This is a genomic window from Rhodocyclaceae bacterium (genome assembly GCA_020248265.1).
Classification (GTDB): domain Bacteria; phylum Pseudomonadota; class Gammaproteobacteria; order Burkholderiales; family CAIKXV01; genus CAIKXV01.
This window is the reverse complement of record JADCHX010000011.1, coordinates 56985-114332: the sequence shown is the minus strand read 5'-3', so window position 1 is coordinate 114332 and position 57348 is coordinate 56985. Positions and strand designations below refer to the sequence as shown.

At 68.1% G+C, this 57348-nt stretch carries 53 protein-coding genes and 1 tRNA gene (2 of these 54 running past the window's edge); 23 read left to right on the top strand and 31 right to left on the bottom strand.

All coding sequences use genetic code 11. The features are described from left to right. The 3 genes in view from ING98_11440 to ING98_11430 are tightly spaced (at most 49 nt apart) and all read right to left on the bottom strand, a layout consistent with a single transcriptional unit that may run on beyond the window. On the bottom strand, positions 1–735 hold the 5' portion of the coding sequence (locus ING98_11440; GenBank protein MCA3102480.1) for an LLM class flavin-dependent oxidoreductase. Its footprint begins 261 nt before the window's first position; 735 of the gene's 996 nt are visible here — the first part of the coding sequence; it begins with the start codon at positions 733–735; its stop codon lies off the left edge, out of view. 22 nt (positions 736–757) lie between these two features. Continuing rightward, complete coding sequence (locus ING98_11435) at positions 758–1843, bottom strand: NAD/NADP octopine/nopaline dehydrogenase family protein (protein ID MCA3102479.1); 1086 nt, start codon at positions 1841–1843, stop codon at positions 758–760. A gap of 49 nt (positions 1844–1892) precedes the next feature. After that, complete coding sequence (locus ING98_11430) at positions 1893–2201, bottom strand: non-heme iron oxygenase ferredoxin subunit (GenBank protein MCA3102478.1); 309 nt, start codon at positions 2199–2201, stop codon at positions 1893–1895. A gap of 179 nt (positions 2202–2380) precedes the next feature. Here ING98_11430 and ING98_11425 point away from each other — a divergent pair, with 179 nt between their 5' ends. The 8 genes from ING98_11425 to cofC all read left to right on the top strand — a co-directional run bounded on the left by ING98_11425 (position 2381) and on the right by cofC (position 10961). Continuing rightward, positions 2381–3604, top strand: a complete 1224-nt coding sequence (locus tag ING98_11425) for a Rieske 2Fe-2S domain-containing protein (GenBank protein MCA3102477.1) — start codon at positions 2381–2383, stop codon at positions 3602–3604. Then, the gene (locus tag ING98_11420; GenBank protein ID MCA3102476.1) at positions 3601–4128 is read left to right on the top strand and encodes an aromatic-ring-hydroxylating dioxygenase subunit beta; all 528 of its coding nucleotides are present in this window, start codon (positions 3601–3603) and stop codon (positions 4126–4128) included. The genes ING98_11425 and ING98_11420 overlap by 4 nt, the downstream gene beginning before the upstream one ends. A 14-nt stretch (positions 4129–4142) precedes the next feature. Beyond that, positions 4143–5165 carry a tripartite tricarboxylate transporter substrate binding protein gene (locus tag ING98_11415; GenBank protein ID MCA3102475.1) on the top strand — a complete coding sequence of 341 codons (1023 nt, stop codon included), beginning with the start codon at positions 4143–4145 and terminating at the stop codon, positions 5163–5165. A 266-nt stretch (positions 5166–5431) separates the two neighbouring features. Further along, the gene (gene cofH / locus ING98_11410; protein ID MCA3102474.1) at positions 5432–7867 is read left to right on the top strand and encodes a 5-amino-6-(D-ribitylamino)uracil--L-tyrosine 4-hydroxyphenyl transferase CofH; all 2436 of its coding nucleotides are present in this window, start codon (positions 5432–5434) and stop codon (positions 7865–7867) included. Beyond that, entirely contained in the window at positions 7864–8556 is a 693-nt protein-coding gene (npdG, locus tag ING98_11405; GenBank protein MCA3102473.1) for an NADPH-dependent F420 reductase, read from the top strand. The genes cofH and npdG overlap by 4 nt, the downstream gene beginning before the upstream one ends. Positions 8557–8607: 51 nt before the next feature. Next, complete coding sequence (gene cofE / locus ING98_11400) at positions 8608–9360, top strand: coenzyme F420-0:L-glutamate ligase (protein MCA3102472.1); 753 nt, start codon at positions 8608–8610, stop codon at positions 9358–9360. Then, entirely contained in the window at positions 9360–10307 is a 948-nt protein-coding gene (locus tag ING98_11395; GenBank protein ID MCA3102471.1) for a 2-phospho-L-lactate transferase, read from the top strand. Before cofE ends, ING98_11395 begins: the two co-directional genes overlap by 1 nt. Beyond that, on the top strand, positions 10308–10961 hold the full coding sequence (gene cofC / locus ING98_11390; protein MCA3102470.1) for a 2-phospho-L-lactate guanylyltransferase: 654 nt from the start codon (positions 10308–10310) through the stop codon (positions 10959–10961). Between the two features lie 80 nt (positions 10962–11041). Here the strand turns inward: cofC and ING98_11385 are convergent, their stop codons facing one another. After that, complete coding sequence (locus ING98_11385) at positions 11042–12034, bottom strand: asparaginase (GenBank protein ID MCA3102469.1); 993 nt, start codon at positions 12032–12034, stop codon at positions 11042–11044. 11 nt (positions 12035–12045) lie between these two features. After that, positions 12046–13035 carry an amidohydrolase gene (locus ING98_11380; GenBank protein MCA3102468.1) on the bottom strand — a complete coding sequence of 330 codons (990 nt, stop codon included), beginning with the start codon at positions 13033–13035 and terminating at the stop codon, positions 12046–12048. Between the two features lie 91 nt (positions 13036–13126). Between ING98_11380 and ING98_11375 the strand changes: the two genes are divergently transcribed. The 5 genes from ING98_11375 (at position 13127) to hflX (ending at position 19043) form a co-directional block, all read left to right on the top strand. Further along, positions 13127–14149 (top strand): tripartite tricarboxylate transporter substrate binding protein, encoded by a 1023-nt coding sequence (locus ING98_11375; protein MCA3102467.1) that lies wholly within the window; start codon positions 13127–13129, stop codon positions 14147–14149. Between the two features lie 28 nt (positions 14150–14177). Then, the gene (locus ING98_11370) at positions 14178–15074 is read left to right on the top strand and encodes a cupin domain-containing protein (protein ID MCA3102466.1); all 897 of its coding nucleotides are present in this window, start codon (positions 14178–14180) and stop codon (positions 15072–15074) included. A gap of 76 nt (positions 15075–15150) precedes the next feature. After that, positions 15151–16938: a tetratricopeptide repeat protein gene (locus ING98_11365; protein MCA3102465.1), complete on the top strand. Its 1788-nt coding sequence runs from the start codon at positions 15151–15153 to the stop codon at positions 16936–16938. A gap of 2 nt (positions 16939–16940) precedes the next feature. After that, entirely contained in the window at positions 16941–17639 is a 699-nt protein-coding gene (locus tag ING98_11360; protein MCA3102464.1) for a glycosyltransferase, read from the top strand. Positions 17640–17729: 90 nt separating this feature from the next. Then, positions 17730–19043 carry a GTPase HflX gene (hflX, locus tag ING98_11355; protein MCA3102463.1) on the top strand — a complete coding sequence of 438 codons (1314 nt, stop codon included), beginning with the start codon at positions 17730–17732 and terminating at the stop codon, positions 19041–19043. A 47-nt stretch (positions 19044–19090) separates the two neighbouring features. On the opposite strand, the gene ING98_11350 is transcribed toward hflX, so the two are convergent. The 18 genes from ING98_11350 to ING98_11265 form a co-directional block, all read right to left on the bottom strand. Further along, on the bottom strand, positions 19091–20062 hold the full coding sequence (locus ING98_11350; GenBank protein MCA3102462.1) for a tripartite tricarboxylate transporter substrate binding protein: 972 nt from the start codon (positions 20060–20062) through the stop codon (positions 19091–19093). 95 nt (positions 20063–20157) lie between these two features. Beyond that, positions 20158–21867: a CocE/NonD family hydrolase gene (locus ING98_11345; protein MCA3102461.1), complete on the bottom strand. Its 1710-nt coding sequence runs from the start codon at positions 21865–21867 to the stop codon at positions 20158–20160. Between the two features lie 241 nt (positions 21868–22108). Continuing rightward, on the bottom strand, positions 22109–23296 hold the full coding sequence (gene rffA, locus ING98_11340) for a dTDP-4-amino-4,6-dideoxygalactose transaminase (GenBank protein MCA3102460.1): 1188 nt from the start codon (positions 23294–23296) through the stop codon (positions 22109–22111). Positions 23297–24964: 1668 nt separating this feature from the next. Continuing rightward, on the bottom strand, positions 24965–25351 hold the full coding sequence (locus tag ING98_11335) for an EamA family transporter (protein MCA3102459.1): 387 nt from the start codon (positions 25349–25351) through the stop codon (positions 24965–24967). After that, the gene (locus ING98_11330; protein ID MCA3102458.1) at positions 25351–25995 is read right to left on the bottom strand and encodes a methyltransferase domain-containing protein; all 645 of its coding nucleotides are present in this window, start codon (positions 25993–25995) and stop codon (positions 25351–25353) included. Before ING98_11330 ends, ING98_11335 begins: the two co-directional genes overlap by 1 nt. Further along, positions 25976–26905, bottom strand: coding sequence for a glycosyltransferase family 2 protein (locus ING98_11325; protein ID MCA3102457.1), 930 nt, complete (start codon positions 26903–26905; stop codon positions 25976–25978). Before ING98_11325 ends, ING98_11330 begins: the two co-directional genes overlap by 20 nt. After that, positions 26902–27591: a WbqC family protein gene (locus tag ING98_11320; protein MCA3102456.1), complete on the bottom strand. Its 690-nt coding sequence runs from the start codon at positions 27589–27591 to the stop codon at positions 26902–26904. Before ING98_11320 ends, ING98_11325 begins: the two co-directional genes overlap by 4 nt. 198 nt (positions 27592–27789) lie before the next feature. Further along, positions 27790–27863 (bottom strand) — tRNA-Ile (locus tag ING98_11315). Positions 27864–27945: 82 nt separating this feature from the next. Next, positions 27946–29067 carry a hypothetical protein gene (locus tag ING98_11310; GenBank protein MCA3102455.1) on the bottom strand — a complete coding sequence of 374 codons (1122 nt, stop codon included), beginning with the start codon at positions 29065–29067 and terminating at the stop codon, positions 27946–27948. Further along, the gene (locus ING98_11305) at positions 29064–29282 is read right to left on the bottom strand and encodes a hypothetical protein (protein MCA3102454.1); all 219 of its coding nucleotides are present in this window, start codon (positions 29280–29282) and stop codon (positions 29064–29066) included. Before ING98_11305 ends, ING98_11310 begins: the two co-directional genes overlap by 4 nt. A gap of 30 nt (positions 29283–29312) precedes the next feature. After that, positions 29313–29627, bottom strand: coding sequence for a hypothetical protein (locus ING98_11300; GenBank protein ID MCA3102453.1), 315 nt, complete (start codon positions 29625–29627; stop codon positions 29313–29315). A gap of 83 nt (positions 29628–29710) precedes the next feature. Continuing rightward, positions 29711–32329, bottom strand: coding sequence for an RNA polymerase sigma factor RpoD (gene rpoD / locus ING98_11295; protein MCA3102452.1), 2619 nt, complete (start codon positions 32327–32329; stop codon positions 29711–29713). 142 nt (positions 32330–32471) lie between these two features. Next, the gene (locus ING98_11290; protein MCA3102451.1) at positions 32472–34400 is read right to left on the bottom strand and encodes a DNA primase; all 1929 of its coding nucleotides are present in this window, start codon (positions 34398–34400) and stop codon (positions 32472–32474) included. After that, the gene (locus ING98_11285) at positions 34397–34864 is read right to left on the bottom strand and encodes a GatB/YqeY domain-containing protein (protein ID MCA3102450.1); all 468 of its coding nucleotides are present in this window, start codon (positions 34862–34864) and stop codon (positions 34397–34399) included. Before ING98_11285 ends, ING98_11290 begins: the two co-directional genes overlap by 4 nt. Positions 34865–34983: 119 nt before the next feature. After that, the gene (locus ING98_11280) at positions 34984–35196 is read right to left on the bottom strand and encodes a 30S ribosomal protein S21 (GenBank protein MCA3102449.1); all 213 of its coding nucleotides are present in this window, start codon (positions 35194–35196) and stop codon (positions 34984–34986) included. A 228-nt stretch (positions 35197–35424) separates the two neighbouring features. Further along, complete coding sequence (locus ING98_11275; protein ID MCA3102448.1) at positions 35425–36423, bottom strand: tripartite tricarboxylate transporter substrate binding protein; 999 nt, start codon at positions 36421–36423, stop codon at positions 35425–35427. A 37-nt stretch (positions 36424–36460) separates the two neighbouring features. Further along, a complete protein-coding gene (locus ING98_11270) occupies positions 36461–37582 on the bottom strand; it encodes a mandelate racemase/muconate lactonizing enzyme family protein (protein MCA3102447.1) in 1122 nt (373 codons plus the stop codon). Positions 37583–37608: 26 nt separating this feature from the next. Further along, complete coding sequence (locus tag ING98_11265) at positions 37609–38607, bottom strand: tripartite tricarboxylate transporter substrate binding protein (GenBank protein ID MCA3102446.1); 999 nt, start codon at positions 38605–38607, stop codon at positions 37609–37611. A 251-nt stretch (positions 38608–38858) separates the two neighbouring features. Here ING98_11265 and ING98_11260 point away from each other — a divergent pair, with 251 nt between their 5' ends. Continuing rightward, complete coding sequence (locus ING98_11260) at positions 38859–39863, top strand: tripartite tricarboxylate transporter substrate binding protein (protein MCA3102445.1); 1005 nt, start codon at positions 38859–38861, stop codon at positions 39861–39863. A gap of 10 nt (positions 39864–39873) precedes the next feature. On the opposite strand, the gene ING98_11255 is transcribed toward ING98_11260, so the two are convergent. The 4 genes from ING98_11255 to ING98_11240 all read right to left on the bottom strand — a co-directional run bounded on the left by ING98_11255 (position 39874) and on the right by ING98_11240 (position 44367). Continuing rightward, the gene (locus ING98_11255) at positions 39874–40722 is read right to left on the bottom strand and encodes a DUF2189 domain-containing protein (protein MCA3102444.1); all 849 of its coding nucleotides are present in this window, start codon (positions 40720–40722) and stop codon (positions 39874–39876) included. Then, entirely contained in the window at positions 40715–41785 is a 1071-nt protein-coding gene (locus ING98_11250) for an Ldh family oxidoreductase (GenBank protein ID MCA3102443.1), read from the bottom strand. The genes ING98_11255 and ING98_11250 overlap by 8 nt, the downstream gene beginning before the upstream one ends. Before the next feature lie 67 nt (positions 41786–41852). After that, a complete protein-coding gene (locus tag ING98_11245) occupies positions 41853–43583 on the bottom strand; it encodes a gamma-glutamyltransferase family protein (GenBank protein ID MCA3102442.1) in 1731 nt (576 codons plus the stop codon). Positions 43584–43620: 37 nt separating this feature from the next. Further along, a complete protein-coding gene (locus ING98_11240; protein MCA3102441.1) occupies positions 43621–44367 on the bottom strand; it encodes a hypothetical protein in 747 nt (248 codons plus the stop codon). Between the two features lie 101 nt (positions 44368–44468). On the opposite strand from ING98_11240, the gene ING98_11235 reads away from it, so the two are divergent. Next, positions 44469–44729: a hypothetical protein gene (locus ING98_11235; protein ID MCA3102440.1), complete on the top strand. Its 261-nt coding sequence runs from the start codon at positions 44469–44471 to the stop codon at positions 44727–44729. Positions 44730–44886: 157 nt separating this feature from the next. Here the strand turns inward: ING98_11235 and ING98_11230 are convergent, their stop codons facing one another. Beyond that, positions 44887–45810, bottom strand: a complete 924-nt coding sequence (locus ING98_11230; GenBank protein ID MCA3102439.1) for an NAD(P)-dependent oxidoreductase — start codon at positions 45808–45810, stop codon at positions 44887–44889. A gap of 340 nt (positions 45811–46150) precedes the next feature. Here ING98_11230 and ING98_11225 point away from each other — a divergent pair, with 340 nt between their 5' ends. Next, positions 46151–47140 (top strand): tripartite tricarboxylate transporter substrate binding protein, encoded by a 990-nt coding sequence (locus ING98_11225; GenBank protein ID MCA3102438.1) that lies wholly within the window; start codon positions 46151–46153, stop codon positions 47138–47140. Here the strand turns inward: ING98_11225 and ING98_11220 are convergent, their stop codons facing one another. Next, a complete protein-coding gene (locus ING98_11220) occupies positions 47141–47887 on the bottom strand; it encodes a GntR family transcriptional regulator (GenBank protein ID MCA3102437.1) in 747 nt (248 codons plus the stop codon). It abuts the gene before it with no gap. A 102-nt stretch (positions 47888–47989) separates the two neighbouring features. On the opposite strand from ING98_11220, the gene ING98_11215 reads away from it, so the two are divergent. The 7 genes from ING98_11215 to leuD all read left to right on the top strand — a co-directional run bounded on the left by ING98_11215 (position 47990) and on the right by leuD (position 55489). Continuing rightward, the gene (locus ING98_11215) at positions 47990–48904 is read left to right on the top strand and encodes a TauD/TfdA family dioxygenase (GenBank protein ID MCA3102436.1); all 915 of its coding nucleotides are present in this window, start codon (positions 47990–47992) and stop codon (positions 48902–48904) included. A 226-nt stretch (positions 48905–49130) separates the two neighbouring features. After that, complete coding sequence (locus ING98_11210; protein ID MCA3102435.1) at positions 49131–50282, top strand: mandelate racemase/muconate lactonizing enzyme family protein; 1152 nt, start codon at positions 49131–49133, stop codon at positions 50280–50282. Beyond that, positions 50279–51262: a tripartite tricarboxylate transporter substrate binding protein gene (locus ING98_11205; GenBank protein ID MCA3102434.1), complete on the top strand. Its 984-nt coding sequence runs from the start codon at positions 50279–50281 to the stop codon at positions 51260–51262. The genes ING98_11210 and ING98_11205 overlap by 4 nt, the downstream gene beginning before the upstream one ends. A gap of 16 nt (positions 51263–51278) precedes the next feature. Beyond that, positions 51279–52403 carry a hypothetical protein gene (locus tag ING98_11200; GenBank protein ID MCA3102433.1) on the top strand — a complete coding sequence of 375 codons (1125 nt, stop codon included), beginning with the start codon at positions 51279–51281 and terminating at the stop codon, positions 52401–52403. Between the two features lie 24 nt (positions 52404–52427). Continuing rightward, entirely contained in the window at positions 52428–53429 is a 1002-nt protein-coding gene (locus ING98_11195) for a tripartite tricarboxylate transporter substrate binding protein (GenBank protein MCA3102432.1), read from the top strand. A 31-nt stretch (positions 53430–53460) separates the two neighbouring features. Next, the gene (leuC, locus tag ING98_11190) at positions 53461–54870 is read left to right on the top strand and encodes a 3-isopropylmalate dehydratase large subunit (GenBank protein MCA3102431.1); all 1410 of its coding nucleotides are present in this window, start codon (positions 53461–53463) and stop codon (positions 54868–54870) included. A gap of 10 nt (positions 54871–54880) precedes the next feature. Next, on the top strand, positions 54881–55489 hold the full coding sequence (gene leuD / locus ING98_11185; protein MCA3102430.1) for a 3-isopropylmalate dehydratase small subunit: 609 nt from the start codon (positions 54881–54883) through the stop codon (positions 55487–55489). A 141-nt stretch (positions 55490–55630) separates the two neighbouring features. Here the strand turns inward: leuD and ING98_11180 are convergent, their stop codons facing one another. After that, positions 55631–57253, bottom strand: a complete 1623-nt coding sequence (locus ING98_11180) for an ABC transporter substrate-binding protein (protein MCA3102429.1) — start codon at positions 57251–57253, stop codon at positions 55631–55633. Positions 57254–57322: 69 nt separating this feature from the next. Then, a protein-coding gene (locus ING98_11175; protein MCA3102428.1) for an amidohydrolase family protein crosses the window boundary here: on the bottom strand, positions 57323–57348 show its end. 1408 nt of this gene lie beyond the right edge of the window; the window shows 26 of its 1434 coding nt (coding positions 1409–1434); its start codon lies beyond the right edge, outside the window — the gene reads right to left on this strand; the stop codon is at positions 57323–57325.

Here is a 57348-nt window from a genome sequence, read left to right as displayed (position 1 = left end):
ATCGTCGATGTAGCGGTTGCGCAGCACGAAGGCCAGCTTGGTACGGCTCTTCTGCATCGCGTCGCGCTCATCCTTCGAGGCAACGAAGAAGATGTAGGCGGCCTTGCGTACCGACGCGGGATCACGCCCGGCCGCCGTTGCACCTTCATCGACCAGCGCGTAGGAAGCCTTGACGAACTCGGCGGACAGCCCTGCCGACAGCACCGCGCCGTCCGCCGACTTCCCGGCGAAGCGCAGCATCTGCTCCTTCATCGGGGCGAGATAGACCGGTATCGGCTGCGGCGGCCGGAACATCATGCGGGCGCCGGCGAGCCGGTGCAGCATCGCTTCGGGCTGCTGCACCGGTTCGCCCGACCACAGGCCGCGCAGCGCCGCGAGGTACTCGCGGTTGGCCACCAGCGGCTTCTCGAGCTTCAGCCCGGCCTCGGCGAGGAACAGCGGGTTGCCGACGCCGATGGCGATGGCGACGCGGCCCGGGGCCGCTTCGGCGAGCGTCGCCATCGCCATCGCGAGCGGCACCGGGTTGCGCAGGAACGGACTGATGGCGGTGGGCACCACCGTGGCACGCTGCGTCGCCATCGCGAAGGCCATGCAGGAGGTGAGCGGATCGCGATACCCGAGGTGCTCGGCCATCCAGAAGCTGGAAGCGCCGGCCGCCTCGGCCTCGCGCGCGGTGTCGAGGGATTCGCCGAAGGTAGAGAAGCCGTCGAAGCTGATGCCGATGTTTACTGTCACGCAATCACCCTGCTGGTCTGGTTCAACCGCGGATCCGGCGCAGCAGCGCCGCCCGGTCCATGCCTTCGATGCCCATCGTCGCCGCGGTACGCCCGACCGCTGCGAAATCCGTGCCTGTGAGCGCGCCGCCGAGGCGGTACAGCGCGTCGGCCACCGGGGTCGGTACGCCTGCGATGCGCGCGATCTCGATGAACGGCAGCAGCCCGTGCCCGAAGTCTTCGCGGTAGTAGCGGTGTTCGAGCGAATCGGGCGCACGGATCCGGCGGTTGGCCTCGCCGCTGGCGATCGCGTTCAGCAGGTCATCGGTATCGGTGACCCAGGGTTCGACCGTACCGTAGCGCTGCATCTCGGCTGCAACGCCGGGCAGCGCATGCCCGAAGGCCGCCGCCACCGCGATGCGTTCGGCATCGAGCTGGCGCATCACCCGGATCACGCCGGGCGTCATGCCCTGTACGTAGAACGTGAAGTCGCCGCGGGTCGCCTCGACCCACGCCGCGCCGAGTACCGCGCCGGGCGCGTGCAGAACCATGTTGAGGTTGGCCAGGCTGGAGTCGAGCACGTCGCCGACGCGCTGCGCGACCGGGTAGAGCACCGTCGCGGCAGCCGCGGCGGCCTCGCCGCCGGGGAGCACGCCCAGGCGCAGGAATTTCGCACGGCCGGTGATCGTCACCCGCGCCGGCTGGTACTTGCGGGCGATGTACGACAGCGTATGGAACTCCGCGACCGGCGGCACCGCTCCCCCGCTCGCCACGGCATACGCATGCGAGAACTCGAGCGCGCCGCCGGTATGGCCAGGATTGAGCACGACCGGCAGCCGATGCGCACCGGCTCGCGCCAGGTCGCTTGCGACGGCCACATGGGACAGTGTCGGCAGGCATACCAGCGCGACATCCGCACCGTCGATCGCATGGCCGATGTCCGAGGTCATCAGGGCCGGCTCGGCGAAGCCTTCGCCGAACACGCCTTCATACTCGACGCCGCCGCGCGCGATGAACGGCGCGAGCGTTTGCGCCGAGCGGTTCCACAGGCTGACCCTGTGCCCCGCCAGCGTCGCCTCGGCGACGGCTGCCGCGCCTCCGGCACCAGCCCCGATCACGGCCACGTGCATGTTCAGTACCTCCTGCCGGACACCGGCACCACGATGGTGCGAAGGTCGTTCACGCCCGCACCAGCACGCGGCCGCCATCGACGCGCACCGGATAGACCTTCAGGTCGATGGTGCACGGCGCGGTCAGCGCACGACCGGTACGGATGTCGAAAAGTCCACTGTGGATCGGGCATTCGATCTTGCCGTCGGTGATGAAACCATCGGCCAGGCTCGCCGATGCATGGGTGCAACGGTCATGCGTGGCGAACACCTCGCCGTCCAGGTTGTACAGACAGACCTGCTCGCCCTCGACGCGCACCAGAAGGGTGCCGTCTTCCGGCACGTCGCCGTGCGCGCATACGTCGATCCACTCGCTCATCAAACTTCCCCCGCCGTCTTCCAGGTGTTAGCCCAAAGGCGATGAACAGGATACACGACGGGAGGCTGGAAGCGCCGGCCTGTGATCACAGTCCGAGCCATTCCATGTACGATCGTGCGCTTGAAACCCGTGCGGAGGCAGTCCCGATGAACACTCCATCCCCGGTCGAGACCGACGGCATGTTCCGATGGCCAGACGAAGGGCTGGCCCGCGTGCCGTTCAGGGTCTACAACGACCCGCAGATCGCCGAAGCCGAGCAGAAGCTGCTGTTCCAGGGCGAGACCTGGAATCTGGTCTGCCTCGACCTCGAAGTCGCCGAACCCGGCCAGTACCGCACCAACTGGATCGGCGAGACACCGGTGATCGTGGTGCGCGACCCGGTGGCCGACCGCATACGGGTGTTCGTGAACCGCTGCGTGCACCGTGGCTCGATGCTCTGTCTCGAGCGGCACGGCAAGGCAGAGAACTTCACCTGCATGTACCACAACTGGGTGTACAGCCTCGACGGCAAGCTGCAGAGCATCGCGTTCAAGCGCGGCGTGCGCGGGCAGGGCGGCATGCCGGCCGACTTCGACATCACCAAGCACGGACTGCGCGAGCTGCGCGTCGACACCATCCGCAACCTGGTGTTCGCGACCTTCTCCGACCAGTTGCCGCCGGTCGCCGAATGGTTCGGCCCGCGCATGGTCTGGAGCCTGGAGCGTTTTTTCCACAAGCCGATCCGGCTGATCGGCGGCTACACGCAGGTGCTGCCCAACAACTGGAAGCTCTACGCCGAGAACGTCCGCGACTCGTACCATGCCAGCCTGCTGCACACCTTCTTCGCCACCTTCGGCCTGAACCGGCTGTCGATGGATGGCGCGGTCGAAGTGAACGAGGCCGGCGGCTCGCACCTGAGCTGGTCGAAGATGGCCACCGACGATGCCGAGGGCACCGACTACGCGTCGGGCGGCCTGCGCTCGATGCGTGACCTGGCAATCGAGGACCGGCGGCTGCTCAAGACCTGGCCAGAGTTCCCCGACGGCATCACCCACATGATCCAGACGCTGTTCCCGAACGTGTTCCTGCAGCAGATCCAGAACACGCTCGCCGTACGCCTGCTGGTACCGCGCGGCCTCGACCGATGCGACCTGCAGTGGTGGGTATTCGCCTACGAAGACGACACGCCGGAACAGCTGCGCATGCGGTTGATGCAGAGCAACCTGGTGGGGCCGGCCGGGCTGGTCTCGCTGGAGGATGGCTTCATCGGCAACGCTGTACAGCGCACCACCCGTGGCGACCAGGGCCACGGTGCGATCGTCGAGATGGGTGGCCATGGCGTCGGCACCGAACGGCAGAGCCGCGTGTCCGAGGCCGCGGTACGCGGGTTCTGGCAGCAGTGGCGCGGACTGATGGGGTTATGAGCATGGCGACCACGATGGGTTACACCACAGCCGACCGCGAGTTCCTGCTCGCCGCCGGGCAGACATGCACCGACTGTGCCGGCGCGATCGACGACGACAACCTCGAGGCCTGGCCCGACTACTTTTCGGAAGACTGTCTGTACCGGGTCGAGACGCGCGAGGGCCGTGCGAACGGCTGGCAGATCGGGCTGATGCATTGCGAAGGCCGGGGCATGCTGCGCGACCGCGTCCTGGCGATCCGGCATGGCAACGTGTTCGATCCCCACACTTACCGTCACGTGCTGTCGATGCCGCGCTTCGCGCCGGCTGCGCCCGGCAGCGATGGCACGGAGATTGCATCTGCACGAAGGGTATTGACCAGCTTCAACGTGACCCGGGTGATGCAGACCGGCGAAACAACGCTGTTCGCAGTCGGGACCTACGACGATGTGTTCGTCGAGGCCGAAGGCAGACTGCTGATCCGCAGCCGCACGGTGGTCCTCGATTCGCGCAACCTCGACACGCTGCTGGTCATCCCGCTCTGAGGAGAACCCGTTCCATGCCAGCCGCTGCCGTACTGCCGTACACGAAGCCCGTACCTCGAGGGCGTTCATTCGCGGCTGCCGCCGCTGCCCTGCTGTGCCTGCTGGCAGTGCCGGCAGTGGCGGCCGACCGCCCGGCTGGCTACCCGGCGCAGCCGGTACGGCTGGTGGTGCCGTTCCCGCCGGGCGGCACCAGCGACATCGTCGGGCGCGTGATCGGCCAGCGGCTGTCGACGACCGTCGGACAGCGCTTCGTCGTCGAGAACCGCCCGGGCGCCGGTGCAGCCATCGGCATCGTCGCAGTCACGTCTGCAAGCCCGGATGGCCATACGCTGCTGCTGGGTGCCGCCGGCCCGCTGACGATGAGCCCGCACATGGGCAAGGTTCCCTATGTCGTCGACCGCGACCTCGCTCCGATCGCGCTGATCACGGCAGTGCCCAACATCGCGGTAGTGCACCCCAGCGTGCCGGCGAAGACGCTGGCCGACATGGTGAAGCTGGTCAATGCCCGCCCCGGCAGCGTGAGCTTCGGTTCGGCCGGACAGGGCACGACCGCCCACCTGTCGGGCGAACTGTTCCGCACGCTGGCCGGCGCACAGATGATCCACGTCCCCTACAAGGGCACCTCGGCTGCAGTGTCCGACCTGGTCGGCGGCCAGATCGACATGCTGATCGACAATCTGCCCGGCGTGCTGCCGCAGGTGCGGGCAGGCAAGCTGCGCGCGCTGGCGCTGACCAGCCCGATGCGTTCGAAGGCGGCGCCGGACGTGCCCTCGGCCGGCGAGGCCGGGATGAAGGACCTGATCGTCAGCGGCTGGTTCGGGTTCCTGTCGCCGGCGAAGACGCCGGTACCGGTCAACGAGTGGCTGGCGCAGGAGATGATCGCCGCCGCCCGGGTACCCGAGGTGCAGGCACAGCTCGCCGACCTCGGCGGCGAGCTCGACCTGAAGGGCCCGGCGGAGTTCCGAACCTACCTGCGCGCCGAGTTCGAGCGCTGGGGAAAGATCATCGGCGCTGCAAAGCTGGCGATACCGCAGTAGACGGCGCAGCACGGACCGCGCGTGACGCTCGATCGGCCACAAGGCCGAAGGCCCGGGCAACACACCCGAGGTGTGATCACAGATACACGTTCGCCAGCCTGTGCGGCCAGCTTGGGCAAGATCGATTCGGGGTACGATATCTGCAGACCCTGCAGAGGCAGCAAGCCTTGTCCACGACCGAAGATCCGATCCGCCTGCTGACCCGCCTGGTCGCCGAGTCCGGCACGGGTGTCGGCCCGGATCGCGCCGCCTCGGCCACCGCCGAGATGCTCGGCCAGGCACGTGCGCTGCGCGATGCCGGCCACGGCCGACGCGTCACCTATTCGCGCAAGGTCTTCATACCGCTGACCCGCCTTTGCCGGGACGTCTGCCACTACTGCACGTTCGCCACGACGCCGCACGCACTGCCGGCGCCGTTCCTGTCCGAGGCGGAAGTGCTGGCAATCGCGCGTGCCGGTCGCGACGCCGGCTGCGACGAGGCGCTCTTCACCCTCGGCGACAAGCCGGAGCTGCGCTGGCCGGAAGCCAGGGCATTCCTCGACCGCGCCGGCCATGCGACCACCATCGACTACCTCGCCGCGATGTGCGAGCGGGTGCTCGAGGAAACCGGCCTGCTGCCGCACGTCAATCCGGGCGTGATGACGCCTGCGGATATCGCGAAACTGCGCCAGGTCAGCGTGTCGCAGGGGCTGATGCTCGAGTCGACATCGCAGCGGCTGTGCGAGCGCGGTGGCCCGCACTTCGGCTCCCCCGACAAGATGCCCGCCGCTCGGCTGGCGACGATCGCCGCCGCCGGGAAACTGCAGGTGCCGTTCACCAGCGGCATCCTGATCGGCATCGGCGAGACGCGTGAAGAGCGCCTCGAGGCACTGCTCGCGCTGCGCGCACTGCACCTGGAACACGGCCACCTGCAGGAAGTGATCGTGCAGAACTTCCGCGCCAAGCCGCGCACTGCGATGGCCGGTGCACCGGACGCCGGACTGGGCGAGCTCGCCTGGACGATTGCGCTGGCGCGTCTGGTCTTCGGTCCATCGATGAACATCCAGGCGCCACCCAACCTGAGCCCGGGCGAAGCGCGTACGCTGATCGATGCAGGCATCAACGACTGGGGCGGCGTGTCCCCGGTCACGCCAGACCATGTGAATCCGGAGGCGCCCTGGCCAGCTGTCGCGGCGCTGCGCGAGGCCACTGCAGACGCTGGCTTCCGACTGGTCGAGCGGCTCGCCGCCTACCCAGCGTGGTGCATGCAGCCGGCACGATGGTTCGACGAGCAGGTACGGCCAGCCCTGCTGCACCGGATGGACACCGAGGGCCTTGCCCGCAGCGACGACTGGTCTGCGGGGCGCACCGGCCCGGTGCCGTCAATCTGCGGCGAAGGCACGGCAGCGCACGCCTCGTCGCGGCCGGCGATCGTCGATCGCGGCATTGCCGATGCGCTGGCCTCGGCACGGCGCGGCGACCTGCTGCACGAGGCGCAGCTGGTTCGACTGTTCGCGGCACGCGGTGGCGAGGTGGCCGAGGTCGCAGCCGCCGCCGACGAACTGCGCCGCGCGCGCAACGGCGACGCAGTGAGCTACGTGGTGAACCGCAACATCAACTACACCAATGTCTGCCACTACGGCTGCCGCTTCTGCGCATTCTCGAAGGGGCGGCACAGCGCGCAGCTGCGCGGGCCAGCCTACGACCTCGACGACGGCGAGATCGCACGCCGGGTCTCCGAGGCCTGGGCGCGCGGCGCCACCGAAGTCTGCATGCAGGGTGGCATCCATCCCGGCTACACCGGCGACACCTATCTGCACATCCTGCGCGTAGCGAAAGAGGCTGCCCCCGGCATCCATGTGCATGCGTTCTCGCCGCTCGAAGTGAGCCACGGTGCGGCCACGCTCGGCCTGTCGCTCGACGCATTCCTCGGGCGCCTGCGCGATGCGGGCCTTGGTACCCTCCCCGGCACCGCCGCCGAGATCCTCGACGACGAGGTGCGCGCGGTGCTCTGTCCCGACAAGCTGCGCACCGCGCAGTGGCTTGAAGTGATGGCCGCGGCGCACCGCGTCGGGCTGCGTTCCACCGCCACCATCATGTTCGGCCACCTGGAGCGCAGCGAACATTGGGCGCGGCACCTGCTGCGCATCCGTGCGCTGCAGGAACGTACCGGCGGCTTCACCGAGTTCGTGCCGCTGCCGTTCATCCACATGGAAGCGCCGATGTACCTCAAGGGACGCGCACGGCCCGGGCCGACCTGGCGCGAAGCGCTGCTGATGCATGCGGTAGCCCGGCTGGCGCTCGCCCCTGCCATCGGCAACATCCAGTGCTCCTGGGTGAAGCTCGGCCCCGAGGGGGTACACGCCGTGCTCGGTGCTGGCGTGAACGACCTCGGCGGCACGCTAATGAACGAGAGCATCTCCTTCGCCGCCGGCAACCAGCATGGCCAGGAACTGGCGCCACCGCAGATGGAAGCGCTCGTGCGCCTCGCAGGACGCACGCCGGTGCAGCGAACGACCACCTACGGCGCGGTATCGGCCGAACGCGTATCCGCGGCATGGGCGGCGCAGCCGCTGCTGCCGGTCGTGCAGACACCGCTGCGCAGGCGCAGCCAGGCATCTCGGGCGAAAGACCCTCTGGCCCATGCGCCTGCGCCATCGGCGACAATGCCGGCTTCCCGCGGCACTGCCGCAACTCCCACAGCGACGACCACTGACGCATGAACGATACCGCCCCCCCCTCCTTCTCACCCCTCTCGATCGCCGTGCTCGGCGGCTCCGGCAAGGAAGGCTCTGGCCTCGCGTTCCGATGGGCGCATGCCGGGCACCAGGTGACGATCGGCTCGCGCGACCCGGCGAAGGCAGCGGCGGCCGCCGCCGAACTCGACGCGCTGCTGGCTGGCCGGGCGACGGTGAAGGGTAGCGACAACCTGTCCGCCGCGCGGGCGGCGCAGGTGGTCGTGCTCGCCGTGCCTTATGCCGCGCAGCGCGAGACCGCGATATCTGTGCGCGATGCACTCGAAGGAAAGGTGCTGGTCGACGTGACGGTGCCGCTGGCGCCACCGAAGGTGGACCGCGTGCAGCTTCCAGGCGCCGGCTCGGCGGTGCAGCAGTTGCAGGTTGATCTGGGCGCGGGCGTGAAGGTCGTGTCGGCGTTCCAGAACGTATCGGCGGTGCACCTGAAGGACCCCTCGCACCCGATCGACTGCGACGTGCTGGTCTGCGGCGACGACGCGGATGCGCGCGAGCTGGTCGTCGGGCTCGCACGCGACGCCGGCATCGCCGCCTGGCATGCCGGCGTGCTCGCGAATTCCGCAGCCAGCGAGGCGCTGACCTCGGTGCTGATCGCGATCAACAAGCGCTACAAGATCCCCGGCTCGGGCATCCGCATCACTGGCCTGCCGCGGCCCTGAGTCCGAACGCGCCCGAACGCGCCGCCCCCCGCACCCCCGACGACCGCCGCGATGCCGTCGCTGACCCTCACTGCGCTCGAAGGCATGCCGGAAGTCGCCGCGGGCGACGACCTTGCACGGCTGGTGCGGGACGCACTGGCACGCAGCGGCATCCGGCCGGCCGACGGCGATGTGCTGGTCGTCGCGCAGAAAGTGGTGTCGAAGAGCGAAGGCCGCCGGGTCGCCCTGTCCACGGTCGAGCCGTCAGCCCGCGCGCGGGAACTCGCGGCCGTCACGCGCAAGGATCCCCGGCTGATCGAGCTCGTGCTGCGCGAGTCGGTCGACGTGCTGCGCGCGAAGCGCGACGTGATCGTCGTCGAACACCGCCGTGGCTGGATCATGGCCAACGCCGGCATCGACATGTCGAACGTGGACACCGAGGGCGAACATGTACTGCTGCTGCCGGAAGACCCGGACGCGAGCTGCAGGGCGCTGCGCGCGGCGCTCGCCGATGTCGCCGACTTCGGCGTTATCGTCAACGACAGTTTCGGTCGCGCCTGGCGCAACGGCGTGACCGGCACGGCGCTCGGCGTCGCAGGGTTGCCCGGCGTGGTGGACCTGCGCGGCCGGCGCGACCGCTTCGGCCGTGAACTCCGGACCACCGAGGTCGCGGTTGCGGACGAACTCGCCGCGGCAGCCTCCCTGCTGATGGGCCAGGCCGACGAGGGCCGGCCGGTGATCCATGCGCGCGGCGTCCCCTACGACCGGCGCGACGGCAATGGGCGCGAGCTGCTGCGCCCGAAATCCATGGACATGTTCCGCTGATGATCCTCGCGCTCGCAGGCGGTGTCGGCGGCGCCCGGCTGGCGCAGGGCCTGGTGCAGGTACTCGGTGCCGATGAGCTCGCGATCGTGGTCAACGTCGGCGACGACTTCGAGCACCTCGGGTTCCACGTTTCGCCAGACCTCGACACGGTGATGTACACGCTGGGTGGGCTGCACAACCCAGAGACTGGCTGGGGCCGCGCCGGCGAGACGTGGGCCTTCCTCGATGCGCTGGGCACGATCGGCGGAGAGACCTGGTTCAGGCTCGGCGACCGCGACCTCGCGGTGCATGTCGAGCGTACCCGCCGGCTGCGATCGGGCGACCGGCTGTCGGGCATCACCGCCGACCTCTGCCGTGCCTTCGGCATCCGGCACTTGGTGATCCCGGCCACCGACGACCGACTGCGTACCTTCGTCGATACCGACGAAGGCGAACTGGCTTTCCAGGACTATTTCGTGCGCCAGCGCTGCGAACCCGTGGTGCGCGGCTTCCGCTTCGATGGCGCGGCGACCGCTCGCCTCGCAGCGCCGCTGGCGGCGCTGGGCTGCAGCGCCACGCGCATCGAGGGCATCGTGCTCTGCCCGTCCAACCCCTGGCTGAGCATCGCGCCCATGCTGGCGCTGCCCGCCCTCGCGGCGCTGCTCGACGCACCGGACATCCCCGTCGTCGCGATATCGCCCATAGTGGACGGCGCCGCGGTCAAGGGGCCGGCGGGAAAGATCATGCGCGAACTGGGCCACGCGGTCGACGTATCCGGCGTGGTCGCGCATTACGGTGCGCGCGTGGACGGCTGGGTGATCGACGAGCGCGACCGCAGCCACGCCGGGGCGATCGCGGCGACAGGGCATGGCGTGTGCGTCACCGACACGATGATGACCTCGCCGGCCCGCTCGGCCGCGCTCGCGCTGGAGGCGATCGCCCTGCTGCGTTCGCTGGGCCGACGCTGATTGGACACGCAGCAGGCGTGGACGATCGTGCCGGTCCGGGGGCTGGCCACGGGCAAGACCCGGCTGGCGCCGGTGCTCGACGCCGATGGCCGCAGGCAGTTGTGCACGCACATGCTGCTCAACACGCTCGCTGCGGTCGAAGGCACGTTCGGCGGCCTCGGCCGTTGCATCGTGGTCAGTGCCGACCCGGCCGCGCGCGCGACGGCGGCTGCGCGTGGCGCGCACGCGGTCGGCGATCCGCCGGGTAACGCAGCGGGCAGGACCCTCGATGCAGCGCTCGACGCGGCGCGCGAAGTGGCCCGTGCAGCCGGGGCGCGGCAACTGCTGCTGATTTCTGCAGACATGCCGGACATCGATGCGCGCGCGCTGCAGGCGCTGCTGCAGGCAACACCGGACGGGTCGACCGTGCTGCTCGCGGACAAGTCAGGCAGTGGCACCAACGGCATGCTGCTCCCGGCCACCCTGCCGCTGCAATTCGCCTTCGGCCCCGGCAGCCTGGACCGTCACGCGCGCGCGCTGGCGGTGCTCGGTGTCGATGTGGCCCGCTGCGGCGATCGACGGCTCGCATTCGACATAGATACCCCCGCCGACCTCGATGCCTGGCAGCGGGCCGGTGGCCGGGTGCCGCGCGGCCCAGCCCGCGCGGACAGCTAGGGAAGGACCACCCGTGTGCGGTGGTAGCGCATGACCAGACCCGTCGGGCACGAGCGGTCAGCCCGCCCGCAGGCCCGAGTTCAGCAGCCTCCGGCGATGCGGAAGATCTCGCGCAACCGGTCGGGGTCTTTCGTGTGGCCGAGCGCGACCATCAACAGGATGCGCGCCTTGATGCCGCTCAGGTAACCCGACGAGATCGCCCCCTTGCGCACCAGGCTCTGCCAGGAGCCCGGGTATCCCTTGCCGGGATGGGGCGCGCCGGACGGCAGGCGCGAGCCGGCAATCACCGGGATGCCGGCGTCGATCGCCATGCATACCCCTTCGTAGAAAGGCAGGTTCACGTTACCGCCGCCGGTGGCCTCGACCACGATGCCGTCGACCTTCGCATCGACACAGGCGCGAAACAGCAGGTTGCCGGATCCCTGCACCATCCGGATCACGTGCACGTCGGGGCAGATATGGTCGACCTCGAGATGCTGGCGGCGCCCGGGCGTGGAGAAGAACGTCACGCCCTGGCTGCTGACCGAGCCGATCGGCCCGCCGTCACGGCCGCCGAAACAGGTCAGCAGTTCCGGGTTCACCTTGGTCGCGTCCACCGCCGAATGGATCTCGCTGCCCAGCGCGACCATCACGCCACGATCGCGCGCGGACGGGCTGGCCGCGATGCGCACCGCGCAGAGCAGGTTGCGCGGTCCGTCGGCGTCCTTCTCGTCGGCATTGCGCTGCGCACCGGTCACCACGATCGGACGCTCGCTGCCCACCGTGAGGTCCATCAGGTAGGCGGTCTCTTCCAGCGTCGCCGTGCCATGGGTGACCACCACGCCCGCGACTTCCCGGTCCGCCAGCACGCGGCGCAGCGTATCGCGCAGCCCGAAAGCAGTGGCGCTGTCCATCAGTGCGCTGTTGATGTTCGAGTGCTCGACGATGCGCACCTCGGCTACCTCGCCGAGTTCCGGGATGGCGGATACGAGGTCTGCGGCCGATGCCGCCGACACATGTCCGCCGAGTTGCGCATCGTACTTCGACGCAATGGTGCCGCCGGTACCGACGACACAGATCAGTGGTTTCTTCATGGATGCTTTCCTCAGTCCAGTTTCAGGAGACGACGGGCAGACAGTCCGAGGATCGCCGCGCGGTCCGCCGGGTCGATCTGCGACAGCCGCTCGACGACGTCGACCGGCCGCGTGTAGCTCATGTCGGCCGGGCAGTCGCTGCCCATCAGCACCCGGTCGGCACCCACCTGCCGGATCAGGTTGACCAGCGTCTGGTCGTCGTGCGCGATCGTGTCGTAGTAGAAGCGACGCAGGTAGGACGACGGCGGCCGGGGCAGGTGCGCGAGTTCCTTGCGCACCGTGTAGCCGTGGTCCCAGCGGCCGGCAAGCGCCGGCAGCGTACCGCCGGCATGGGGCAGCACGAAGTCGAGCTTCGGGAAGCGGTCGAGCACCCCGCCGAAGATCAGCGATGCGGCGGCGATGGCCGTATCGGTCGGATTGCCGATCAGGTTGCGCAGGTGGTACTTGCGCATCCGGTCGGCACCGACCGGGTTCACCGGATGCAGGAAGATGGGCAGTCCGAGTTCCTCGCAGCAGGCATACACCGGGTCGAAGGCCGGTTCGTCCAGGTTGAGGTCCATCACATGGGTGCACAGGTACACGCCGCGGATGCCGGGCAGCGTCGCCGCGCGGCGTGCTTCGGCCACCGCCAGCTCGGGCGCCTGCATCGGCAGGGTCGCCAGCCCGACCAGCCGCTCCGGATGCAGCAGGTGTGCCTCGGCCAGGCCGTCGTTGTACGCGCGTGCGAGCCGGTCGCCGAACTCGGGCGAGGCCCAGTAGACCATCGGCTGGGTCAGCGACAGCGCATGGATGTCGACCCGGGCAGCATCCATCTCGCGCAGCCGGGACGGCAGGTCGATGTAGGTCTGCTGGAAGGTCGCCTTGTATTTCGGCACCGCGAAGGTGACGTTGCCGCGCGGGTTGTGCCCGATCTCCACGCCGTTCGAGGGTCCTTCGGCTTCGAGCAGCCTGACCCATGCTTCGGGATACCAGTGCGCATGGATGTCGATGCTGGTCGTCATCGGAAGGTGCTCCAGTGGCCTGCGGTTGCGGAAACGGAAACGCTGCGGGAATATACTTAAAAAAACACCAGGCGCCGCGACCGGAGGACGGATGCAACGAGCAACACGCAGGGGGATCGCGGCAGCGAGGCGGGCGCTGGCCGTTGCCGGCGCAGCCGCGACGGGCACGATCGCACTGATGGCGGCCACGGCTACGGGCACCACGGCATGGGCGCAGGCCTGGCCGACCAAGCCGATACGCCTGGTCGTCCCGTTCGCGCCGGGCGGGGGCACCGACCTCACCGCGCGCCTGGTCGGCGCACGCCTCACGCAGCGCCTCGGCCAGCCGGTGGTCATCGACAACCGCCCGGCCGCCTCGGGCGTGGTCGGCGCCGACCTGGTAGCCAAGGCGGTCCCCGACGGCCATACGATCCTGACCGCCTCGGTCACCTTCGTGATCAGTTCGGCCCTGCAGAAGGGGCTGCCCTACGATGGCTTCCGCGACTTCGCGCCGGTCACGCTGCTGATCGCGGCGCCGCTCGGCGTTCTGGTGCATCCGTCGGTACCGGCGAAGACGATGCCGGAACTCATCGCGCATGCGAAGGGCCAGCCGGGCCGAATCAACTACGGGTCGTCGGGGCCGGGCAGCATCGCCCACCTGTCGACCGAGGTGATGGCGGCAATGGCAGGCATCAGGCTGACCCACGTGCCGTACAAAGGGGTCGCCGCCTACACCTCCGCGGTGCTCTCCAACGAGATCCAGATGGGCCTTGCCAACCTGTTCTCGACCGAGAGCTTCTGGAGGCCGGGACGGCTTCGGCTGGTCGCGCATACCGGCGCCCGGCGGCTCGAAACGCTGCCCGACGTACCCACCGTGGCCGAGTCGGCAGTGCCCGGCTACGATGCCACCATCTGGTACGGCTTCATGGCACCGGCGAAGACAGCGCCCGCGATCGTGCAGCAGCTCTACCGCGAGATCCGCGCGATCGCAGAGACGCCCGACGTGCGCCAGACGCTGGTCGCGCAGGGCAACGAGGTGGTCGCGAACACGCCACAGGAGTTCGCGAAGTTCATCCGCGCCGAGGCAACCCGGTGGGGCGATGCCGGACGGCGCCTCGGCGTGGCCATCGAATGAAGCCGGCACGCACAGGACGAGACAGCACATGACCCTCGACGTACAGCACGTCTACGACTTCGACCAGCTCGGCGCCGTACCCGCCAACCCGACCAGCCTGGAAGTGACGGCGCGCCGCCTGCTGTCGGGGCCGGACATCACCAGCGGCAAATCGTCGACCGTCGGGGCGGTGCTCCGCGGCGAGCACATCATCTGCACGCTCGGGCGCCAGGCGCGCGGCACCGGTGCCAAGGCGCACTCGCATCCGAACGAACAGTTCAACTTCATCCTGCAGGGGATGATGATGAACGACATCGAGGGCGACCGCGTGTTTGCCGGGCCCGGCAGCATCCTGCACACGCCGGGGATGGTGGTCCATACCGGCCTCGCCTGCCCCGACGAAGACCTCGTGTTCCTCGCAGTCAAGGATACCCGCCACGGCATCGTCGGCCCGCCGGTCGACGGTCGCTACGACGGGCCGAACTGCTTCGCCGGATTCGGCAGCCGGACCGGCGAACCGGCAGCGACCACCGCACAGGCCCTGGCCGAGTGGCGCACGATGCCGCCCGGCCCGGGCCGGCGTTACGTGTACGGCATGGTCGACGCCGACGGCCTGCGCGACGGTCCTGCCAGCGCATCGCTGTCGCTGGCCGGCGAACAGGCACTGGCACCGGGCGTGCATGGCCGACTGCTCACCGGCGAGCGCATCCATGTCGGCGTGCTGCGGCTCGCGCCGGGCGCGGCCCTGCCGGCGCATGCGCACGACAACGAACAGTTCACCTTCGTGGTGGAAGGCAGCCTGCAGGCCGATCTCGACGGTGCCCGGGTCGACGTGCCGAAGTACAACATGCTGCACCTGCCTGCCGGCCGGCGGCATGCGCTGCATGCGCCCGACGGCGCGCTGGTCGTCCTGGCGCAGGATGCACGCGCGCGATACGCTGCCTAGGCCCGAGCGACAGCCGCCACAGAAACCCGCGGCCGCGTGAGAAACTTCGGCTGTTTCCACGCAGCCGAACCCACCCATGGATAGTTTCGAACAGGCCCGGCAATTGTTCCTCGAGGGGCTCGCCTGCCTCGGCCGGGACGATCCCGAAGGCGCCGAGTCACGCTTCTCCGACTCGCTGGGGCTGCTGCCCGACCGCCCGTCGACGCTGACCAACCGAGCGGCAGTACGTATCCGGCTCGGCCGGCTGGATGAAGCCGAAGCCGATGCACGCAGGGCGGTGACGGTCGACGATCGTTACGCGGAGGCATGGGTGAACCTCGCGCTGATCGCGCTCGAGCGGGGCGATACCGACGCCGCGGCCAGCCACCTGCAGACGCTGGTCTGGCTCGACCGCAATCACCACCAGGGCTGGCTGCTTTCGGCTCGGGTACGCGACCTGCAGGGCCGGTTCGAGGATGCCGCCGACTGCTACCGCAAGGCGCTGGCGATCAAGCCGGACGACTTCGCGCCCCTGATGAACCTGGGTGCCGCGCTGAACGATCTAGGCCAGTTCGCCGAAGCCCTCGAGCAGCATGACCGCGCGCTGCAGATCGATCCCCGGCATGTCGAGGTGCTGTCCAACCGTGCCGTTGCGCTCGCGGGCCTCGGCCGCTACGACGACGCGCTGGCCGCCTTCGAACACTGCCTGTCGATCGATCCGCTACGGCCAGAGGGCTGGACGGGCAAGGCGATGGCGCTCGTGTCGCTCAAGCGCCTGGCCGATGCGCTGCCCTGCCTCGAGGAAGCCAACCGGGTGCAACCGGGCTTTGCACCGGCGTGGTCGATGCGCGGCGCAGTGCTCGCCGGGCTGGACCGGGCTGACGAATCGCTGCCGATGCTCGAGAAGGCCGTGGCGCTCGCGCCGGCCAACGCCGAAGACCAGCTCAGCCTGTCGCACCTGTACCTGGCACGATTCGATTTTCCGCGCGGATGGCCCGCCTATGAGGCGCGCCTGCGCCGTCCGGGCTCCGAGCGCCTGCGTACATCCCGGCCGCGCTGGGACGGCAGCGCGACCGCAGCGCGCCTGTTCGTATGGGCCGAACAGGGCATCGGCGACCAGGTGCTCTACTCGACGATGTTCCGGGAACTCATCGCCAGGGCACCTGCGGCGACGATCTCGCTCGACGAAAAGCTGCTGCCGCTGTTCCGCCGGTCCTTCCCGCAGACACGGTTCACCGCGCGCAACCAGCCACCCTTGGAAGCGGAGTACGACCTGCAGTTGCCGGTGGGCAGCCTGGGCTCCCTCTTCAGGCCGACCGCCGACGCGTTTCCCGCCGCTTGCGACCGCGTGCTGGTAGCAGATCGCGAGCGCGCACGACAGGTGCGCGAACTGAAGCCGTTCCGCAACCGGAAGGTCTGCGGCCTGTCGTGGAAGAGCATCAATGCGCAGGTCGGCGACGACAAGAGCATGCCGCTCGAGCGCATGCGCGACCTGCTGATGCTCGACGGATTCACCTTCGCGAACCTGCAGTACGGGGACGTCAGCGGCGAAGTCGCGCGCACGTGCGCGCTGACCGATGCGCCGATCGAGACCGTGCCGGGCATCGACCTGTTCGACGACATCGATGGGCTGGCCACGCTGATCGAAGCCTGCGACATCATCGTGACCATCAGCAACTCGACCGCGCACCTGGCCGGCGCGCTGGGCAAGCCGACGCTGCTGCTGGTGCCGCGCTTCACCGGGCGCATGTGGTACTGGAACACGCGTACCGGCGAAGCCCATCCGCCGTGGTATCCGACGGTGCGCGTGCTGCGCCAGCACCGCCAGGGCGACTGGTCAGGGCCACTACAAGAGGCGCAGGCCGTGCTGGAGCAGCTGCGTTGAGCCTGCCGCCCGGGGGACGCATCTCGCTGGTGGTGGGCTTCGACCAGCGGGAGGCGGTCGCCTATCACACGTTCTGCCAGAGCGTGCTCGAGAAGTCCTCGCTGCCGGTCCAGTTCACCCCGCTCGCGGAGAACACGCTCGCCGGCTACAAGGAAACGCACACCGACGGCAGCAACCGCTTCATCTACTCGCGCTTCCTGACCCCGTATCTCTCCGACTACAGCGGCTGGGCCCTTTTCGCCGACGGCGACATGGTCTGCCAGGCGGACATCGCCGAACTATGGGCACTGCGCGACCCCGCGAAGGCGGTGCAGGTCGTCAAGCACGACTACCAGACGAAGGCGGCCGTGAAGTACCTCGGCAACCGCAACGAGAACTACCCGCGCAAGAACTGGTCGAGCTTGATCCTCTGGAACTGCGCGCACGAGGCGCACCGCGTGCTGACGCCGGACTTCATCCAGCGCATGCCGGGCTCCTACCTGCACCGATTCTCCTGGCTGGACGATTCCCTGGTCGGCGAACTGCCGCGGGAATGGAACTGGCTGGCCATCGAGTATCCCGAGAACCTGCAGGCAAAGCTCATCCACTACACGCTCGGCACCCCGTGCTTCGCGGAGTACCGGGACCGGGAATCGTCACCGATCTGGTATGCGGCCTGGAACCGCCTCCGCGAGGGTTTCGACGGAGACGGCCAGGCCTGAACCCGGGCCGGCCCCCGCACGCGGCCGGCGGCACGGCCCCGTCCATGGCGTACCATCGGCACCCGTAACCGCAGGAAACCTCCACCGCACATGTCCATCGAAACACGCACCGCCACGTCGCGGGCCCTCATCGTGGCCGTGCAGTTGCCTGACGTGAGCGACATCGAGTTCGAATCGTCCCTGAAGGAACTGGGCGAACTCGCCCGCACGCTGGGCTTCGAGGTCGTGGGCACGTTTACGCAGAAACGCACGAGCTTCGACGCCATGGCCTACGTGGGTGCCGGCAAGCGCGAAGAGATGCGCCTGTTCGCGGAAAACAACGCCGACTTCGTGCTGGTCGACCACGACATCTCGCCGTCGCAGGCCGGCAACCTCGAGAAAGAGGTCGGCTGCCAGGTGATGGACCGTGCGATGGTGATCCTGGAGATCTTCCACCGGCATGCCCGCTCGAACGCGGCGCGCGCGCAGGTCGAGATCGCACGGCTGCGCTACCTCGCGCCGCGCCTGCGCGAGGCGGCAAAGCTGGCCGGCCCCCAGGGCCGGCAGCGCAGCGGCGTCGGTGGCCGCGGCGCGGGCGAATCCGCCGCGCAGACCGACCGCTCGCGCATCCGCGACCGGATCGCCGAACTGAAGCAGGAGATCGAGGCGCTCGACCACGAGCGCCAGACCCAGCGCGCCCGGCGCCAGGACAGTCAGGGCGTCGCACGCGTCGCGCTGGTTGGCTACACCAACGCCGGCAAGTCGACCCTGATGCGTGCGCTGACCGGCAGCGACGTGCTGGTCGAGAACAAGCTGTTCGCGACGCTCGACACGACGGTGCGCGTGCTCGTGCCCGAGGGCGTCCCGCGCGTGCTGGTCAGCGACACTGTCGGCTTCATCAAGAACCTGCCGCACGACCTGGTCGCGTCGTTCAAGTCCACGCTGGAGGAAGCCGCCGAGGCCTCGCTGCTGCTGCATGTAGTAGACGCCGGCGACCCCGGCTTCGAACGCCAGCTCGACGTGACCGTGAAGGTACTGGAGGAGATCGACGCTGGCGCCGTGCCGCGACTGCTGGTGTTCAACAAGATCGACCAGGTTGGCGATGCGAAGGCGCAGGCCGCGCGCAGCAAGGCCCTGCGCGCGCAGTTCCCGAAATGCATCGTCGTCAGCGCACTCGACGCCGAAGCCGTCGCACGGCTGCACAAGGCGATCTTCGCCTTCTTCCGCAAGCGGCTGGTGAGGGCGGAGCTGTTCCTGCCCTGGTCGGCGCAGAAGCTGCGCGGGCCGCTGTTCTCGACCTGCGAGGTCGTCGAGGAACGGCCCGACGTGGAGGGCACCTTCTTCACCGTGCGCGGCGAGCGCAAGGACATCGATGCGCTGCGCGAGCAGATCGGACCCGTGAAGAAGCGGACCGCCAGAGGATGAACGCGCCGCAGCATCCAACGATGCGCGGCGCAGCGTGAAGCAGCCGCCTACTGCGGCTTGAATCCGATCGCCTTCACCAGCTTGCCGTACTTCGCGTGCTCGCTGCGGATCAGCTGCGCGAAGTACTCCGGCGACTCGTAGACCATGGTCAGGCCGGCTGCGGTGAGCTTCTCGACGATGTCCGGGCTGCGCATCGCGCGGTTGATCTCGTCGTTCAGGCGGGCGACCACCTCGCGCGGCATGCCCGCCGGACCGACCCAGCCGAACCAGCCGCCCGACTCGTAGCCGGGCACCGCCTCGGCGGCGGCCGGCGTGTCGGGCCACTCGGGGGTGCGCGCCTTGCTGGTGACCGCCAGCAGGTTGATACGGCCCGACTTGATGTGCGGCGTGAGCCCGGTGACGCCATCGACCCCCGCCATCACCTGCCCGCCCATCAGTTCGGTGGCAATCTGCGCCGAGCCCTTGTACGGAATGTGGTTGAACGAGAAGCCAGCCATCATGCGCAGCTGCTCGAAGATGAGATGGGGAAAGCCGCCCTCGCCATTGCTCGCCACGGTCAGCTTGCCCGGGTTCGCCCTGGCCCAGGCGATCATCTCGACGAGGTTCTTGAACGGTGCACCGGTGGCGCCGACGACCACCAGGTAATTGGCGGTGGAAACCGCGATCGGCGTGAAGTCCTTCAGCGCATCGTAGGGGACGCTCTTGCTGGTATGCGGTAGCACGGCGAGGTTACCGCCCTGCCCTGCGGCGAAGGTGTAACCGTCGGGCGTGGCCCGGGCAACGAAATCGAGGCCCAGCATGCCGCTGGCGCCCGGCCGGTTCTCGACGATCACCGGCTGGCCGAGACGCTCGGCCATCCTGGGTGCCATCAGCCGCGCCATGATGTCGGTCGTGTTGCCCGGCGGGAAAGGGATGACGAGCCTGATCGGCTTGTTCGGCCAGGCCTGCGCCTGCACACCCATGCTGACCACCAATGCCGCAGCCGCGGCGAACATCGAGAGAACGGACTTCGTCTTCACGGACAACCCCTCCTTGGGCAAACAGGCCTGTACACCAGGCCACCTTGGTATCGGGTCCGGTGCCGGGGCCTCCGGCACCTTCCAGCGACGCGTTTCTATGCAGCCGGGATGACGGGCAGCAGGACCGCAGCCTGATGCTTCGGGCCTGTGTGCAGCGTCACCTTGCCGCCGAAGATGGCCGGCGGACGGTCGGTCTCATCGTCATGGACGAACGGCCCGCAGCCCTTCATCGGGTTCTTCATGTTCGACAGCACCGCCGCTTCGCCGTCGTACTCGTAATCCTTGCCACGTATGCTCAGCGCGATGCTGTAGCCCCTGGGCACGACGATGCAGGTCGGCCAGATCTCTACGTCCAGTTCATAGACCTGGCCCGGGACCAGCAGCTGCTTTTCGCGGTGCGTGTGATACGGCCGCCAGGGCAGCGAGCGTGCCGCGTCGAGTTCGCGATGGGACGCGCGAAGCCAGCCCTGGGCGATGGGCGTGTGCGGATCGAGCGCCCCCTGGAACACCACTTCCTTGCCGGCCGGATCGAACACCCGCAGCACGGCGAAGATGTCTGCATCGACCGTCGAGGAAGACACGAACAGCTTGAGCGCGATCGGGCCGGTGATCTCGGTGTCGTGCTCGAGTGCGCCAGTGGAAAAGGTGGCTCCGTCACCCATGGCCTCGTAAGTGTGCGCCGCGTCGGAAGCTGGCGGCTTGTCCGACAGGCGCATGCCGGCAGGATCGAGGTGGAAGCGGGTCCAGCGGGTCCGCGCGAGCGGCCATTCGCGCTCGGCGCGCTCGACGAACGTCTCGCCCGGATGGCGAACCTGCAGCAGCACCGGGGGCTGCCTGTCCCAGCCGTTGTCGATGCCCTTCAGGAAATGGTCGAAGAAGCGCTTCTGCAGCCCGACGCCGTAGTCGGTGTAGAACGGCGCCCAGTGCGAACCGCCATGCACTTCCAGCCACTTCTGCTTCGATGCTGCGCCGACGAAGCCCTCGAAGTTGCCGCGGGGGTGCAGCCCCTGCCCACCCCAGTTGGCCGCCGACAGCACCGGTACCGTGACCCGCGACAGGTCGGCGCTGCGCTCGCGATACCACTCGGTGTCGGTCTCGCGCTCGAGCACCGCGCGCCACATGTCTTCACGGTTGTTCGTCAGTTCGGCCTCGCTCAGCGTCTCGGGGCCGCACGCGAGCTCTCCGGTGACCGGATGTTTCCTGCCGCGCTCACCGACGCCGTGCTGCACCGTCTTGACCTGCATCTCCTGCCAGTTCTTGCGGAAGGTGCAGGCGATGCCGCCATGGCGGTGCGACTCGCGGTAGGCATCGTTCCAGCCCTCCCAGGCGCAGATCGCGGCCAGGTGCGGCGGCTGGGACGCGGCGACACGCCACTGGTTGCTGGCATAGTAGGAAATGCCGTTGAGCCCGACCTTGCCGTTGCACCAGGGCTGCACCGCCGCCCATTCGATGCACAGGTGGAAGTCACGCGTCTCGCGCGCATTGTTGTGGGCGAGGTATCCCGGCGAGCGGCCCGCGCCACGGGAGTCGACACGGATGCAGACATAGCCGTCGGGCACCCACTTCTCAGGGTCGACCACCTCCCAGTTCTGGTACTGGTTGGTGGAGCCGGCAAGTGCGTCCGGATTCTCGCGCGCCATGATGTCCCAGGCGGTCTTGTAGCCTTCCTGGAAGGCGAGGCCCTTGCCATACGGACCGTAGGTCATGAGCACCGGATAGCGGCCCTCGGCCACCGGGCGGAAGATATCGGCGCGCAGCACCAGCCCGTCGTCCATGGTGATGGGCACATCCCAGTCGATGCGCATGCCATCGCGGGTCTCTGATCTGAACGCGGTCATGTTCCTGTTGCTCCTGTTTGTGCCGGGTGTACGCATACGCCCGCAGGCATGGCCCGCGACCGGCAACGGCGCGCGATCGCCCTTTCAGGCATGGCAGGCGGGGTCTTGCACCCGTGCCTCCTCCGTCATTCCGGCCCGCGTTCTTGCGCACGGTCTCGGAAAGTAGAAACGCTTCCGGATGCAGTTTAGGGTGCCGCAGCGACAGCAGTCAATTCTGCAGCAGGATCTCGTGTACCGCATCGATCACGCGCGGCTGCTGGTCCTCGAGCCCGATCCACAGTGGCAATCGCACCAGCCGGTCGGCAAGATCCGCAGTCACCGGCAATTCAGCCGCAGCGCGGGAGAAGCGCATTCCGCCGGGGGAACTGTGCAGCGGCACGTAGTGCGACACCGCGTTGATGCCGCGCCGGGCGAGCTGGTCGATGAAGCCCTGCCGTGCCGTGCGATCCGGAAGCAGGATGTAGTACATGTGCGCGTTGGCGGTGCACTCCGCCGGTACCGTGGGACGGCGCAGATGGCCGGACGCTTCGAGTCCCTCGAACGCACGATGATAGGCGTCCCACAACGCCAGCCGCCGCGAAGTGATCTCGTCGGCGGCCTGCATCTGCCCCCACAGGAAAGCCGCGGTCATTTCTCCGGGCAGGTAGGATGAACCGATATCGACCCAAGTGTACTTGTCGACCTTACCCTGCAGGAACTCCGTCCGGTTGGTCCCTTTCTCGCGAATCAACCGGGCGCGGTGGGCCAGCGCCGGGTCGTTCACCAGCAGCGCCCCGCCCTCGCCCGACATGATGTTCTTCGTTTCGTGGAAGCTCAGCGTGCCCATCTGTCCGATGCTGCCCAGCGGACGTCCGCGGTAGGACGCCATCGCGCCCTGCGCGGCATCCTCGATGACCAGCAGCCCGTGGCGCGCGGCGATCGCCATCACCGTGTCCATTTCGCAGGCAACACCGGCGTAATGGACGACGACGATCGCGCGGGTACGCTCGGTGATCGCGGCTTCGAGCTTCGTTTCGTCGATGTTCAGCGTGTCCGCCCGGATGTCGACGAATACCGGCAAACCGCCGCGCAGCACGAATGCATTGGCGGTGGACACGAAGGTGTAGGACGGCATCACGATCTCGTCGCCCGGGCCGATGTCGGCGAGGATCGCCGCCATCTCGAGCGCCGCCGTGCACGAATGCGTCAGCAACGCTGCCTGGCAACCGGTCCGCTGCTCCAGCCAGCCGCTGCACAGCGACGTGAAATGCCCGTCGCCCGCCAGCTGCAGACGCCGATTGGCTTCGCGCACGTGGTCGAGCTCGGTCCCGACCATGAAGGGGCGGTTGAACGGGATCGGCTGCACTTCAGCCCCGGATGCCTTGCGCTCGAGTACGTCGGGAGAGTTCGATGTCATCATGGCACTGTCAATCAATGGTGCAGCCGGGGTCGCCGGCCACGTGGATCCGGATGTCCCGTCCCTCGGTGGAGGGACTGGGTGGCAACAGCTTCATGCAGCGGTCGATGTAGGCGACGATCAGGGGGTGGGTGCTTTCGAAGCCCAGGTCGGGCCGGGCGTCGGCACGGAAGAGGGAGAACATCGAAAAGCCGATGTCGGCCTCGCGCAGGCGCGCGATCTCTCGACGCTGGCGCGCCTCCGTGGCAGGGAACAGCTGATAGATTTCCCAGACCGGCGCGCGACGGCGCTCGACCGCGTAGGCGCCGGGCCAGTAAGGTGCGGCAAGAAACGAACGGCCGTCACGCGCATGGGCGTCGACCTGCGCGCGCAGCAGCGAAAGCACATCGGCTGCGTGCGGCTCGACGTAGAGGGTGTCCCCGAGCACCTGCACGCGCTCCGCCGTCCAGCCGCGCAGCACCGGGTACGCACGCTGCTCGAACAGCGACAGGACAGTGCCAGCGACGACCGCCGCCACCAGCACGACGTCACCCAGGCCCGTGCGCTGCCTTCCTGGCCATGTCCAGGCGGCGACGAGGATCGGGAGAATGCTCAACGCGACATGGAAGACGTCGAAACGCGACACCGTGTAGTGTGCGTAGGGAATCGATACCAGCACGGCGGCCGCAAACACCGCACCACCTGCCGTATCGGCTGCTGTGCCGCCTGCCGTATCGCCTGCCGTATCGCCTGCCGTATCGCGGCCATTCGACGGTTTCCAATCGTTCCACACGCGGCGCATTGCGAGAATCAGGACCCCGCCGCCAGCGAGCCCTGCAAGTGCAAGCAATGACTCGCGCAGCGCACTGGCGGCGTCCTGCCCGGCCGACGGCAGCAGCAACGCCTGGAGCCGGGGCAGCGGCAACGGCAGGTTGGTCGTCCCCGCCTCGAACAGCATCCGGATCGAATCGATGAACGCCGCGGTGAATCCGGATGCGAACAGATGACAGGCGATCACCGGGGAATAACCGACAACCCCGCCGGTGACGAATGCAACCAGCATCCTGCCCGACGGAAGCAGACGCACCTGCCGATACCGCAGGCCCAGCGCGAGTGCCACCGCGATCGATCCGTACAGGGCGTGATTGATGCCGATGGCCGAAACCACTCCGAGGCAGATGCCCAGCCATGCGCAGGAGCGCACGCCGACGCGCGCCAGTGCTGCAGCCAGCCCGGCGACCATCAACATCACGGCGAAGCTGTCCGCGACCTTGAAGTCCGGCACCATCCAGACGGCAAACGCCGGCACCGCGAGCAGGATCCGCCATGCGGGCGCCGGCTGCATGCTCATCAGCACTGCAGCCATGGCGACGGTGATCGAAGCCAGGACGGCATTGCCCGCGCGCATCGCCACGATGCCATCGTTGTCGAACAACCACATCCAGCCGGCCGACCAGAAGTAGCGACCCACGTCGTACGACTGGAAGTCGCGCAACGGCAGTTCACCGGCCAGCACACGCTGCGCGCCGTACCAGAGGAAGCCCTCGTCCTGAAGGTTCAGCCCGTGATGGCCGATGAACCAGAATACGGCCAGCGGCAGCGCCAGGGCGATCGCGACCGCCCATGTGCGGGCCGCCGCCCCCGTCATCAACACACGAGCCAGTATCCCGGCCTGCCCGGCAGTGCCGGTCATCGCGACCCGGCGGCTGCGACGACCGTGCCCAGCACGATCAGTGCAACGCCTGCCACCTTGTACAGGTTCAGTTGCTCGTCGAGCAGCCATACGCTCATTGCCAGCACGAGCACGAAGTTCAGGCTGGTGAACGGATAGGCATAGCTCAGTTCGAACCGGGTCATCGCCGCCATCCACGCAAGGCTGGCAACGAACGCGGCGGCGAAGCTGGACACGACGAACGGATCGAGCAGCAGCAACAGCAGATGCCGCAACCCTGGCAGGAAGCCGGCCGGCATCGGCCCGATCTGGTCCATGCGCCACTTGAGTATGAGCTGGCCGTACACGGTCAGCAGGATCATGCCGAGGATGAACGAATAGTCGAGCCAGCGCTGGACAGGCATCATGGGACAGGATCCGTCTTGCGCACCAGGATCGTGAACGCGTAGAGACCGTAGTCGTGCAGCAGCGCGACGTTACGCGACCAGCGCCGCTTGCATAGATCGAACACGACGCATGGATCGGGGTAGTACAGATAATCCCGCATCTTCGATGCGTCGGAATACGAGGTCAGGCAGTTGAATGCGAAGCCGGCCCGGCTGGTGCGATCGATCGCGTCCAGGGCCTCGGTCATGCCCGCAAGGCACTGCTCGTCGCTGCGCCCCAGGCGCAGTGTGAACGTACCGCTGGCCACGCCGAAGTCGGCCTCCGCCAGCGGGCGGTCTGCCACCTCGAAGGTCACGGCGGGATTCGACGCAAAACGCACACGCGCCGCGGCGATCATTTCTTCATTCAGGTCGATCCCCGAGTAGGCAATGTCCGGCCAGCGCGCGAGCAGCACGTCGGCCAGCGCGCCGTAGCCGCAGCCGAAGTCGTTCACAGAGAAGGGGCCTGCTGCGGGCAGGATGCGCATCAGTTCATCGAACTGCCTGCGCTGGCTCGCTTCGCCGTTCCAGTCGACCCCTTGTGGGGTCGGACCGTGCCGCTCGAAGCTGTCGCGGTAATGCAGGCGGGTGCGCCGCACGAATTCAGAGGGATCCACGGCCATGTACCTCCCGGACGATGGTGTAGGGACGCCGCTTCACCTCGACGAACATCTTGGCCAGGTAGATGCCCAGGATGCCGATGAAGGAGATGATCATGGCACCGATCATCCAGATCGAGACGATCAGCGAAGCCCAGCCGCTGACCGGCCGGTCGAGCAGCGCCCACTGCACGACGATGCCCGCGGCAAACAACGCGGCGACGACGAAGATCGCCACGCCGATGTAGAAGGTCGCGACCAGGGGAACGCTGCTGAACGAGGTCACCGAATCGATGAGCAGGGCGACCCGCCGCCGCAGCGAATAGGTGGTGGCACTCGTGTGGTGCTTGTCGACGATGCAGGCGCGCTGCGCAAAGCCGGTGATCACCCACAGGCCGCCGATGTCGAGTTCGCGCTCTTCGTGCCGCAGCAGTGCATCGACGTAGCGGCGGGTCATCAGCCGCGCGGTGACCATGTCCGTCGGCATCTCGAAGCCGATGATCGCGTTCATCAGGCGGTAGAACATCCGACCCGACCAGCGCTCGAATCGGCCTCCCTTGCGGTTTCGCTGCACGCCGTACACGACATCGCAGCCCTCGTCCTCCAGGCGTGCGAGGAAGGCGTCGAACCACTCGGGCTCTTCCTCGAGGTCGCTGTCGAGCAGGTAGACGCGTTCTCCGCGCGCGTAGGCAAGGCCGGTCATCATCGCCTTGTGATGGCCGAAGTTGCGCGACAAGTCGACGACGACGACATGCGGGTCGGCACGGCTCAGCGCGACCGCCCGCTCGAGGCTGTCGTCGGGCGACCCGTCGTTGACGAACACCAGTTCATAACTGCCGGCGGCGTGATGCGCGGCAACGGCACTCGCCCGCCGGTGGAACTCCTCGACATAGGCGGCCGACTGGTACAGCGTGGTGACGATGGAGAGCTTCATCGACGTGCGTGCGTCATGTACTGCGCGGCCTGGTCGCCGCAATTGAACAGCAGGTCGACGATGCTCACCTCGTGCACGAACTCGCCCCACAACTGCGGGTACGCCGGGTACGGCCCGTACTCGAACCACTCGACCTGGATGCCTGCACGGGCGAACGCCGCCTCGTCGAGGTAACTGCGTGCACTCGGCCCCGACACATAGACATCCGCGCCGGCCTTCTCGCACAGGCCGACCAGGCGCTCGTTGCGGTCGCCGTCGGAGGGGTAGTCGGTGGAATGTGCCAGGCGGGTGCCGATGCCCAGGAACCGGCAGATGGCCGCGATCAGCGAATGGTTGACCTCGGCCAGGTTGATCCAGGGGCGCCCGCGAAACAGGGGCTCGAGCCAATCCGCGATCGGCTGGAAGTGCGGGGCCCGTGCGTAATTCGCCCCGAGACGCTGCCAGTGCGCGGGCCCGCAGCCGGAATCGTTGATGCAGACGTCACGAACCTGCCGGCGCAGCGAGATGCCCACCGGAATGCTCAACCACTGCACCCCCTGGGGCGTCTTGATCCGGTTGCGGTTCCGCCAGTCGTTCTTCGTGTACTGCACTTCATCGTAGAACACGAACTCGTCCACCGACGCGATCAGGTCGAAGTAGCCCTTCCAGGGTATGTAGTTCGACTGAACGACGGCCACGCGCTTCATGTGTGTCGGGAGTTCCGGGGACTGACCAACGGGGAAAGGGCGCGGGCGCAGACCCATGCGACCAGAGATAGTAACAAACCCTGTCGACGGCTTGGGCACCCACGCTCGTGGCCAGCCTGATGCGCGATCCGGAACAGACCCACGCCGACCCCAGGCTCGCGACAACCGCGAATGCCTTGACCAGATGGTCTTCATGGGTGGGCCCGCTGGGACTCGAACCCAGGACCAAAGGATTATGAGTCCTCTGCTCTAACCGACTGAGCTACAGGCCCGTGTTCCCTGTCGCCGGGCGCCATTGTACCGGCACGCTGCCGCGAGCGACGCAGGGCCGATCGCGACAGCGGTGCAATACCGTCAGGCCTGCCGGAACTGCTCCACCGACTTCGCCACCGTCCCGTCCTTCAGCTTCAGCGGCAGCGTCACCGGCCGCGTCGGCCCGAAGGTAGGTATGTACACCGAGTGCTTGCCGGCGCCGCCGACGACGATCACGTGCACGCCCTCCTCGCCCTTGATGATCGGCACCGGCCGGTCGCGCTGCTCGGCGGTGAGGCCAGGCAGGTACGGCACGAACTGGTTCAGCCGGCGCACGATGTTGTCGTCGGACAGGTTGCCGAGCGGCACGCGTGCATGTTCGAACAGGAAGGCCTTCACGTCGCGCTTCGAGAAGCCATCCTTCGCGATCGACGCCGCATGCTCCGGTCCGATCACCACCAGCGGCTCGCCAGAGTAGTAGATGTTGTTCGCTCCGGTCTGGGCGATGGTGCCGGCGATCATCTTCAGCAGGCCCTCGCCGTCCAGGCTCTCGTGGTCGTTCACGTTGTGCGGCGGTTCTGCGCCGTACACGGTGACGGTCGAGGTCTCGGCGCCGAAGCCCATCTCTACGTTGAGCGGCTCCCACGGGTTCGCCGCCTCGTTCTCGGCGACACAGTAGGTGTACTTCGACGGTGCGCCGTGGGTCGACATGTCGCCGCTCGCGGGGATCGCGCCGCCGATGTTCCACATCGCCAGCCGCACCGCGCGGCCGATCGTCGCGTTGGCGCGATTGCCAGGGCCGAACGCGTTGTGGCCGCTGTTCATGCCGATCTCGCGCGCGACCGGTCCGTTCACCACCACCAGCGTCGAGCAGGGGTGCGTGGTCGCCTGGATTCCGTACAGGTTGAACTTCTCCTCGCACAGGGCCTCGATGGCCAGCAGCACCAGCGGGAAGTACTGCGGCAGGCAGCCGGCCATCACCGCATTGGCGGCCAGGCGCAGCGGCGTCGCTTCGCCGAAGCGCGGCGGGATCTTCGCCACCGGTTCGTCGATCGGCCGGTCGCAGTAGGCGAGCATCGCGTGCACACGCTCGGCCGTGGGCGGCACGACTGGCAGGCCGTCCGTCCAGTTCTTCCCGCGCACGAAGGCGTCGATGGCCTCGTAGTCGTCGTCGACCTCCAGCGCGGCGCCGGGGATCTCGAGCAGTCGTTCGGTCGCGATCATTTCTGGTGCTTCCGGATCAGGTCGATGAACGCGGGTACCGCCACCTCGGCGCGCTCGCGCACTTCATCGATCGACACGCCGCCCAGCGGATGCGGAATCTCGATCAGCGGCAGTTCCGGCACGCCGAAGATGCGCGCCTGGGTCTCGCCAAGCTTGCGGAACGGACCGGAGTAGATGACCGCGGTCACCAGGCCACGTTTCCGCAGCTGCGCCATGTCGTGGACACTCCACGACGTGCAGGACCCTCAGTCCGCCATAGCGCTGACGACGAAATCGGCCTCCGCCTCGATCTGGTCGAGCATCGCCTTCGTTGCCGGCGTGCTCGGGTTGGGCTTGCGCAGGCTGACCACCGATGCGACCGGCATCTGCCGGCCGACGCCCTCGATGATCATCCTCAGCAGGTGGTCGGCATTGCTCTTTGAATTGTCGAGCACGCCGATACGCAGCCCACCGCTGGCAGCCTCGCGCTGTGCACCCGCCGCTTCGCCCTGCGGCACCGGCGCTTCCGGCGAGATCAGGAACACCTTGCCGTTGCCGGCGCCTTCATTTCGAACGGTCATCGCTCGCTCCTCGGTGGTCGGTGCACGAATGCCTCCATTCTAGCGGAACGCGTCGCGCAGACACCGCGGAAGCGGGCGCCGGGTCAACCGCCTTCGCTGTCGAGGAAGCTGCGCAGCCGCTCGGAGCGCGACGGATGGCGCAGCTTGCGCAGTGCCTTCGCCTCGATCTGGCGGATGCGCTCGCGTGTTACGTCGAACTGCTTGCCCACTTCTTCGAGCGTGTGGTCGGTGTTCATCTCGATGCCGAAACGCATCCGCAGCACCTTCGCCTCGCGCGGGGTGAGGGTATCGAGCACGTCCTTGGTGGCACCGCGCAGGCTGGCATACACCGCCGCGTCGCCCGGCGACATCGTGCCCTGGTCTTCGATGAAGTCGCCCAGGTGCGAGTCGTCGTCGTCGCCGATGGGCGTTTCCATCGAGATCGGTTCCTTGGAGATCTTGAGGATCTTGCGGATCTTGTCCTCGGGCATCTCCATCTTCTCGGCCAGCGTTGCCGGATCGGGCTCGGTGCCGGTCTCCTGCAGGATCTGGCGCGAGATGCGGTTCATCTTGTTGATCGTCTCGATCATGTGCACCGGGATACGGATGGTGCGCGCCTGGTCGGCGATCGAACGGGTGATCGCCTGGCGGATCCACCAGGTGGCGTAGGTCGAGAACTTGTAGCCGCGGCGGTATTCGAACTTGTCCACCGCCTTCATCAGGCCGATGTTGCCTTCCTGGATCAGGTCGAGGAACTGCAGGCCGCGGTTGGTGTACTTCTTCGCGATCGAGATCACCAGCCGCAGGTTGGCCTCGGTCATCTCGCGCTTGGCGCGGCGGGCCTTGGCCTCGCCGGTGGACATCTGGCGGTTGATCTCCTTCAGGTCTTTCAGCGGAATGCCGACCGTCTTCTGCACGGTCATCAGCGACTGCTGGTGCTCGAGCACCGAGGGCACGTTGCGGGTGAGCGAGTCGCTGTACGGCTTGCGGCCGTTGACCTCGGCGACGATCCAGTCGAGGTTGACCTCGTTGCCCGGGAAGTTCTTGATGAAGTAGGTGCGCGGCATGCCCGACTTCTCGACGCACAGGTCCATGATGCGCCGCTCGTGGCTGCGCACCCGCTCGACCAGCTTGCGCACGCTGTCGCAGAGGATCTCGATCTGCTTGGCCGAGAAGCGGATCTGCATCAGCACGCCGGAGATGTCCTGCTGGACCTGGCGCGAGGTCTTGCTCTGCGGGCCGCCCTTGACGAGCGACTTGACCATCTGCTCGTGCAGCGAGCGCAGCATGTCGAAGCGCTCCATCGCCTCGGTCTTGAGCTTGAGCAGGCTGGCTGTCTGCGCGGCGGCAGCCTTCGCCTCGTCCTCTTCCTCGTTGGTCTCTTCTGCGTCCTCGTCCTCGATCTCGGCCTCTTCGGGCATTTCGGCCGCGGCGGCGACCTGCTCGGCGTTCGGATCGATCAGGCCGTCGACCAGTTCGTCGATGCGCATCTCGTCGCGCGAGACCTTGTCGACCAGGGCCAGGATCTCGGCGATCGTCGTCGGGCAGGCCGAGATCGCAAGGATCATGTGCTTCAGGCCTTCCTCGATGCGCTTGGCGATCTCGATCTCGCCTTCACGCGTGAGCAGTTCGACCGAACCCATCTCGCGCATGTACATGCGCACCGGGTCGGTGGTGCGGCCGAACTCGGAATCGACCGTGGCCAGCGCGGCCTCGGCTTCTTCGGCGGCATCCTCGTCGGCGGCAGCGGGCGCAGCCTCGTTGATCAGCAGCGATTCGTCATCGGGCGCCTCGTCGAATACCGAGATACCCATGTCGTTGATCATGCTGATCACGTTCTCGATCTGCTCGGCGTCGAGCATGTCGTCGGGAAGGTGGTCGTTGATCTCGGCATACGTCAGGTAGCCGCGCTCCTTGCCGAGCACGATCAGGCTCTTCAGCCGCAGGCGCCGGGTCTCGGGGTCGATCACCGGTGCGTCCTTGGCGCCGATCAGCCGGTCTTTCTTGCCCTTGCCGCCCTTTTCCTTTGCGGCGAGCTTGGCACGCGCCATCGCGGCCGCGCGTTCTGCGATCTCGGCCTTGGTGGGACGGCCGGCCAGCAGTGGGTTGACGGACGGCGCAGCGGCAGCGGTTGCGGCCGGCGCAGCAGCGGCGGTCGCGGCCTTCTGCGCGGCCGGCGCGGCCGGCGCGGCAACGGCCGTTGCTGCTTTCTTCGCAACCGGCGCGGCAACGGCGGCTGCGGCCTTCTGCGTCACCGGGACGGCAGCGGCAGATGCGGCCTTCTTCGCCACTGGTTTGGTGGATTTCTCGAGCAGTTCCCTGTCGCCGCTCGCGACGCGTGCACCGGCGGCGCGAACGGCCGGTGCCGCGGCCTTCGAGGCATGGGCGGCGTTGGCACGCTTCGGGGCGACCGCGCGTTGCGGTGCTGCGGGGACCTTTGCGACCCCGGGCTTGCGTGCCTGGGCCACTGGCTTCGCCGGGGCAGCGGCGGGCTTCGCCGCCTTCACCGGCAGCTTTGCCTTGGATGCAGACGACCTGACCGGCGTCCTTGCGGCGACTTTCGCGCCCTGGCGCACCGCCGACGCCTTCGATGCTGCACGCGTGGCGGCCGGCGCGCTGGTCGTCCGCGCGGACGTCGACTTGCCCGCACGCGACGTGGCTGCGCGGCTCGGCGCGCTCGATCGTGCCGACTTCGCTTTGGTTTTTGCTTTGGTGCTGGGCATCGGTATCGTCCGCTCGAAAAAACCAGTTAGTTTAATTGAATGTGGGGTCCATGCTTGCCAAAAAAACGCTGCCCCGTGCATTTAGCGGCAAGGGCGAGCGGGCATTGCGTCAGATGTCGGGCACCTGCGGCATCCTGAGCAGTCAGGCGCCCGGCCGCCGCAGCAGGCCGCGCAGGGCATCGCGCATTTCGGGTGTCAGGCCAGCCAGGGAGGTGGCGCCCGCCATTTTCGTCGCCTCTGCGCGCCGGATCTGGTCGCGCAACCGCTCCATCGCACCGTCGAGTTCGGCCTGCACTTCGCCGGTTTCCACCCATTCCGGTGCATCCGCCTCGACATCGCGCAACATGTCTTCGAAATCGCTGCCGGCGAACGCCTGCAGCACCCCCGCCGCCCGCATGCCGGCGAGCGCTGCCTCCGGTTGGCCGCGAAGGAATTCGACCAGCACCGTGAGGGTGCGAAGCTCGGGATGGGGCTCCAGCCCCTCGGGCAGGTCGACTCGGCTCACCAGTTCAGGCTTTGACAACAAGGCCTGCAACATGGTTCTCGCCAGCGACGGAGCGGGGCGCGGCCGTCGCCCCCCGGCACCACCGCCCGGGCCCGACCGGCCACGGTTCGCGAACGGTGCGGCGTCGTCAGCCCCACTCGCCCGCCCGAAGCCGCCGCCCCGCTGGCGCCCGTCGCCGAAACCCCGTCCGCCGCCCGGGCCGAAGCGGTCGTCGCGCGGGCGCGACGACGCCGGCGATTGCGCCGCGACGATGCCCCAATGGCCGTCGAGTTCGGCCGGCGTGATGCCGGCCAGCTCCGCCAGCCGCTTGCGCAGCATCCGGCCGAGCATCGGTGCCTGCTGCAACTGGGTGACCAGCGGCTTCGCGTCGCGCAGCAAGCGCGCGCGGCCCTCCTCGCTGGCCAGGTCGTTCTCGCGCGTCAGCTCACGCACCAGGAAACCCGACATCGGCATCGCGGCCGCCAGCAGGCTCTCGAACGCCGCGCGGCCCTCGCGCCGGATGAAGCTGTCCGGATCCTCCCCCTGCGGCAGGAACAGGAACGACAGATTCTTGCCATCGACCAGTTGGGCCAGGCTGTTCTCGAGCGCGCGCCAGGCCGCGCGACGTCCGGCCGCATCACCGTCGAACGAGAACACGATGTTGTCGGTCTGGCGCAGCAGCTTCTGTACGTGGAATGGCGTGGTCGCGGTACCCAGCGCGGCCACCGCGTAGTCGACCCCGTGCTGGGCCAGACCGACCACGTCCATGTAGCCCTCGACGACCAGCACCCGGCCCGCCTCCCGGATCGCCCGCCGCGCGGCGAACAGGTTGTACAGCTCGCGCCCCTTGTCGAACAGCGGCGTTTCGCGCGAGTTCAGGTACTTGGGCTGGTCTTCCGGGTCGATCACCCGTGCACCGAAGCCTACGATCATGCCGCGCTGGTTGAGGATCGGGAACATGATCCGGTTGCGGAAGAAGTCGAACCGGCGACCGGATTCGCCGTTCACCACCAGCCCGACCTGGTCGAGTTCGGGCGAGGTGTAGTTGGCGAACACCTGCTCCAGGTTCTGCCAGCCGGGCGGCGCGAAGCCGATCGCGAAGCGCGAGGCGATCTCGCCGGTCAGCCCGCGCTGCTTCAGGTACTCGATCGCCTTCGGATGGTGCCTGAGCTGTTCGCGGTAATAGCGGGTCGCCTCGCGCATGTGCTCGTACAGCCGCGCCGTCGCCTCCATCGCGGCCGCATCCTCGCTGCCGCCCCCGCCGCCGCCGGGATTGCGCCCGCCGCCGCGCCAGGGCTCTTCCGGTACCGGGATGCCCATCTGCTCGGCGAGGGAACGGATCGCCTCGACGAACTCCAGCCCGTTGTAGGCCATCAGGAAGCCGATCGCGTTGCCGCTGGCACCGCAGCCGAAGCACTTGTAGATCTGCTTCGGCTGGCTGACCTTGAACGACGGCGATTTTTCGTTGTGGAACGGGCAGCAGGCGACGTGGTTCGAGCCCTCGCGCTTCAGCGGCACGTAGCGCTCGACGACCTCGACGATGTCGGCGCGCGCGAGCAGGTCCTGGATGAAGGCCTGGGGAATCAAGCGGCGGGCTGCGCGAGGCGTGCCTTCACCATGGCCGACACTTTCGCGAGGTCGGTCCGTCCTGCGAGCCGCGGCTTGAGCACGGCCATCACCTTGCCCATGTCGGCACCCGAGGGTGCACGGGTCGAGTCGACGACGGAGGCGATCGCCTCGGCGATCTCCGCGTCGACCTCGGCCTGGGACAGGGCCTGCGGCATGTAGGCCTGCAGCACCGCCAGTTCCTGCTGCTCCTTCGCGGCGAGGTCGGCGCGACCGCCCTGCTCGAACTGCGCGATCGAGTCACGACGCTGCTTGATCATCCGGTCGATGACTGCCGTGACCTCGGCATCGACGAGTTCCTTGCGCTCGTCGACCTCGCGCTGCTTCACGGCCGACCAGAGCAGGCGGATGGCGGCGAGGCGATCGGCCTCGCGGCTCCGCATTGCGGCCTTCATGTCTTCCTGGATCGTGGCACGTAGGGTCATGGCGCTGAAGATCGGTAGGGATATGACGCGTTTTCAACGACGCCCGCAATGCAAAACGGCGGCCGGAGCCGCCGTCAGGGCTACCCGCCGCTGGGCGACGGGCGGGAGTGCTGGGGCGATCAGTACATCCGGGGCGGGAGCAGTTGTCCACGCACACGCTTGTAATGACGCTTGACCGCGGCGGCGAGCTTGCGCTTGCGCTCGGACGTGGGCTTCTCATAGAACTCGCGTGCACGAAGTTCGGTCAGGAGGCCAGTCTTCTCGATCGTCCGCTTGAAGCGACGAAGCGCAACTTCGAAAGGCTCGTTTTCTTTTACGCGGACACTTGGCATGCGGTTTGGCGTCGGGTCGGTTGAGTGAACCGCGAATGATAGGCGCGAAGATCCCGTTTGGCAAGCACAAGTACCCAGAACCCGGCCCGGCCAGAAATCCGGGGCCGAAACAGCTTCCTCCCGCAACCCGGGTCTGACCCTGGGGTCTGACCCTGGGGTCTGACCCTGGGGTCTGACCCCAGGGTCGACTACCGGACTCGGCCGGGAAAATCGTCTCTGTCCCGGATTTCAGTCGACGCGGGCGCCGGACTGGCGCACGACCTTATCCCACTTGGGGATGTCGGCGGCGATCACCTTCGCGAAGGCCTCCGGGCCGGCGCCGACCGGATCGGCGCCCTGCTGCGCATAGACTTCGCGCACGTCCGGGGCTGCGACGATCCTGCGCAGCACGGCATCGAGGCGGCCGAGGATCGGCGCAGGCAGCCCGGCCGGGGCCAGGATGCCGAACCAGTTGGTCATGTCGTATCCCGGCACGCCGGCCTCGGCGATCGTCGGCACATCGGGCAGCGCGCCTGAACGGCGCACGCCGGTCACCGCGACCGGCCGAAGTTTGCCGGCCCGGACCTGCGGGATCAGCGGCACGATGCTGGCGATCGTCATGCTGACCTGCCCGCTCAGCAGGTCGGTGATCAGCGGCCCGGTGCCCTTGTAGGGGATGTGCTGGATGTCCACGCCCGCCATCGACTTGAACATCTCCACCGCAAGGTGGCTGCTGCTGCCGTTGCCGGCAGAGCCGTAGTTCACCTTGCCCGGATTCGCCTTCGCCAGCGCGATCACGTCCTTCACGGTCTTCATCGGCAGCGTAGCGGGCACCGCCATCAGCAGCGGCACGTTCACCAGCAGCGTGACCGGCTGGAAATCCCTGACCGGGTGGTACGCGACCTTGCCATACAGCGGCGGGTTGATGACATGCGGCAGCGAGGTGAACAGCAGCGTGTAGCCGTCGCCAGCCGCGCGCGCCGCGAGCTCGGTCGCGATCACGCCGCCAGCGCCGCCCCGATTGTCGACCACGATCGTCTGCCCGATCGCATCCTGCAGGCGGGCCGCATGCAGCCGCGCGAGGATGTCGGCCGCGCCGCCTACCGGAAAGCCGACCAGCAACCGGATCGGCTTCGCCGGCCATTCCTGCGCGGATGCGGGGCCCACCGGCGCCAGCAGGCTCGTCGCAAGGGCAACCAGCGCAACTGCGGGTAAACACCGGTTGCCGCGGACAGTCGTCTGTCGCATCGTCGTTCGCTTCCGATCATCCAGCGCCGCCGCGCGATCAGTCGATCGTGCAGCGCTCGAGCGTTGCGGGATCGGGATCGGCTCCCAGGCCCGGCTGGCCCGGCACGGCGATTGTGCCACCCTCGACGGTCGTTGTGCCGCGCAGCGGATTCTCGCCCAGGTCGACGAACGAGTACTCGATCGGCGTCCCGGACTCGAGCAGCGCATGGGTCAGGTGCAGCGTCGCCAGCAGCCCCGGGCCGAAGTACGGCGAGTGCGCGACCACCCGCACGCCGTGCCGGCGCGCCGCCTCGACCACCTCGACGAAACCGCTGACGCCGCCGATCTTGGTGACGCTCGGCTGCGCGATGTCGACCGCGCCTGCCTCGAACATGCGCTCGAAATCGCCGGCGCTCATCGCGTTCTCGCCGGCGGACACCGGCATGCCGCACATGCGGCGCACGCGCGCGAGCGTCGGAAAATCCTCGGGCGGCCAGACCGGCTCCTCGAACCAGGCCAGGCCGTGCGGCCGCACGCCATCGGCGATCGCCAGTGCCTCGTCGCCGGTCCATGGGCAGTTGCAGTCCATCATCAGCGCGACGTCCGGCCCCGCGGCGGCCCGCGCAGCAGCGACCGCGTCGACGGTGATCTCGTGCAGCTTGACCTGCCGATACCCCGCCGCGACGGCGCGCGCGGTGTTGGCCGACACCAGCTTCGCATCGCCATAGCGCAGCAGGCTGGCGTAGGCCGGCATCCGCACGCCCTCGCCTGCGGCCGCACCGCGACCGGCCGGCAGCGCCGCGAGCAGCTTCCACAGCGGCAGCCCGGCGCGCTTGCCAGCGATGTCCCACAGCGCGATGTCCAGCCCCGACAGTGCGAACATCACCGGCCCGGTGCGTCCGAGCAGGTGCAGCTTTCGCGCGAGGTCGTTGCGGATGCCGGCGATGTCCGCCTCGTCGCGCCCCACCGCGAGCGGCGCGACCAGCGTGTGCAGCGCGGTGCGGGTAGACGGCCAGACCGCGAAGCCGAACGCTTCGCCCCAGCCGACCAGCCCATCCTCGGTCTCCACGCGCACCAGCAGCATCTCCATCTGGCGCGATTTGCCGCCGAACATCGGCTTCGGACCGCCCATCTCGAACGGCAGGGTCACGGCCACGGTATCGACCGAGCGGATCGTCATCGTCTGTTCTCCCGTCCTGTTCCGGCTTATTCCGGCTTCGCGCCGGAGTCCTTCACCACCTTCGCCCATTTCGCGGTCTCGGCGACGATCCAGGCGCCGAACTGCGCCGGCGTGCCGCCAGCCGCGTCGAAGCCGAGTTCCTGCAGCCGGTCCTGCGTCTCGCGCCGCTGCATGCCGCGCATCACCGCCTCGTTCACGCGCTGCACGTAGTCGCGCGGCAGGCGCGCCGGACCGACGAGCCCGTTGATCGTCGCCGCGTCCACGCCCGGGTAGCCGCTCTCGCCGAAGGTCGGTACGTCGGGCATGCCGCCGAACCGCTTCGCCGAGGTGATGCCCAGCGCGCGCAGCTTGCCGCTCGCCGCATGCTGCCGGCCGCCGCTGGGCGTGGTGAACACCATCGTGATCTGGCCGCCGAGCACTTCACCGATCGACTGGCCGGCCCCCTTGTAGGCGATGTGCTGCAGGTCGATGCCGGCCACCGAGCGCAACTGTTCGCCGGCGAGGTGCACCGCGGTACCGTTGCCGGCCGAACCGAAGGTGAGCTTGCCCGGCTGTGCCCGGGCCAGCGCCACCAGTTCCTTGACACTGGCCGCGCGCACCGTCGGATGCACCAGCAGCACCAGCGGCGAGGTCGCCACCAGCACGATCGGCGAGAAATCCTTCACCGTGTCGTAGGGCAGCTTGCCGAGCAGGCTCGGGTTGATCAGGAAGGCGGCGTCGATCATGCCGATCGTGTGGCCGTCGGGCACCGCCTGGGCAACGATCTGCGTGCCCAGCGTGCTGCTCGCACCCGGCCGGTTGTCGACCAGCACCGTCTGCCCGAACGCCTCGGCGATGAACGGCGCGACGATACGCGCCAGCGTGTCGGTGCCACCGCCAGGCACGTACGGCACGATCATCCGGATCGGGCGGGTGATCTTCGTGTCCTGCTGCGCCTGCAACGGCCCCGCGAGCGCGAGCATGATGCTGCCCGCAACCGCAGCTGCCGGGCCTGCGCGCAGCATGGATCCCTGGACTGGATGCATCGAACTCCTCCTGTGCGGATCGGCGGGCCGGCCCGCAGGCCAACGCCATCGCCGCCATCGTTGTCGTTGTAGTTATCGCTGTCGCTGCGGTCCCCGGGGGCAAATGCAGTCGGCACCAGCTCATCGACTGTCGGAGTCGCCATGGCTAGGATAGTCCATGCGCCGGCCGTCGCATCGTCGCGACACAGTTTGACTACAATGAAAGCCCGACGCGTCCAGACCATGAGCCATCGAAAGCCCCGGAGGAGACCATGCACGCCCGCACACGCACCATCGACCTGCCGCGACCGACAGCCACGGCCGTCGCCCTCGCGATCGCCGCGCTGGCCGCGCCCTTCGCACCTGCGGTGCTGGCACAGGACTTCCCGTCGAAGCCGCTGCGCTTCCTGGTGCCGTTTCCGCCCGGGGGCACCGGCGACACCGTCGGCCGCGTGATCGCGCAGCCGCTGTCGAAGGCGCTGGGCCAGCAGGTGGTGGTCGAGAACCGCACCGGCGCGAACACGGTGATCGCCACCGAGTTGCTGATGCGGTCGCCGCCCGACGGCCATACCTTCAACGTGATCGCCACCAGCTTCACGGTGAACCCGGCCGCGTATTCGAAGCTGCCCTACGATTCCGCGAAGGATTTCGCCGGCATCACCCGGCTGGTGCACAACCCGCTGATCATCTGCGTGAACCCGGCGCTGCCGGTGAAGACGGTGAAAGAACTCGTTGCCCTGGCCCAGAAGCGCCCGGACGAGCTGACCTGGGGCGTGTCGAGCGCGCTCGGCGGCGGGCGCATCGCCGGCGAGCTGTTCTCGATGACCGCGAAGATCCGCATGACCAACGTCGCCTACGGCGGTGGTGCGCCGGCCACCAGTTCGGTGCTTGGCGGGCACACCAGCATGCTGATCGGCAACGTGCTCGACTGCTCGCCCTATGTCGCCAACGGACGCATGCGGCCGATCGCGGTCACCTCGCTGCAGCGGGCCGACACGCTCAAGCAGGTGCCGACCATCGCCGAATCGGGCTATCCCGGCTTCGATGCCACCAACTGGTTCGGCGCGGCCACGCGTGCCGGCGTACCGAAGCCGATCATCGACCGGCTCAATGCCGAGATGCTGCGCGCGCTGAAGCTGCCGGAGGTGGTAGACACCTTCGCCAAGCTCGGCCTCACCACCGGTGGCATGTCGCCTGCCGAGTTCGACACCTTCCTGCGCGTCGAAACCGACCGCGCCGGCAAGATCGTGCGCGCGCTCGGGCTGAAGGCGGACTGAGCCGGGGCGGTCAGGCGGCCTGCCTGCGCCGGCGGTCCCCGCCGGCCAGTTCCCGGTACACGTGCCAGCTCGCATGGCCGATCACCGGCACGATCAGCGCCAACGGCAGGAAGCGGCCGAGCATGCCCAGTCCGAGCAGTGCCGCGATCGTCGCCGCCCAGCGCAGCATCGTCGCGCCGTTGGTCAGCGCCGCCTGCATGCTCCAGATCATCGCCGACAGCACGTCCACCGGCCGGTCGAGCATCATCGGCAGCGACACCACGCCGGTGGCGAAAACCAGCCACGCGAAGCCGCCGCCGACGACGAAGTACACCGCGAAGAACACGAAGCCTTCCGGATCCTGCGCAAGGCCGGCTGCAAGCGCCGACAGGCTGCTCGCCGGCTGGTCGAAGAACAGGGCCACCAGTACCACCGACACCCGCACCCAGGCGGCAAGCAGCAGGGTCAGGATGACGCCGTAGATCGCCACCTGGCCGAGGTTGATGCGCCAGGCGGTGAGCGACGCGATGAACGAGGCGCGTAGCGGCACCGGGACCGCCAAGGTACGGTCGCGCGACAGCGCGTACAGACCGAGTGCCAGGAACGGTGCCACCAGCGCGAAGCCGGTGACGAACGCCAGCATCCACGCGCCATCGTGGATGAACGCCTCGAGCACGAAGGCCATCGCGACGAACACGAGGCCGTAGAACAGGCTGGCCACCGGCATCGCTGCGAAGTCGCGCAGGCCCAGCGACAGCCAGCGGCGCACCGCGCCGGGCGAGGCGAGCGGCGCGGGCGGTGGCGTGGCCGGACCATCGCCGGCTGCTGGCGCACCGGTGCCGGGCGCAGAAGGCAGGCCCGGGTGACCAGCCTCAGCCATGGCCCAGCACGTATGCCGCGCCGGACTTCGTGCACACCTTGCGCACCAGTTCGTCGAGCATCTCCGGCACCGGCACGCCGACGCGCAACCGCTGCTCGCGCTCCTGGTACTCCGGGTCGCCAGGCACCATCACCGGCCGGGCCGGATCGGTCGGCTTGACAGCGCGCAGGTAGTCGAGCATCTCGTCCATGTCGTGTTCGAACTCGCCCTCTTCGCGGAACAGCTTCGGGTCGAAGGCCATGAAGAAGTGGCCGATGTTGTCCGGCGCGGCCGGGTCTTCGCGCTGCAGCCGCAGCGGCTGGAACGCGGCGCCGGACAGCGTCGCGGAAAGCATGTTGACCACCGCGGCGAGGCCGTAACCCTTGTGGCTGCCCAGCTCTCGCGTGCCACCCAGGGGCGTGATGTTCTTCAGCTTGAATGCACGCGCCGAATCGGTCAGCGGCTGGCCCTGCTCGTCGACCGCCCAGCCGACCGGCAGCGGCTTGTGGATGAGCCACTTCAGCTTCAGCTTGCCGACCGCGACCGTGGTGGTCGCCATGTCGAGGTTGAACGGCTTGTTGCGCTTCGCCGGCGCGGCGACCGAGATCGGGTTGGTGCCGAACACCGGTTCGGCGCCGAAGGTCGGCACCATCGCCAGGCCGCGCGAGGAGGTCATGGAGATGCCGATCAACCCTTCGCGCGCGGCCATGTCGGTGTAGTAGCCGGCCGCACCGTAATGGCCGGACCGCCGCACGGTCACCATCGCCATGCCGATCACCTTCGCCTTGGCGATCGCCATCGACATGCCCATGTGGCCGGGCACGTGGCCCAGGCCGTTGTCGGCATCGATGAGTGCGGAGACCGGCGTCTCGCGCACCACCTTGATGTCCGGCTTCATGTTCAGCTTGGTGGCGAGCTGCTCTTCGTACACCGGCAGCATCGACAGTCCGTGCGAATCGATGCCGCGCAGGTCGGTCTCGGTCAGGATGTCGGCGGTGATGTTCGCATGCGCCTCGCTCTGGCCCCAGGCGCGCAGGATGTTGAAGCTCTGTTGCCGGATGCGATCGGCCGGGATTAACAGCATGGTGATGCTCCTCCGTTGTTGCAGGACTGCGCGCCGGACTGCGCCGGCGTTCGTGAAAGGCCGACTGCTACCAGCCGAGCGCGTACGCCGGGCGCCGCGGATCGGCACCGCCACTGAGCACGCCGGTGACCGGATCGACGACGATCGCGCACGGCGCGCCAGCAAGCCAGGTGTAGTCGTCCCACCAGAACGTGCGGTGGCCCAGCGCTGCGAGCTCGGACTCCACCTTGTCTTCGATACGCCCTTCGAGTGCGAGCTGGCCGGGGAAGTACGCGTGCGGCTCGAACGAGCCGGGGAAGCTGTAGCTGGAGAACCGCGGCGCCTCGATCGCGGCCTGCGGGTCCATGCCGAACAGCACCACGTTCAGGAACACCTGCACCATCGCCTGGCACTGGACGTCGCCACCCGGCGTTCCCAGCGTCATGAACGCCTTGCCGTCCTTCAGCGCGAGCGACGGGTTGGGCGTGAGCCGCGGCCGCACGCCCGGGGCCACCGACGAGCGGTAGCGCGGATCGGCCCAGGACTGCGTGCCACGTCCGGAACAGACGATGCCGATGCCGGGCACCAGCGGCGAGTTGTTGGAGCCGTCCGACGGCGTCACCGAGAACGCATTGCCGTGGCGGTCGATCACGCACGCGTACGAGGTGTCCCCGAGCGGCGACTTGTCCGCCGGCTCGGGCACCGGCAGCGGCGCCAGGCGGGCATCGCCCTGGTTGCGCGGATCGCCCGGCGGCGGCATCTCCGGCCAGGCGCGGTCAGCGCGGATCATCGCGGCGCGCTGGTCTGCATACGCCTGCGACATCAGGTCGTCGATCGGCACGTCGACGAAACGCGGGTCGCCGAAGAAATGATGGCGGTCGGAGAACGCGAGCTTCAGCGCCTCGGTCAGCACATGGATGTAGCGCGTCGAGTTGTGCCCATATCCCTTGAGGTCATGCCCCTTGAGCAGGTTCAGCGTCATCGGCACCACCGGCCCCTGGCACCAGGCGCCACAGCAATGCATGTCGATGCCGGCGAACGTGGTGGACACGGTCGGCTCGAGGCGCACGCGGAACTCGGCCAGGTCTTCGGCGGTCATCAGGCCGCCGCTCTCGGCATGGAACTTGACGATCGCGCGCGCGATGTCTCCCTTGTAGAACGCGTCGCGGGCAGCCTGCAGGCCGGCCATCCGGGCATTCGCACCGCCCCTTGACGCTGCCGCGCGTTCCTCGTCGGCCATGTACTGCATCGTGCGCGCGAGGTCGGGCTGGCGCCAGATCTCGCCCGGCTCGGGCGCGCGGCCATTCGGGAAGAACACCGGGTAGCTGGTCGGGTAGCGCTTGTACGACGCCTCGTTCTCCTTCAGGAACTCGGACATCAGCTCGTGCATCGCGAAGCCGTCGCGCGCGAAACCGATCGACGCCGCGGCCACTTCGCCGAAGCTCATCGTGCCGTGCAGTTCGAGCGCGGTCAGCCAGGCATCGGGCGCAGCCGGCACGATCGAGCGGATCGAGGTGGCCGGGATCTTCCCGCCGTGGTGCTTCATGAAGTAGTCGGGCGTGATCCGGCGTGGCCAGACGCCCAGCCCGTCGATCGAGACCAGCTTGCCGGTGTCGGCCTTGAAGATGATGATCGGGGCGACGCCGCCGAAGCTCACCTTCTCGGTCTGCGTGACGCCAAGCGCGATGCCCGCAGCCACGCCAGCGTCGATCGCGTTGCCGCCCGACTCGAGGATCTGGAACGCCGCATGCGAAGCGAGGTAGTGTCCGGCGGACACCATGTGGCGGGTACCCATGATCGGGGGGCGCATCGACGGCATGGCGGCTCTCCTGCTGGAATCTGTCTGTGCGCGGAATCTACTCCGAGCGGGCTGGTGCCGCCAGCGACCGGGTGAGGGAAACCCCGAACGCCGACACCGCTGCGAGCACCAGCAGGTCGAGCAACGCGTAGAACGCGCCGGCGGCGAACGGCGGGTTGGCCGCACCGATGCCCAGCCCCGGCACGGCCGCGCGCCAGGTCCAGTTGCCGAGCGCCGTACCGTACAGTTCCATCGCAAGCGCGAGCACGAACATCACCGAATACAGCGCCCGGTCGCGCCCGAACGCGAGGCAGCCCGCGTACAGCAGGAACAGCAGCGTACCGAAGCGGTCGATGTCGCCGAACCAGGCGTACGCCGCCCATGCCGATCCGGGAACCAGCACGCACAGCACCGTCGCGCGCACCGGCAATCGCGCCGCCACCAGCACGCCGAGCGTCATCAGCAACGCGTGCCCAGGGGGCACGAACAGCGGCAGGTTGCCGAACTGGTAATCATAGATGCCCCAGCCGAGCGCCAGCACGGCTTCGCCGAAGCCGGCGATCAGCATGCACAGCAGCAGCGAGCGCCGCTCGGCCGATCCGCCCACCCGGTAGAGCCAGGCCCACACGGCACACGCCCAGAGGGTGGCAAGGTGCTGGCCGGTCCAGCCGAACGCGCTGTCCAGCGCCAGACCGCCGGTAATGACGGCCAGGATGTGCAGGACGGCGAAACGCGGTGGATTGCGCCAGAGCAGCACCGGAGCGCGGACCCGGGCCTCGACGGCGCCGGTGGAAATCGACGGCATGATGTGACGTTAGCACGAGTGAGGCCCCCCGCAGCGACCGTACGGGGACGATGTTCACGGAGCGACCTTCCGCCAGCGGGCGCGGACTGGCGACCACCTGCTTGAGCGCCTGCCCGGATACCGCCCGCCTCTCGCTGGAGAGCAACCTGCGCACGGCGCCCGAGGGCATGACCGGCGCACTGACCGGTGTCGGTCACGGCTTCGCTGCGTTCAACCCGTCCGGGCCTGCGGCCGTCGACATGCTCGAGCAAGGCTGCGGGCTGGATCTGGATCCGTCAGCGTTCACCGAACGCATGTGCGCAATGACGGCGCTGGCGCGCATGCGGCGCGCAGCTATGTGGAGAGCCTGCGGCACTGGATGACAGTGGCGGCGATGGAATATGGGTATCGCGCCACGAGTGAAGCTACGGTCACCGCCCGTAGAAGACGACTCTGGTGTCGATGAAGCCCTCACCGCCGTCCATTGGCTTCGATCCGATCACGGCAGGCGGGTGCATCCTGCACGACCCGTCCGCGTCATCACTCCACCCGCCGCCGTATCTCGCGGATCACCGCACCATTGTCCAGTTCCGCCTCGCCATTGTCGATGCAGCCTTGCATCAGCCCGGCATAGGTCTCGCCCAGCGGCAGCCGCTGACCCAGACGCTTCGCCTGTTCCAGCATCAGCGAGAAGTCCTTCATCGACTGGTTGACCTTGCCGTGCGGCGTGAAATCGGCAGCGATCATCTTCGCGCCCTTGACGTCCATGATCTGCGAGTACGCGGCCGAGTCGCGTGCGACCGCGAGGAAGGCCGTCGGGTCGAGGCCCATGCGTTCGGCGAATACCAGGCCTTCGGCCAGCGCTGCGCGGTTCACGCCCAGCATCAGATTGATCGCGAGCTTGGCGCGGCCGCCGTCGCCCGGCGCCCCGACCCGATGCCGCTTCGGCACCATCGCCTCGAGTACCGGTGCGACGCGCGCGACATCCGCATCGCTGCCGGCGACCAGGCCCAGGCCGTCGCCGCGCACGAACTGCTGGCTGGTACCGGACACCGGTACCTCGACGAAGGTAATGCGCTCGCGCGGCAGGCGCTCGACCAGCGCCGAGATCGCATCCGGATCGCAGGTGCTGATGCAGATCACCGCCAGCGGCGGGCGCTCTCGCTCGGCGCCGGTGTCGCGCGACGCAGCCAGTCCTCTTTCGCCTTCCAGTACCTGCTCGACCTGCTGGGTGTTGAACACCGCCACAACGCAGCAGTCGCAGCGCGCGGCGATGTCGGCGATCGAACGGGCGCGCTGGTCCGCCGGCAATCCGAGGCGCTCGGCGGCGCTCGCCTCGACGTCGTACCCGACCACGGTAAAGCCCGCGGAGGTCAGGCGCGCGACGGCAGCCGAGCCCATCAGGCCGAGCCCGATCACGCCGATGGTGCTGCCCGGAGGCGTCGTGATACGCGGTGGTTTCATGTCTGCTCCGGCGGCGGATCGCGGCAATCGCGAGGAGCGCGAATTATAGGCGTTGCCGCCGGATGCCCGATTGGCTAGGATCGCCAGCCGCCGAACGAACGTGTCGCAAGAACATGTCCGGCAGCGATCGCCCGGGGGTCATCGCCTGAGGGTCAGGTCTTGACTTTCGCCTGGGGGTCAGGTCTTGACTTTTGCATTGAAGATGCAAAAGTCAAGACCTGACCCCCAGGCTCCTGCTGCAGGCTCCGCAGGCTGCAAAAGTCAAGACCTGACCCCAAGGCTGCAGGCTGAATAGACCTGACCCCCAGGCTAACTTCTCACCAACAGAGGCACTCCGCCCATGTCGTCCCTGATCCCGAACCGCTTAGGCGGTGCCCTGCTAGCCGCTACCCTCGCAGCCCTGCCGTTCACGGCAGTCGTACATGCCCAGGCCTATCCGAGCCGGGCGATCACCATGATCGTGCCGGTGCAGGCCGGCAGCGGCGCCGACGCCATCCTGCGCATCGTCGCGCAGCGGATGAGCGACAACATGAAGCAGCCGATCGTGCTCGAGAACATGCCCGGCGCCGCCGGCGTGATCGGCGCGGAACGCGCGGCACGCGCGCCGGCCGATGGCTACACGATCTTCGGCGCGAACGACGGCACGCTGAACATGACGCCGCACCTGCGCAAGAAGGTCAACTACGACACGCTCGAGAGTTTCGAACCGGTCAGCCTGCTGGCGAACATCACATGGGTGCTGATCGCGAACCCGAGCCTGCCTGTGAAGTCGGTGAAGGACCTGATCGCGCTGGCGAAGGCCAACCCGGGCAAGATGGATTACGCGTCGGGCGGCGTCGGCAGCCCGCAGCACATCGCGATGGAGCTTTTCTCACTGCAGGCCGGCGTGAAGATGAACCACGTGCCCTACAAGGGAGCGACCCAGGCTGCGTCGGACGTGGTCAGCGGCCATGTGCCGACGATGTTCACCGCGCTGTCGATCGTGCTGTCGCAGATCCAGGCGGGCAAGGTGCGCGCGCTGGCGGTCGGTGGATCGAAGCGGTTCCCGCAGATCCCGAACGTGCCCACTGCCTCTGAGTCCGGCCTGCCCGGCTTCGAGTTCGTCACCTGGGCCGGGCTGTACATGCCGCGCGGCACGCCCAAGGCGGTGATCGACCGCCTGGCAGCCGAAGCGGCGAAGGCGATGGCCGATGCAGACGTGCGCGAGAAGCTGACCGCGCTGGGCCTGGAGCCGGTCGGCTCGACGCCGGAGGAACTGCGCCGCGCGACCCGCCAGGGCTTCGAGCGGATGGGCAAGACGATCCGCGCGGCGGGCATCCAGCCCGAGTGATCATGGCTCGCGCGGCTTCCGGGGGGCGGACTTCTTCCCCGCCTCGGCCGGGCGTCCCTTCAGCGCCCTGATCGCGGCATCGCGCAGCGCGAGCGAGTTCTCGCGCGCGATGCGCTCGGCGGCGTCGCCATCGCCGGCGCCGATCGCCTGAATCAGTCCATGCCAGGCGGCCGCCGAATCGCGGCGCCGCTTCGCGTCCTGCAGGCCAAGACGGGTGTAGCGCGCGGTCTGCATCGACAGCGACTCGAGCATCGAACGCAGCCAGGGGTTGGCCACCGAACCGGTGAACGCCGAGTTCACCGCCAGCGCGGCATCGACATAGCCGTCCGCCAGCTCGTTGCCGCGTACCATCGCGCGCAGCTGCGCGACCGCCGGCTTGAGTGCCTGCGCGAACTGCCGGTGCCCGCCGTCCTCGGCGATCCAGCGGGCGCGCAGGCCCACCAGAGCCGCACGCACCTGGTAAAGCTCGGTCACCTCGCGTACCGACACTTCGCGCACGACCGCGCCGCGGTAGGGCGCGATGGTCACCAGCCCCTGCCGCTCCAGCGCCCGCAGCGCGTCGCGCACCGGGCCATGGCTGACGCCGAACTCGGCGGCAATGTTCGCCTCGACCAGCCGCTGGCCGGGCGAGAGCCCGCCCTCGATGATGCGCGCGGCGAGCGCCCGTGCGATGCGGTCGGGCATGGTCGAACCGAGGCCGGCGACCGGTTGGGCGGGCGCATGCTTCAGGTTCGTTCGGGCTGCCATGGCACCGATTCTAGCCGGCCTCCGGCAGGGACGACGACCTTGCAGATTATTGATAATCGACAATACAATGCCCGCGTACCGATACCGACAGAGGATGCCGACATGAACCCGCCCACCACGCTGCAGACCGCCGCCTCGACCGCCAGCGGCTTCGTCCCGGACGTAACGGTTCAGGTCGTACCCACCGGAAAGGGCATCGGCGCCGACATCGTCGGCCCCGACCTGTCGACTGCACTGTCCGACGCCACGGTCGAAGCCATCCGCGATGCATGGCTCGAGCACAAGGTGCTGCGTTTCCGTGGCCAGGACCTTACCAAGGACGACCTGCTCGCGTTCAGCCGCCGATTCGGCACCCTCGACAAGGCGCCGATCAACATCCGCGGCAAGAACTGGATCGAGGGTTACCCGGAACTCGCGGTGATGTCGAACATCAAGGTCGCCGGCGAAGTGATCGGCAGCCTCGGCTACGGCGAAGCGGTGTGGCACACCGACATGTCGTACCAGGAGATCACTCCATCGGCCGCGCTGCTGTACTCGGTCGAACTGCCGTCGAAGGGCGGCGAGACCGGCTTCATCGACATGTATGCCGCGTACGAGACGCTGCCCGCAGACCTGAAGGCCGCGATCGAAGGCCGGCAGATCAAGCACGACGCCAGCCATAACAGCGCGGGCGAACTGCGCAAGGGCTTCCAGAAGGTCACCGACCCGCGCGAGGCACCGGGCGCCCTCCACCCGATCGTGATCCGGCATCCCGAGACCGGCCGCCGCGCGCTGTTCCTCGGTCGCCGGCCGAACGGCTACGTGATGGGCCTGTCGCTCGAGGACAGCGAGGCACTGCTCGACCGCCTGTGGGCGCACGCGGTCCAGGTGCCGTACTGCTGGTTCCAGGAATGGCAGCTCGGCGACCTGGTGATGTGGGACAACCGCTGCACGATGCACAAGCGCAATGCGTTCGATGCGAACGAGCGCCGGCTGCTGCTGCGCACGACGATCAAGGCCGAGCGGCCGTCCGCCTGAGGCGCCGGCCGGACCCCCGGCAGGGGCTTCGTACGCGACCGGAGGGCATGGAGGCAGCGCCCGGTCGTACATGGGGACGACGGCTGAGGGTCGGGTCCACCGCCCGGCAGCACACGCGCGTCCATGCGACCATTGCAACCAGAGGGGCTGCCGGCCCCGCCTGTGCGACCGTCCCTCGGAGGGTGCGCGCCGGATTTGAAGACGCGGAACAGTCGAGGAGCTCCAATTGACGCGTATCGCAGAGATCCGCACGCACCCGTTGTCGGTGCCGCTGGCGGAGACCCTCTACACGGCACATGAATGCCACCAGAAGGCACACCTGATCGTCGTCGAGGTGCGCACCGACGACGGGCTGGTCGGCACCGCCGAGATCCATGCGACGCCGATGCCCGCCGTGTGCGACTGGGTCGCCCGCTTCGCCGCGCTGCTCGAAGGGCGCGATGCCCTGGCCACCACCGACAACTGGGAGTTCCTGTTCTCGCTGACCTCGCCACGCCCCCGCGGCATGTTCGCGAAGGACGGCCTGCCTGCCCCGCTCGGTCGCTCGGCGCGCGCGAACGTGATGGCCGCGATCGGCGGCATCGACCTGGCGCTATGGGATATCCGCGGCAAGGCGGCCGGACTGCCGGTGTGGCGCCTGCTCGGCGGCAGCGGTACACCGGTGCGCAGCTATGCCACTGGCGGCTTCTATCGCGAAGGTGCACCGCTCGATGCCTGCGCGCATGAATTGGCGGGTTATGTCGAGGCCGGCTACCGGGCCGTCAAGCTGAAGACCGGTGGCCTGACGATCGCCGATGAAGTCGAACGCATCCGCGCCACGCGTGCCGCGATCGGCTCCGACGTGCTGCTGATGCTCGACATGAACGCTGCGTTCTCCCTGGAAGACTGCATCCGCTTCGCGCATGCGGTCGAGCCGTTCGACATTTTCTGGCTGGAGGAGCCGCTGCACTGGCACCTGAGCCCGACCGACTTCGCGGTACTCGCGCGCTCGACGCACATCCCGATCGGCCATGGCGAGCGCGAACTCACCCGGCACACGGTGCGCGATTTCATCGAGCATGGCGGCATCCGCTACGTGCAGTTCGACGCCACCCGCGCCGGCGGCATGACCGAAGCGGTGCGTATCGCCCACCTGGCCGAACAGCATGGCGTGTCGATCGCGCCGCACCTGGCACCGGAGATCCACTCGCACCTGGTCGCAGCGTTCCGCACCGCGTCGTTCGGCGTCGAGACGATGGGCAGTTCGGACCGCAACCCGCTGTCCTACGGGCTGTACAGGCAGCGCATGCAGATGCGCGACGGGATGGTGGACATCCCGCAGGGCCCGGGCTGGGGCGCCGGGGTCGACTGGGATTTCGTCGGAAAGCATCGCGCATGAAACACTACGCAATCGCGTCGGCCGTCGCGCTCGCAGCGCTCGCCGGCCTGTCGCTGCACACGCTGCCAGCTACCGCCCAGACCTGGCCGGCAAAGCCGATCCGGGTGATCGTGCCCTGGCCCGGCGGCGGATCGAACGACGCGGCCGCGCGCCCGGTCGCGCAGAAGATGAGCGAAGCGCTCGGCGTGCCGATGGTGATCGAGAACCGCGCCGGTGCCGCCGGCACCATCGGCGCCGAGGTGGTGGCGCGTGCGCCTGCCGACGGCTACACCCTGATGGTGCATTCGGCCACCCATGTCTCGAACGCCAGCACCTACAAGACGCTGTCCTACCGTACGTTCGAAGACTTCACGCCGATCGGCTTCGTGTCCGGCCAGCCGTGGGTCCTTGTGGTGCATCCGTCGCTGCCGGTGAAGACCGCACGCGACTTCATCGCGCTCGCCCGCTCGCAGCCAGGGCAGATCAGCTATGCCTCTTCGGGCAACGGCAGTTCGCCGCACTTCGGCATGGAGGCATTCGCCACCGCGGCTCAGATCCGGCTGATGCATGTGCCCTACCGGGGTGGCCCGCAGTCGATGGCTTCGCTGCTCGGCGGCGAAACCTTCGCCTCGACCGCTACGCTGCCCAATGCGATCGGACAGGTGAAGGCGAACCGGCTGAAGGCACTGGGTGTCTCTACTCTCACCCGCCAGTCGACGATGCCAGACGTGCCGCCGCTGGCCGAATCGGCAGGCCTGCCAGGCTTCGAGATGAATCCATGGATCGCGATGCTCGGGCCCGCGAACATGCCACGCCCGATCGTCGACCGGCTGGCCACGGAACTCATGCGCGCGGTGAAGGACCCGGAGGTGCGACGCGCGCTCGAGACTCAGGGCGTCGCGCCCTGGGTGGGCGGACCGGAGGAACTGGCGGGTCGCATGCGCAAGGACTTCGAGCGCTACGCAGCGCTGGTGAAGTCGATCGGCCTGCAGGCCCAGTGACAACGCGGAGCGAACCATGAGCATCCAGTCCATCGAGATCAACCTGGTCGGCGTACCGCTCATCGAGGCGTTCAAGACCGCGCACAGCGTGAAGGACATCCAGCGCAGCGTCGTCGTCGTGGTGCGCGACGTGGATGGTGCGACCGGGATCGGCAACATCGATCCGTCGCCGGGCTACTCGAAGGAGTCGGTCGCCGACCACTTCCGGATGCTGCGCGACCACTTCGCGCCGGCGATGATCGGCGCGCCTGCGGACAACATCCACGCGATGATGGCCACGCTCGACGCCATCGACCCTGCGTTCTTCGATGCCAAGGCCGCGCTCGAGATGGCCTGCCTGGACCTCACCGCGCGCCGCGCCGGCATCAGCATGGCGACCCTGCTCGGCGGCGCGGTGGTACGCGAAATCCGTTTCAACGCCTGGGTCGGCATGCTGGCGCCCGAAGAGGCCGGGCGCCAGGCCGCCGGCTGGCAGGCGAAGGGCTTCCGCTCGTGCAAGGTGAAGGTCGGCGGCGAGGTGAAGACCGACATCGACCGGGTGCTCGCGGTGCGCGAGGCGGTCGGAGCAGACTTCGCGATTCGCGCCGATGCGAACGAAGGATTCTCCGAAGCCGACGCGATCGCCTTCATCGCCGGCACCGCGCACGCACGCCTGCAACTGGTCGAGCAGCCCGTCGCCTGGAACGACCTGCCGGCGATGACCCGCATCCGCCGCCATGCGCAGGTCGTGGGCGTACCACTGATGGCCGACGAATCGGTGCTCGACCACGCCAGCCTGATCGGCATCCTGCGCGCCGAGGCGGCCGACATCGTGAAGGTGAAGGTGATGAAGCAGGGGGGCCTGCTCGGCACCCGCCGGATGATCGCCACAGCCGAGGCTGCCGGTGTACGCTGCGTAATTGGGCACGGCTTCGGGCTGGGCATCAACACCATGGCCGAGATCATCGTCGCCTCGACCTCGCTCAACGTGATCGAAGGCGTGGAGTGCGTCGGACCGCTGAAGACACGCGACGACATCGTGGTGGACAAGCTCGATCTCTCGAGAGGCGTGTTGCCGGTCAGCGAGGCGCCCGGCCTGGGCGTGGATGTCGATCCGACGAAGCTCGAACGTTATCGCCTCGATTCGGCCTCGATAGGCTGAACGGGCTCATCCAGGAGGAGAAGCATGCAGAAGATGGGCCGATGCTGCGCTGCGCGCGCGGCTGTTGTCGCGGGGAGCGCCGCAGTCCTGTTCGGCGGCGCCGCCGCCACCACGCCAGCGAGCGCACAGGGCTGGCCTTCCAAGCCGGTGCGCATCATCGTCGCGTTCCCGCCCGGGGGCATCTCCGACTTCGCCGCGCGGGCGATCGCGCCCGGGCTCACCGAAGCCTTCAGGCAGACGGTAGTGGTGGAGAACCGCGGCGGTGCGGCGGGTGCGATCGGCACCGAGGTAGTCGCCAAGTCGGCTCCGGACGGACATACCCTGCTCGCGCATACGGTCACCTTCACCGTCGGGCCGCACATGACGGCGAACCCGCCAGCCGATCCACTGCGCGACGTGATGGCAGTCACCCAGGTCGTCGATGCACCGAACATCCTGGTAGTGACGCCATCGATGCCGGTGCGCTCGGTGAAGGAACTGGTCGCGCTGGCGGCCAAGCGGCGCGGCGAACTGAGCTTCGCCTCGTCCGGTTACGGTTCCGGCACCCATCTGTCCGGCGAGCTTTTCAAGCAGCTGGCGAAGATCGACATGATCCACATCGCCTACAAGGGCGGCGGGCCGGCCGTTGCCGACCTGCTCGGCGGCCATGTACCGACCATGTTCTCGACGCTGCCTTCGGTCACCTCGCATGTGGCTGCAGGCCGCCTGCGTGCGTTGGCGGTGACCGGCTCCAGGCGCTTCCCGAGCGTGCCGGAAGTGCCGACGATGATCGAAGCCGGCATCGCAGGCTATTCGTTCAGCGGCTGGAGCGGCATCTTCGCGCCGATCGGCACGCCGCGCGAGATCGCGGTGCGCTTCGCCGACGAAACCGCGAAGGTACTGCGTGCGCCGGGCTTCCGCGACAAGCTGCTGATCCAGGGCGCCGATACGGTTGGCAGCACGCCCGACGAGTTCGCCGCATTCGTCCGGTCCGAGTATGCACGCTGGGGCCAGCTGGTCCGGCAGAGCGGCATCAAGGCAGAGTGATGAACCGAGGCACCGAACGATGAGCAAAGCAATGGCAGCCGCGCCGCGCACCCTGTTCCGCAAGCTATGGGACAACCACCATGTCGTGACCGACGAGGGCGAGTCGCTGCTCTACATCGACCGTGCACTGGCGCAGGAAAACACCTACCACGCGTTCGTAGCGCTCGAGGCGCAGGGTCGGCAGGTGATGCGGCCCGACCAGATCTATGCGTTCACCGACCACTACGTACCGACCACCGGCCGGGCAAAGGGGTTGGCCGGCATCCCGGTCATCGAGATCCGCAACATGGTGGTGCAATTGCAGGATTTCGCGCGCAAGTACGGCATCAACCTGTACGGCATCGACCATGCGCAACAGGGCATCATGCATATCGTGCCGCCCGAGCTGGGCATCGTGCAGCCAGGGCTGGCGCTGATCGGCAACGACTCGCATACCTCCACGCATGGCGCGTTCGGCTGCCTGGCCTACGGCGTAGGCGCGTCCGAGTTCGCGCACGTGATGGCCACGCAGACCCTTTGGCAGACGCTGCCCTCGACGCTGCGCATCCGGGTCGACGGCCGCCTCGGCTTCGGTGTGTCGGCCAAGGACCTGATCCTCGCGATCATCGCCACCATCGGCGCGGACGGCGCGACAGACCACGCGATCGAGTACGCCGGCAGCGCGATAGAGGCGCTGTCGATGGAAGCGCGCATGACGGTCTGCAACATGTCGATCGAGGCCGGTGGCCGCGCCGGCATGGTCGCGCCGGACGACACCACCTTCGCCTATCTCGACGGGCGCGAGTGTTCGCCGAAGGGTGCCGCCTGGGAGCGAGCCCTCGACTTCTGGCGTACGCTGCCGAGCGACGCGGGGGCCGCGTTCGATCGCGAGGCCGTGCTCGATGCCTCGCTGATCGCGCCGACCGTCACCTGGGGCGTGTCGCCGGCGCATGCGCTGCCGATCGACACCGCGGTGCCCGATCCTTCGCATGCGGGCAACGACAAGCAGCGCGGCGAATGGGCGAGCGCGATCGAGTACATGGGGTTGCAGGCCGGCATGGCGCTGTCGGACATCCGGGTCGACCGGGTGTTCATCGGCTCCTGCACCAATGCGCGCATCGAGGACCTGCGCGCGGCCGCGGAAGTCGCGCGGCTGGGCAAGGCGCAGGTGCCTGCCTGGGTCGTACCCGGTTCGCAGACGGTGCGCCGGCAGGCCGAGTCCGAGGGCCTCGACCGTATCTTCATCGACGCCGGGTTCGAATGGCGCGATCCGGGCTGCTCGCTGTGCACCGCGATCAACGGCGACCAGCTGGAGCCGGGCGAGCGCTGCGTGTCGACCTCCAATCGCAACTTCCGCAACCGCCAGGGGCCAGGCGGGCGCACCCACCTCGCAAGCCCGGCGATGGCTGCCGCCGCCGCGCTCAACGGCCGCCTGACCGACGTACGCACCCTGATCGGCTGAGGACAGACTGATGCAACCGTTCACCACCCTCGAAGGCGTCGCCGCCCCGATCGACGAAGCCAACGTCGACACCAACCAGCTCTGCCCGACCCGCTTCAACAAGGTGCCGCGCGGGCCGAAGTATGCCGAGATCCTGTTCTACGACCAGCGCAACGACACCGACGGCAAGCGCACGGATTTCCTGCTCAACCGACCGCCGTACGACAAGGCGCAATTGATCGTCGGCGACAGCAATTTCGGCTGTGGCTCTTCGCGCGAGACCGCCGTCTACGCGCTCTACGAGTTCGGCATCCGCTGCGTGATCGCACCGAGCTTCGGCGACATCTTCGACGCCAACTGCGCGAAGAACGGCCTGCTCACCGTGGCATTGCCGATCGCGACCTGCACATCGCTGCGCGCCATGCTGCATGCAGCGCCCGGGATCACCTTCGCGGTCGACCTGGAAACCCAGACCGTCACCGACGGCCAGGGCGGCGTGCACCGTTTCGACATCTCCCCGATCCGCAAGCGCTGCCTGCTCAACGGCTACGACGACATCTCCCGCACACAGGAATACCGGCCCGCGATCGAAGCCTTCGAAGCCCGCCACCGCGCCAGCCATCCCTGGATGTTCCGATGAATCGGGGCATGGACGATTCGTCCGCTACCCGCGCGGGATACCGGACCGCCCCCCTGGGGTCTGACCCTGGGGTCTGACCCCGGGGTCAGACCCCAACGTCCGCCAGCAGGCGGGCTTCGATAAATCGTGTCTGACCCGGATTTACTCGATGCGGAACTGGTGGGCGTAGGTGAATTCGTCGAGGCGGGCGGTGTAGCGCACGCCTCGACGCATCGCCCATGATGCGAACTGGTGGTGCAGCGGGATCACTGCGTGGTCGCGCATGGCGATCGCCATCGCCTCGCGTGCGATCGCGTCGCGCTTCTTCGGGTCGACGTTGGTGAGCGACGACTGCACCAGGGCATCGACCTTCGGATTGCTGTAACGACCCCAGTTCCACGTGCCCCAGCCGGTCTCTGCATTGGGCGTGCCGACCAGCGTACGCAGGGCGAAGTCGCCGGCGTTCGAGCCCCAGCCGAGCAGCGCGAAGCTGAACTCGTGCTTGCGCGCACGCGCGAAGTACACCGCGACCGGCTGCGTCTCGACCTTCACCGCGATGCCGATGCGCGAGAGCATCTGCGCGACGGTCTGCACGATCTGCTCGTCGTTGATGTAGCGGTCGTTAGGGCCGTGCAGGGTCATGCCGAACCCGTCAGGCCAGCCCGCGTCGACGAGCAGCTTGCGCGCGGCTACCGGGTCGTAGGCGTCGGGCTTGAGCGTCGGGTTGTTGCCCAGGATGCCCGACGCGACGATGTTGCTGGCAGGCGTGGCCAGCCCTTCCATCGTCTTGTCGACCAGGGCGCGCCGGTCGATCGCCATCGAGATCGCCTGGCGCACCCGTGCATCGCGCAGCGGGTTCTTGTCGAGCGGCCTTCCCGACTTGTCGTACACGAACGGCGACTTGTCGCGCGCATGGTCGGGATGGAAGAACAGCGTGCGCCAGGACGCGCGCTGCTCGACCAGGAACTTCGGATTGCCGCGCAGCTTCGCGATGTCCGCGGTGGGCACGGTCTCGATCGCGTCGACATCGCCCGACAGCAGCGCTGCCATCCGGGTCGGATCGCTGGTGATGATGCGCAGCGTCACCCGCTCGAACGCGGGCTTCAAGCCCCAGTGCTGGTCGTTACGCAGCAATTCGACCGCATCGCCCCGGCGCCAACTCGAGAAGCGCCACGGTCCGGTGCCGATCACCGCCTTGCCGGTGTTGAAATCGTCGCTGGAAGCCGCTTCTGCGACCTTGCGCGACACGATGAACACGTTCGACAAGTCGAGCGGCAACGGGCCGTAGGGCGTGGCGGTGCGAAGCCGGATGGTGTATGGATCGACGATCTCCCTGCCGACCACCGGGCGGGTAAATGCCGTGAACGGTCCGGGGCTCTTCACCAGCAGCGCGGGCCGTTCGAGCGAAAACATCACGTCCTCGGCGGTCATCTCCTGGCCGTTGTGGAAGCGTACGCCCCGGCGCAGCCGGAACTCCCAGGTGGTCGGATCGACCGCGCGCCAGGATTCAGCCAGTGCCGGCTGCAACTGGCCGTCGGCATCGACCTGTACCAGCGACTCGAACACATGGCGCGCAACGGTATTGTTCGGCGCGGCGTTCAGGAAGTGCGGGTCGAGCGACGTGACATCGCCAGACAACGCAAGCCGCAGCCCGGTCGCGCCGGCCGCCGGGGACCATGCCGCGAGCGCGATGACGGCAGCCCCGGCCAGCAGCAGTGTCGCCCACGCGCGCAAGGCAGGCTGCACGCGCGTCGCGGCCCGCGCGCGGTCGAACAGGAGCCGCATCGCGGATCCACGCGCAGGCAAGTGCAGGGTCTGGTCCATCGCAGTCATCGTCCGCCCATCATCAGTGCATCACCACCAGTTTGCCCGCTTGCGCA

Bases quoted from the DNA above. Each gene is read 5' to 3' on its own strand.
- ING98_11435 (MCA3102479.1), bottom strand. From the start codon at position 1,843: ATGCACGTGGCCGTGATCGGGGCTGGTGCCGGAGGCGCGGCAGCCGTC.
- ING98_11180 (MCA3102429.1), bottom strand. From the start codon at position 57,253: ATGCGGCTCCTGTTCGACCGCGCGCGGGCCGCGACGCGCGTGCAGCCT.
- ING98_11305 (MCA3102454.1), bottom strand. From the start codon at position 29,282: ATGGCGCAGCTGCGGAAACGTGGCCTGGTGACCGCGGTCATCTACTCC.
- ING98_11430 (MCA3102478.1), bottom strand. From the start codon at position 2,201: ATGAGCGAGTGGATCGACGTATGCGCGCACGGCGACGTGCCGGAAGAC.
- ING98_11285 (MCA3102450.1), bottom strand. From the start codon at position 34,864: ATGACCCTACGTGCCACGATCCAGGAAGACATGAAGGCCGCAATGCGG.
- ING98_11375 (MCA3102467.1), top strand. From the start codon at position 13,127: ATGCAACGAGCAACACGCAGGGGGATCGCGGCAGCGAGGCGGGCGCTG.
- ING98_11260 (MCA3102445.1), top strand. From the start codon at position 38,859: ATGCACGCCCGCACACGCACCATCGACCTGCCGCGACCGACAGCCACG.
- ING98_11195 (MCA3102432.1), top strand. From the start codon at position 52,428: ATGCAGAAGATGGGCCGATGCTGCGCTGCGCGCGCGGCTGTTGTCGCG.
- npdG (MCA3102473.1), top strand. From the start codon at position 7,864: ATGAACGATACCGCCCCCCCCTCCTTCTCACCCCTCTCGATCGCCGTG.
- ING98_11240 (MCA3102441.1), bottom strand. From the start codon at position 44,367: ATGCCGTCGATTTCCACCGGCGCCGTCGAGGCCCGGGTCCGCGCTCCG.
- ING98_11310 (MCA3102455.1), bottom strand. From the start codon at position 29,067: ATGATCGCGACCGAACGACTGCTCGAGATCCCCGGCGCCGCGCTGGAG.
- ING98_11255 (MCA3102444.1), bottom strand. From the start codon at position 40,722: ATGGCTGAGGCTGGTCACCCGGGCCTGCCTTCTGCGCCCGGCACCGGT.
- ING98_11425 (MCA3102477.1), top strand. From the start codon at position 2,381: ATGTTCCGATGGCCAGACGAAGGGCTGGCCCGCGTGCCGTTCAGGGTC.
- ING98_11275 (MCA3102448.1), bottom strand. From the start codon at position 36,423: ATGCGACAGACGACTGTCCGCGGCAACCGGTGTTTACCCGCAGTTGCG.
- ING98_11370 (MCA3102466.1), top strand. From the start codon at position 14,178: ATGACCCTCGACGTACAGCACGTCTACGACTTCGACCAGCTCGGCGCC.
- cofH (MCA3102474.1), top strand. From the start codon at position 5,432: ATGCTCGGCCAGGCACGTGCGCTGCGCGATGCCGGCCACGGCCGACGC.
- ING98_11220 (MCA3102437.1), bottom strand. From the start codon at position 47,887: ATGGCAGCCCGAACGAACCTGAAGCATGCGCCCGCCCAACCGGTCGCC.
- leuD (MCA3102430.1), top strand. From the start codon at position 54,881: ATGCAACCGTTCACCACCCTCGAAGGCGTCGCCGCCCCGATCGACGAA.
- ING98_11330 (MCA3102458.1), bottom strand. From the start codon at position 25,995: ATGGCCGTGGATCCCTCTGAATTCGTGCGGCGCACCCGCCTGCATTAC.
- ING98_11230 (MCA3102439.1), bottom strand. From the start codon at position 45,810: ATGAAACCACCGCGTATCACGACGCCTCCGGGCAGCACCATCGGCGTG.
- rffA (MCA3102460.1), bottom strand. From the start codon at position 23,296: ATGACATCGAACTCTCCCGACGTACTCGAGCGCAAGGCATCCGGGGCT.
- ING98_11200 (MCA3102433.1), top strand. From the start codon at position 51,279: ATGAGCATCCAGTCCATCGAGATCAACCTGGTCGGCGTACCGCTCATC.
- ING98_11215 (MCA3102436.1), top strand. From the start codon at position 47,990: ATGAACCCGCCCACCACGCTGCAGACCGCCGCCTCGACCGCCAGCGGC.
- ING98_11385 (MCA3102469.1), bottom strand. From the start codon at position 12,034: ATGAAGAAACCACTGATCTGTGTCGTCGGTACCGGCGGCACCATTGCG.
- ING98_11205 (MCA3102434.1), top strand. From the start codon at position 50,279: ATGAAACACTACGCAATCGCGTCGGCCGTCGCGCTCGCAGCGCTCGCC.
- ING98_11265 (MCA3102446.1), bottom strand. From the start codon at position 38,607: ATGCATCCAGTCCAGGGATCCATGCTGCGCGCAGGCCCGGCAGCTGCG.
- ING98_11280 (MCA3102449.1), bottom strand. From the start codon at position 35,196: ATGCCAAGTGTCCGCGTAAAAGAAAACGAGCCTTTCGAAGTTGCGCTT.
- ING98_11420 (MCA3102476.1), top strand. From the start codon at position 3,601: ATGAGCATGGCGACCACGATGGGTTACACCACAGCCGACCGCGAGTTC.
- ING98_11380 (MCA3102468.1), bottom strand. From the start codon at position 13,035: ATGACGACCAGCATCGACATCCATGCGCACTGGTATCCCGAAGCATGG.
- ING98_11395 (MCA3102471.1), top strand. From the start codon at position 9,360: ATGATCCTCGCGCTCGCAGGCGGTGTCGGCGGCGCCCGGCTGGCGCAG.
- ING98_11335 (MCA3102459.1), bottom strand. From the start codon at position 25,351: ATGCCTGTCCAGCGCTGGCTCGACTATTCGTTCATCCTCGGCATGATC.
- ING98_11300 (MCA3102453.1), bottom strand. From the start codon at position 29,627: ATGACCGTTCGAAATGAAGGCGCCGGCAACGGCAAGGTGTTCCTGATC.
- ING98_11320 (MCA3102456.1), bottom strand. From the start codon at position 27,591: ATGAAGCGCGTGGCCGTCGTTCAGTCGAACTACATACCCTGGAAGGGC.
- ING98_11245 (MCA3102442.1), bottom strand. From the start codon at position 43,583: ATGCCGTCGATGCGCCCCCCGATCATGGGTACCCGCCACATGGTGTCC.
- ING98_11225 (MCA3102438.1), top strand. From the start codon at position 46,151: ATGTCGTCCCTGATCCCGAACCGCTTAGGCGGTGCCCTGCTAGCCGCT.
- ING98_11325 (MCA3102457.1), bottom strand. From the start codon at position 26,905: ATGAAGCTCTCCATCGTCACCACGCTGTACCAGTCGGCCGCCTATGTC.
- ING98_11415 (MCA3102475.1), top strand. From the start codon at position 4,143: ATGCCAGCCGCTGCCGTACTGCCGTACACGAAGCCCGTACCTCGAGGG.
- hflX (MCA3102463.1), top strand. From the start codon at position 17,730: ATGTCCATCGAAACACGCACCGCCACGTCGCGGGCCCTCATCGTGGCC.
- leuC (MCA3102431.1), top strand. From the start codon at position 53,461: ATGGCAGCCGCGCCGCGCACCCTGTTCCGCAAGCTATGGGACAACCAC.
- rpoD (MCA3102452.1), bottom strand. From the start codon at position 32,329: ATGCCCAGCACCAAAGCAAAAACCAAAGCGAAGTCGGCACGATCGAGC.
- cofE (MCA3102472.1), top strand. From the start codon at position 8,608: ATGCCGTCGCTGACCCTCACTGCGCTCGAAGGCATGCCGGAAGTCGCC.
- ING98_11345 (MCA3102461.1), bottom strand. From the start codon at position 21,867: ATGCGCATCGACTGGGATGTGCCCATCACCATGGACGACGGGCTGGTG.
- ING98_11270 (MCA3102447.1), bottom strand. From the start codon at position 37,582: ATGACGATCCGCTCGGTCGATACCGTGGCCGTGACCCTGCCGTTCGAG.
- ING98_11250 (MCA3102443.1), bottom strand. From the start codon at position 41,785: ATGCTGTTAATCCCGGCCGATCGCATCCGGCAACAGAGCTTCAACATC.
- ING98_11365 (MCA3102465.1), top strand. From the start codon at position 15,151: ATGGATAGTTTCGAACAGGCCCGGCAATTGTTCCTCGAGGGGCTCGCC.